Raw genomic sequence first — 56,003 nt, 5'->3', positions numbered from 1 at the left:
GGTGCGCATGCAGGACCGCGACACGGTGTTCGCCGTGCTGCGCGAAGCCGGCCTGTCGGCCTGCAGCCATGTGGTGGGCAAGCCCAACACGACCGACCAGATCGAGATCTATCGCGATGCCAAGAAGGTGTTCGGCGCGTCGCGTACCGACCTGCAGCGCAACTGGAGCGAGGTGAGCTGGCGTATTGCGCGCCTGCGCGACAACCCGGCGTGCGCGGACAGCGAATACGATCGTCTGCTCGACGCTGCCGATCCCGGCATAAGCCCTGTGTTGACGTTCGACGTGGCCGAGGACATCGCCGCTCCGTTCATCGCAACTGGTGCCCGTCCGCGCGTGGCGATCCTGCGCGAGCAGGGCGTCAACTCGCAGATCGAGATGGCATACAGCATGGACCGTGCTGGCTTTGACACGCACGATGTCCATATGAGCGACCTGATCGCGGGCCGCGCCAATCTGGCTGACTTCACCGGCTTCGTAGCCTGCGGCGGCTTCAGCTACGGCGACGTGCTGGGTGCGGGTGAAGGCTGGGCCAAGACCATCCTGTTCAATGCGCAGATGGCAGAGCAGTTCGCGGCCTTCTTCAACCGCCAGGACACCTTCGCGCTGGGCGTGTGCAATGGTTGCCAGATGATGAGCAACCTCGCGCCGATCATCCCGGGTGCCGGTGCATGGCCGAAGTTCACGCGCAACCAGTCGGAGCAGTACGAGGCGCGTTACGTCACGGTGGAAGTGCAGCAGTCGCCGTCGATTTTCTTTGCCGGCATGGAAGGCAGCCGCATTCCTATCGTCGTTGCGCATGGGGAAGGGTTTGCTGATTTCTCGCAGCAGGGGGATATCGGGCAGGCGAATGTGGCATTGCGGTTCGTGGACAACCACGGTGTGGTTACGCAGACTTATCCTTTGAACCCGAACGGTTCGCCGGATGGTATTACCTCGGTGACGACGACCGATGGCCGCTTTACCGTGCTGATGCCGCATCCGGAACGCGTGTTCCGGTCTGCGACCATGAGCTGGGCGCCGGATGCCTGGAAGCAGGTCGCTGACGGGGCTAGCCCGTGGATGCGGATGTTCCGGAATGCTCGGAAGTGGGTGGGGTGATGATGGGTTGGGGGCGGGTTTGTCGGTGATGGCCTGCTCTTTGTTCTTGGCAGGCGCCGCGGTTTCGCCGGCGTAGCCGGCGGGCTCTGGTTGAGACCGGGTTATCGTTCTTGGCAGGCGGCGCTGTTTCGCCGGCTACGCCGGCGAGTCACTTTTTGTCCGAGCGACAAAAAGTAACCAAAAAGCGCGTCGTTGCCGCTGGCCATCAATTCCACGGCGGCAGTCATTCGAACGGCTTTGGACGCCTGCTACGGTGGTCAGTGGTTCGACCCTGCTACGCCATGTGAGTCAGAACCTGTGCCTGGCGCGGCACGGCGTTTGGACGATCCCCAAGACGGACTCGGGTACAGCGTTTCAATAGCCTCAGCGGTGGGACGCCTTCGGCTGCGCTGCGCGCACGTCGTCGTCTGGATGCAAGCTCATCAGCGTCGCCGGCGCACGAGTCCCAATTTCCTATCTCCGCGCGCATGCAAGCGCGGCATCTTCACCCGGGCCTGGTTTGCCCTGGGCCTGCGCGCTCAGACTAGGGCTCTGCGCGTAGCGCAGCCGAAGGCGATTGTGCGATGCCGTTGGTAGCAGGGGCCACGAACGCTTGCAGGGCTCGTTCAATCAGCGCTGTATTCCCACTCACGGTGGTGCCCCACGCGGCAGGCAGCGTAAATCACTCTGAAGCCCATACCCGTACAACACCCTTGGCACACTACGATAAAAATTCGCCCCTTTGGGGCAACCAAAACGCGTTTTTGGTTACTTTTGTCGCTCGGACAAAAGTGACTCGCCGGCTACGCCGGCGAAACCGCGGCGCCCGCCAAGCACGACATAAAATCAATAAACAAAGACCCTATTCCCCCTCAATAGGCGCCATCAATCGCGAACTCCAGGACGCATAAGCAAACCGCAACAACCGATGCGGATCACAATCCTGAAGGGGAATAATCTCCCCGCGCGATTCCTTGTAAGCCACCACCGCCCGAAGAATCTTCTCAGGCGCATAGCGGTCACGGAGGGGGAGGTAGTGGTGGAGCGTGCGCCACCCGGGGGCGGCGCCGTCAAGCGATGCCGAGGCAAGCGCGCAATAGCACATGCCCCGGGAATAGAGATACCAGAGTTGCCAGTAGCCGGTCTGTGGCTCCACGCTGCTGCTTCCTTCTAGTCTGCAGCCCGGCGGGGGTACCGGCCTGCAACGTTACTGGATCTTGGCCTTGTCCTTGAGCGACTTCATCATGGCCTGGAACTGTTCGCGCTGCCAGTTCTGGTCGCCCATCATCATCTGCATGAGCTGCGGCTTCACTTCTTCGAAGCTAGGGATCTTCGCGTCGCGGGTGTCGACGAGCTCGATGATGTGCCAGCCGAACTGGGTCTTGACCGGCGTATCGGTCATCTGCCCCTTCTTCAGAGTAGTCATGGCCGCGGAAAATTCCGGCACATAGCTACCGCTGTTGGCCCAGTCGAGGTCACCGCCATTGGCAGCCGAACCCGGGTCCTTGGACGAGGCCTTGGCCATGTCCTCGAACTTGGCGCCGCCCTTGATCTTGGCAATGATGGCCTTGGCGTCGGCTTCCTTTTCGACCAGGATGTGGCGGACGTGGTATTCCTTGCCGTTGCCGAACTGCGACTTGATCTTGTCGTACTGCTTGCGCAGTTCGGCGTCGCTGGCGCCGTGGGTCTTGACGTAGTCTTCGAACACCGCGCCGGCGAGCACGTTCAGGCGGGCCTGTTCCAGTTGCTCCTGAATGTCGTCGCGCTGGGTCAGGCCGCGCTTGTTGGCTTCCTGCACCAGCAGTTCGCGGTCGATCAGCATGCTGCGCGCACGGTCCCGCAGTTCCGGGTTGGCGGGCTGGCCGGTGCCGGCGATCAGCTTGTCCAGCTTGGCCGAGGGAATGGCCTTGCCATTCACGACAGCGGCATTCTGGGCGGCTGCGGGCAGGCTGCCGGCAGCGAGCACAGCCGCCAGGCTGAACGAGAGGACGGTGGTCTTCATGGAATCAGGTCTGAGAGTTGCTGGAAGAACCGCGTGAAGTTTCGCGGGATTGAAATTCTTGATCGGTGAACGCGGTCACGGCCAAAGCGTGGATCTGCGTGGGGAACAGACCGCGCAGCGCATCATACACCATGCGGTGCCGCGCAACGCGGGTGTGACCCGTAAAGCGCTCGCTGACGATGGTCACATCATAGTGGCCACCGCCGGATGCCGCGCCGGCGTGGCCCGCGTGCAAGGCGCTGTCGTCGCGCACGACGAGATGGCTGGGGGCGAGCGCTTCGCGCAGCATCGCCTCGATAGTGGCGGGATCAGCTGCCATTTGGATTCCTCGGGGATTTTTGAGGCGTAGCCGGACACCCGGCCACGCCAAGGGAACGCATCAATCCTGCGCGTTTTCCTGCATGTGGCGCGACAGCCAGACGCTTTGCGCGATGATGAAGACGAGCATCAGCCCCATACTGCCGAACAGCTTGAAGTTCACCCAGGCGTCGGTGGAGAACTGGTACGCCACATAGAGGTTCAGCACCCCCATGGCGGCAAAGAAGCCGGCCCAGGCAAGATTGAGGCGCGCCCAGACAGCGTCAGGCAACGTGACCTGCTTTTCCATCATGGCGCGGATCAGGTTCTTGCGCCAGCCGATCACCGAGCCCATCAGCGCTGCCGTGAACATCCAGTACAGGACGGTCGGCTTCCACTTGATGAAGGTCTCGTTGTGCAGCACCAGCGTGGCACCACCGAACACGCCGATGATCAGCAGGCTGATCCACTGCATCGGCTCGATCTTGCGATGGCGCAGCCATACCCAGCCGATCTGGACCAGCGTGGCGCCGATGGCCACTGCGGTGGCGGTATAGATGCCGGCCAGCTTGAAGGCGGCAAAGAAAAGGATGACCGGGAACAGGTCGAACAGGAATTTCATGCAGGAATGACTCTGGTTGGCGGACCTGGCTGTGCGCCCGGCCCGCGGGCCGGCTGCACGGGCCAGGCGCGTGTGCGTCAGCCGTCGCGCTCAGCCGGGGCGCGATCGTCGAATTTTAGCGCAGCCGAGTTGATGCAATAGCGTAGTCCGGTCGGAGCCGGGCCATCTTCGAATACATGGCCCAGATGGCTGCCGCATTCCTTGCAGCGGACCTCGACGCGCACCATGCCGTGCGTGTGGTCGGTGTGCTCGGCAATCACCTCACCGTTGATGGGCCGGAAGTAGCTGGGCCAGCCGCAGCCCGCGTCGAACTTGGTGGCCGACTCGAACAGCGGCGTGCCACAGCCAACGCATTTGTAGATGCCGTTGTCCCAGTGATCCCAGTAGCGGCCCGTGAACGGGCGCTCGGTCGCGGCTTCGCGCGCGACGCGGTATTCGATGTCGGAGAGTTGCTCGCGCCACTCGGCTTCGGTCTTGCTTGTGGTCATGCTCAATCCTTTCGGTAGGGGGCTGGCTTTGTGCCGGCCTCACGCATTGGTCGCGGCCGTGGCCCGAACCTTACACCAGCGCCGGCAAGTGTGCCGGGGCTGGTATTGCGGCGGTCAGGACGAACAGCTCACTTCCAGGCCGCCCGCCCAGTCAGGCGGCAGCGCGGCGTAGGCTTCGGCCTCCGGCTGTTCGTCAAACGGGCGCGACAGCACGGCCAGCAGGCGGTCCACTTCGCTGAAATCCTTTTCGCGCGCGTGCCGGATGGCGATCTCGGCAAGATGGTTGCGCAGCACATACTTGGGATTCACCGCCAGCATGGCGATGCGCCGGGCTGCATCATCGGACTGTTCCGCGCGCAGGCGGTTCCGGTAGCCTTCCGCCCAGGCGTCCCACGCGGCACGGTCGAGGAACAGGTCGCGCACCGGCGCATCGCCGGAGCCATCTGCCGAAGAGATGCGGGCGAGGTTACGCCAGAACAAGGTGTAATCGACGCGTTGCTCGTGCAAGAGCTGGAACAGGCTCGTCAGCAGCGGCTCGTCTTCCTTGTCGCCGCCGGTGGGCATGCGCAGGCCAAGCTTGGCGCGGTAGTGGCGGAAGAACTCGCTCGCATAGCGGTCACGGAACGGGTCCAGCGCTTCGCGCGCCTGCGTCACAGCGGCTTCGCGTGCGGCCTCGTCGGCGCCCGGCTCCAGCCATAGCGGCAGCAGCGCCTGGGCCAGGCAATGCAGGTTCCAGAACGCGACCTGCGGCTGCTGGCTATAGGCGTAGCGGCCCTGCGTGTCCGAGTGGTTGCAGATGTGGTTGGCGTCGAATGCGTCGAGGAATCCGAACGGGCCATAGTCGACGGTCAGCCCGAGGATCGACATATTGTCGGTATTCATCACGCCATGGCAGAAGCCGATCGCCTGCCAGTGCGCGACCATGTCGGCGGTGCGCAGCGACACCTCGCGCAGCAGCGCCTGGTAGGGTTGCGCGGCTTCGCGGCAGGCCGGCATGAAATTGTCGATGACGAAGTCGGCAAGCTGGCGCAGGGCGGCCACGTCTTCATGCGCGGCGAAGTGCTCGAAGTGCCCGAAACGGATGAATGTAGGGGCCAGACGCGTGACCACGGCGGCAGTCTCGATGGTCTCGCGCCGCACAGGCGCATCCGAGCCGATGATGCTCAATGCGCGCGTGGTCGGCACGCCGAGCGCTGCCATGGCTTCCGAGCACAGGTATTCGCGGATCGACGAGCGCAGCACCGCGCGGCCGTCGGCCATGCGCGAATAGGGCGTCAGCCCGGCGCCCTTGAGCTGGATTTCCCACGGGCCGGTATCGGTCTGCGCCTGCGCCAGCCGGATCGCGCGCCCGTCGCCGAGCTGTCCGGCCCAGACGCCGAACTGGTGCCCCGAATACACGGTGGCCAGCGGGTCGGCCCAGTCAGGGACACTGTTGCCGGCAAAGGCTTCAATGAAGGCCGGCTCCGAAGCTGCCTCCACCGGCATGCCAAGCAGCGCCGCCGCGTCCGGTGCCACGCTGACCAGATAGGCCGACGGTAATGGCGTGGGACGCAATCGCGTGAAGAAGCGCTCGCCCAGTTCGGCGAAGCCGGGCATGGTCGGAAAGGGCGCGCTCAGCGTTGCACCACTATCGGTGGCGTCGCGCGGGGTGGTCTGAGAAGGATGGGTATCGGACATTGTCTGGGGGCGAGCCGCGCGGCGACGGATTCAGGGGTGGCAGGGGATGCCGCGCGTGGCAGTGCAGCGCCGGCATGCCGCAGCGCCCGGAAGTGCGCTTGCGTGCTAGGGAAAACGACATGTTGAGACGCAACATGGCACGCAGTATTGTACTTCCACATCCGGATCTGGCCCGCCAGGCTGCCTTGCCACACGCAATGTTCTTCCCATTGATTGCGTTGATGAATCCGGTGCATGAACTCTCGCAGAATTGCGGCCCCGAATACGGCAGTGCACAACGGAATCTCGTTGACGTGGTTTGAGTGCATGGGAACAATCGCCAAAAAATAGAACGATTGTTCGTTTTCAGACGACAAATATTAAAATTCAGGAGACTGTTTCATGGCATTGATGGGTCAAATGATGAGCGCGCCGCTGCTCATTTCCTCCATCATCCGGCACGCCGCCCGTTACTACGGCAGCACCGAAATCGTCTCGCGACGTACCGAAGGCGACCTTCACCGCTATACCTATCGCGATTGCGAGCTGCGCGCGCGCAAGGTGGCGCAGGCATTGACCGCGCTCGGCGTACAGCAGGGCGAGCGCGTCGGCACGCTGGCCTGGAACGGTTACCGCCATCTGGAGATCTACTACGGCGTGTCCGGCATGGGCGCCGTCTGCCATACGGTCAATCCGCGCCTGTTCCCCGAGCAGATCGCCTATATCGTCAACCACGCCGAAGACGGCTATGTGTTCTTCGACCAGACCTTCCTGCCGCTGGTGGAAGGCGTGGCGCCGCATTGCCCGAACGTGAAGGGCTGGGTGCTGATGAGCGACCGCGCGCATATGCCGGCCGAATCCAAGGTGAAGCTGCTGTGCTATGAGGACCTGATCGACGCGCAGGACGGCAACTACGAGTGGCCTGAGTTCGACGAGAACCTCGCATCGAGCCTTTGCTACACCTCCGGCACGACCGGCAATCCCAAGGGCGCCTTGTACTCGCACCGCTCGACGGTACTGCATTCCTACGCGTCGGCGCTGCCCGATGCGCTGGGCTGCTCGGCGCGCGACGTGATCCTGCCGGTGGTGCCGATGTTCCACGTCAATGCGTGGGGCTTGCCGTATTCGGTGCCGCTGGTCGGCGCCAAGCTGGTGTTCCCGGGCCCGAAGCTGGACGGCGCATCGCTCTACGAACTGTTCGAGCAGGAGAAGGTGACGTTCTCCGCCGGCGTGCCGACCGTGTGGCTGGGGCTGCTGCAGTACGTGCAGGGCAACAACCTGAAGTTCTCTACATTCCGCCGCACGGTGATCGGCGGCTCGGCCGCGCCGCCCGCGATGATCCGCGCGCTCGAGGCGCTGGATGTCGAAGTCATCCACGCCTGGGGCATGACGGAGATGTCGCCGCTGGGCACCTCGTGCAAGCTGCTGGCCAAGCATGAGGAACTGTCCGATGCCGACCGGCACAAGATCCTCGAGAAGCAGGGCCGCGTGATCTATGGCGTCGACATGAAGATCGTCGATGGCGACGGCAACGAAATGCCATGGGACGGCAAGGCCTTCGGCGACCTGATGGTACGCGGGCCCTGGATCATCGATCGCTACTTCCGCAATGACGCGAACCCGCTCGTCGATGGCTGGTTCCCGACCGGCGACGTGGCCACCATCGATGAGGATGGCTACATGCAGATCACGGACCGCAGCAAGGACGTGATCAAGTCCGGCGGCGAATGGATTTCGTCGATCGATATCGAAAACGTGGCCGCGGCCCATCCGGCCGTGCACATGGCCGCCTGCATTTCCGTGTACCACCCCAAGTGGGACGAGCGCCCGCTGCTCGTGGTGGTGAAGAAGCCCAACGCCGAAGTCAGCAAGGAAGAGTTGCTGGCGTTCTTCGAAGGCAAGGTCGCCAAATGGTGGATTCCTGACGACGTTGCGTTCGTCAGCGAAATCCCGCTGACCGCTACCGGCAAGATGCAGAAGCTCAAGCTGCGCGACCAGTTCAAGGACTACCGCCTGCCGGCAGCCTGAGGCGGAACGGGCATCCGCCACGTCGTGCCTGCTTGCGGCACGGCGCTGGCGGGGCAGCCGGGCGAGCAACAACAGGGTCCGCCCGGCAAGCCGCAATCGACGACAAGCCTACGACAAGAGTGAAGGAGACAGGTATGACCAAAATGCGTCCGCTGGTGGCTGGCGTGGCCGTGTTCGCGGCACTGGGTTCTGCGCTGGTTTCAGGCACGGCACTCGCAGATACGGTGAAGGTGGCCTTCATCGATCCGCTTTCGGGGCTGATGGCCCCCGTTGGGCAAAACCAGCTCAAGAGCTGGCAGTATGTGGCCGAAGTGGCCAACCAGAAGGGTTGGGGCGGTGCGCACAAGTTCGAGGTGGTGGGCTTCGACAACAAGCTGTCGCCGCAGGAGAGCCTGACCATCCTGAAGCAAGTAGCCGATCAAGGCATTCGCTACATCGTCCAGGGTAACGGCTCGTCGGTGGGCCTGGCGCTGGAGGATGCCGTTGCCAAGCACAACGAGCGCAATCCGGGCAAGGAAATCGTCTACCTGAACTACGCCGCGGTGGACCCGGACATGACCAACAGCAAGTGCAACTACTGGCATTTCCGGCTCGACGCAAATTCGGACATGAAGATGGAGGCCCTGACCACGTACCTGGCCAAGGACCCCAACGTCAAGAAGGTCTACCTGATCAACCAGAACTACTCGTTCGGCCATCAGGTCGCGCGTGCGGCCAAGGACTACCTGAAGCGCAAGCGCCCGGATATCCAGATCGTCGGTGAAGACCTGCATCCGCTCGCACAGGTGAAGGATTTCGCGCCGTACGCGGCCAAGATCAAGGCGTCGGGCGCCGATACGGTGATCACCGGCAACTGGGGCAGCGACCTGGCGCTGCTGATCAAGGCGGGCAAGGATGCCGGCCTGACCACCAACTACTACACGTACTATGCCGGCACCACCGGCGTGCCGACCGCGATGGGCGCAGCCGGCGCCGACCACGTCAAGTACGTCGGCTACTACAACCCGAACAACGAAGGCTTCAAGGGCGCCGACATCATCGAGGGCTACAAGAAGAAGTACAACGACGACTTCTACGTAATGGCCGCCTACACCGGTGTCGCCATGCTGGCCAAGGCCGTGAAGGATTCCAATTCCACCGATCCGGTCAAGGTCGCCAAGGCCCTGGAAGGCATCAAGGTCGACAGCATGAACGGCCCGGTGGAGATGCGAAAGACCGACCACCAGGCCCAGCAGTCGCTCGTGGTGGCCACCTGGACCAAGGTCAACGGCAAGGACATCAAGTTCGACCAGGAAAACACCGGCTACGGATGGAAGACCAATGCGCTGATGGACCAGTACGTTGCCGCGCAGCCGACTTCCTGCCAGATGAAGCGGCCGGGCTGATCCTGCCCACGGCGGGCCGGCCGGCAGCATAAAGCCGGCCGCCCGATCCTGCATACTTTCGGTAGAAACCGGGGAGCGTCCGGGCATGCATGCCATGCCCGGCAGGACGGCGCTCACCCTTGTTCAAACCGGATGGCCGCGCTGTGGCGCAGTCAGATTGAAGGATAAGTTGTGGAATTCTTCGTCATCTCTTTGCTGAACGGCATCAGCTACGGGCTGCTGCTGTTCATGCTCTCCTCTGGCCTCACGCTGATCTTCAGCATGATGGGCGTGCTCAATTTCGCGCACGCGAGCTTCTACATGCTCGGTGCGTACTTTGCCTATACCGTTGCCAGCAAGATCGGATTCTGGCCGGCGCTGATCCTGGCGCCGCTGCTGGTCGCATGTTGCGGTGCGCTCGTGGAGCGCTTCGGCCTGCGCACCGTGCACAAGTACGGCCATGTGGCCGAACTGCTGTTCACGTTCGGCCTGGCCTACCTGATCGAAGAGGGCGTCAAGCTCGTATGGGGCCTGGCCGCCGTGCCATATCGCATCCCGGCCGAACTCGACGGCCCGCTGTTCACGGTATTCACCTCGTCGTTCCCGAAATACCGCGCGTTCATGATGCTGGTGTCGCTGGGCATGCTGGTCGCGATCTATCTCGTGCTCACGCGCACGCGCATCGGCCTCGTGATCCAGGCCGCGCTGACGCACCCGGAGATGGTCGAAGCGCTCGGTCACAACGTGCCGCGCGTGTTCATGATGGTGTTCGGCGGCGGCGCGGCACTGGCGGGGCTGGCCGGCGTGATCGGCGGCAATGCCTTTGTCACCGAGCCATCGATGGCGGCGGCGGTCGGGTCGATCGTCTTCGTTGTCGCGGTGGTGGGCGGCATGGGGTCGCTAGTGGGCGCGTTCATTGCCTCCATCCTGATCGGCGTGCTGCAGACCTTTGCGGTGACGATCGACGCCTCGCTCGCAGGCCTGTTCAGCAGCATCGGCCTTGCCGTCAGCGACGCCACGCCGTTCTACTCGCTGTGGAAGCTGACCGTAGCCCAGGTGGCACCGGTGCTGCCTTACCTGCTGCTGGTGCTGATGCTGATCTTCCGGCCGCGTGGCCTGATGGGAACCCGGGAGAGCTAAGCCATGGGAATCGAATCGACAATGGAACAACGCCGCGGGCCGGTCGTGACCGGCCGTACCCTGCGCTACAAGCCGCTCAATCTCGCGCGCTGGCTGATCTGGAGCCTGACGGTGCTGGTCATGCTGGTGCTGCCGCTGATCTTCACCGGCGGGTTTGCGATCACGCTGATGTCCCAGATGGGCATCATGATCATCTTCGCGCTGTCGTACAACATGCTGCTCGGCCAGACCGGCATGCTGTCGTTCGGGCACGCGGTGTACTCGGGCCTCGGCGCCTTCATTGCCGTGCACGTGCTCAATATGCTGGGCGCGGGCAAGGTGTGGTTGCCGGTGTCGATGCTGCCGCTCGTGGGCGGCGTGGCCGGCGCGTTCTTCGGCGTGCTGTTCGGCTACGTGACCACCAAGAAGTCGGGTACGACGTTCGCCATGATTACGATGGGTATCGGCGAGATGGTGTTTGCCAGCTCGCTGATGTTCCCGGAGTTCTTCGGCGGCGAGGGCGGTATCTCGACCAATCGCGTGGTGGGCGACCCGTTCCTCGGCATCACGTTTGGCCCTGGCCGCCAGGTGTACTACCTGATCGCGGCGTGGTGCCTGGTGTCGATGGTGGCGATGTATGCGTGGACCCAGACGCCGCTTGGTCGCATCGCCAATGCGGTGCGTGACAACCCTGAACGTGTCGAGTTCATCGGCTACAACACGCAGCGCGTGCGCTATCTCGTGCTGATCCTGTCGGCATTCTTCGCCGGCATCTCGGGCGCGCTGTCGGCGATCAACTTCGAAATCGTCTCGGCCGAGAACGTCAGCGCGGTACGCTCGGGCGGCGTGCTGCTCGCGGCGTTCATCGGCGGTGCGGGCGTGTTCTTCGGGCCGATCATCGGTGCAGTGGTGTTCATGCTGTTCGCGGTCGCGCTGTCGGACCTGACCAAGGCGTGGCTGCTGTACCTGGGCCTGTTCTTCGTGCTGATGGTGATGTTCGTGCCGGGCGGCATCGCGAGCCTGCTGCTGATGCAGATGCCGCTTGTGGCCAAAGGCAAGTTCAAACAGATGCTGCCGTCCTACGCGCGTGCCGGGGTGGCAGGCGTGGTGCTGCTCGCAGCCATGATCCTGACCGTGGAACTGGTCTACAAGGTCCAGGTCGACAGCGCCAACGGCACCGACATGTCGCTGTTCGGTATCGCCTTCGATGCCGGCAAGCCTGTGGCCTGGGCGGTTGCGGCCGCACTGTGGGTGGCCGGGCTGCTGGCATGGCGCATGGCGGCGGCGCGCGTGCGTGCGGCATGGGACAAGGTGCAGGGCGAAATCGCAGGAGGCAGGGCATGACAGCGGCACTGGAACTGACCGATGTGCGCAAGAAGTTCGGCCAGACGGAAATCATCCGCGGCGTGAACCTGTCGATCGGCAAGGGCGAGCGCCACGCGCTGATCGGCCCCAACGGCGCCGGCAAGTCGACCACGTTCAACCTGATCTCGGGACGCTTTGCGCCGACCAGCGGCTCGGTGCGATTGAACGGGCAGGAGATCGGCGGCCTGCAGCCGTTCGCGATCAATCGCATGGGGCTGTCGCGGAGCTTCCAGATCACCAACATTTTCCACCGCCTGTCGGTGTTCGAGAACCTGCGCTGCGCGGTGCTCTGGTCGCTCGGCTACAAGTATTCGTTCTGGCACCGCCTGTCGGCGCTGCGAGATGCGCGCGAGCGTGGCGAGGAAGTGCTCGAGCTGATCGGCATGCAGCATCGTCGCGACTCGCAGGCCGGCTTGCTGACCTATGCGGAGCAGCGCGCGCTGGAGATCGGCATCACGATCGCGGGCGGCGCCGATGTGATCCTGCTCGACGAGCCCACGGCCGGCATGAGCCGCTCGGAATCGGACCATGCGGTCGAGCTGATCCGCAAGGTCACCGCAGGCAAGACGCTGGTGATGGTGGAGCACGACATGAGCGTGGTGTTCGGGCTGGCTGACCGCATCTCGGTACTGGTCTACGGCGAAGTGATCGCCACCGACACCCCGCAAGCCATCCGCAACAACCGCAAGGTCAAGGAGGCGTATCTGGGTACCACGCTGGACGAAGCCGAGACCGAAGGAGCGCACTGATGGCAAAACGCATGCTGGAAGTCCAGGGGCTGCATGCCTATTACGGCAAGAGCCATATCCTGCACGGCGTGGATGCGCACATCGATGAGGGCGAGATCGTTGCGCTGCTCGGGCGCAACGGCGTGGGGCGGTCGACCATGGCCAAGGCGATCCTCGGCATGGTCAAGGCGGAAGGATCGGTGCGCTTCCGCGACGAGGAAATCCTCGGACGCCGTACCTTCGAGATTGCGCATCTCGGCATCGGCTATGTGCCCGAGAATCGCGACATCTTCCCGACGCTGACCGTGCGCCAGAACCTGCTGCTCGGTGAAAAGCGCAACCCGCGTCAGTCGAAGCCGCGCTGGTCCATCAACGACATGTTCCAGATGTTCCCGCGCCTGAAGGAACGCGAGAACACCGCGGCAGGCGTGCTGTCAGGCGGCGAGCAGCAGATGCTGACGCTGTGCCGCACGCTGATGGGCGATCCCGACCTGATCCTGATCGACGAGCCCACCGAGGGCCTGGCGCCGATGATCGTGACGCTGGTCGGCGACTACCTCAAGACGCTGAAGGAGCGTGGCGTGTCGGTGCTGCTGATCGAGCAGAAGCTGGCGATCGCGCTCGATATCTCGCAGCGCGTGTATGTGATGGGCCATGGCCATATCGTGTTCGAGGGCACGCCGACCGAGCTGAAGGCCAATGCGCAGGTGCGCAAGGAGTGGCTGGAGGTGTAGTGCCGCAGGTTGCGTCCGGTGCGGGCCGGACGCGCCTGACATCACACTTGTGCTGCTTGCCGGGCAACGACTTTTGCCGTCTTCGGCAACTCGAACGGCATGTCCTCATAGTCGATCAGCCGCGTCTTCCTGACGATGCGGTAGCCAAGCCACAGCGCCAAAAACACCGGTACGCCGATATACGTCGCGATGATCTCAGGCCAGCGGTTCGGGATATCCGCGAACGCCTGGTAGTTCTGTCCCGCCACGATCACCAGGCACAGCACGCCGGCGAAGATCGGGCCGAATGGATAGAGCGGCGAGCGGTAGGCCAGCGCGCTGACGTCATAGCCTTGATAGACCAGTCCGCGGCGGAAGCGGTAGTGGCTCAGGGCAATGCCGAACCACGCGAAGAAGCCCGTCATCGCCGATGTGTTCAGCAGCCACAGGTACACGGCCTTGTCACCGAACAGGGAGCTGAAGAAGCACAGCGCACCAATGGCGGTGGTGATCAGCAGCGCATTGAACGGTACGCCGTTCGCGGTCAGCTTGCCGAGCCAGCGCGGGGCGCGCCCGCTGACGGCCAGGCCGTAGAGAATGCGCGTGGACACGTACATGCTCGACGTGCCCGCCGACAGCAGCGCGGTCAGCACCACGGCATTCATCAGGCCGGCGGCAAAGGCCAGTCCCGCCTGGCGGAACACCAGCGCGAACGGGCTCACGCCGACGTCGGTCACGTCATTGCGCAGCAGGTTCGGATCGGTATAGGGAATCAGCACGCCGATGACCAGAATGGCGATCACATAGAACAGCAGGATGCGCCAGAAGGTCTGGCGGATCGCGCGCGGGATCGTCCTGGCCGGGTCTTGTGCCTCGCCTGCGGCCACGCCAACCGTTTCGGTGCCCTGGAAGGAGAACCCGGCAATCATTGCCACGCCGATCATGGCGGGAATGCCGCCCACGAACGGCGCATCGCCGATGGTGAAGTTGTGCCAGCCGGATTGCGGGCCGCCCTTCATGATGCCGAAGATCATCAGCAGGCCCACGCCCAGGAACACGATGACCGTGATCACCTTGATCAGCGCGAACCAGTACTCGGCTTCGCCGAAGCCGCGCACCGAGAACGCGTTGAGCGCGAACATCAGCAGCAGGAAGCCCGCGCTCCAGACCATGCCGGGCATGCCGGGGAACCAGAACTGCATCACCAGTTGCGCGGCGGTGAGTTCCACTGCGATGGTCACGGCCAGGCTGAACCAGTAATTCCAGCCGAGCGCAAAGCCGAAGCCTTCCTCGACATAGAGCGCGCTGTAGGTGACGAACGAGCCGGCCACGGGCATATGGACGGCCAGTTCGCCAAGGCTGGTCATCAGGCAGTACACCATGAAGCCGAGCAGGGCGTACATCAGCAGCGCGCCGCCGGGACCAGCCTGTGCGATGGAGGCGCCGGATGCGACGAACAGTCCGGTGCCAACCGCGCCGCCGATCGCGATCATGGTCAGATGGCGCGCCTTGAGCTTGCGCTGGAGGTCGTCGTGCTCGACGACCGGATGCTGGTGAGGATGAGGGTGGGAGTGGGAAGACATCAGGGTCGCTGGAACTTCGCCTGCCTGGACAACTTGTGGATGTCCGGGGCCGAAAAATGAAAAGCCGCGAGTCTAACGTGTCTTTTTTAGCGGATCGCGCGTCCGCGTCAAATAAAGTCGCATACTGGCCCTGATTCCCTGCCTCGATATTGGGAAAGTGCTGTAAGCGGCATGAGGCGTTTCCGCGATTTATTGCCTTGCCAAGCGTTTAGGCAAGGTTGGCAGCCCTGGGCCTATGCACGCGGCGAAGGGGCGAAATAAAGCGTGCGCATGGTGGTCAAATTCCGCAAAAATTAAAATTGAACGACCGTGCTATTTTGTGTATGCTGTGTTTCGCCCGTCGGCTGAAACGCTTGTCGGGCGTGGGAATGCGGAGGGTTTACCCTTCCATCGCGGCTTCGGCTGCTAGTGGTGAAGCGGCCGAGACAGGCCGGCAATGCAGCAAACAACCATATTCGAGAATTCGAATCCCGAGACAACCCAAGACACCAAAGGAACCAGCATGACAGCGCAGTATCAGGTTCAGGACGGCGTAGCCGTCATCACGCTCGACAATCCTCCTGTCAACGGACTGGGTCACAGCACCCGGCTTGGCATCGTCGATGGCATGACCCGTGCGCTGGACGATGCGGCCGTCAAGGCCATCGTCATCACCGGCGCCGGCAAGGCATTCTCGGGCGGCGCCGATATCCGCGAATTCAACACGCCCAAGGCCACGCAGGAGCCGACGCTGCATTCGGTGATCCGCGTGATCGAGGGTTCGTCCAAGCCGGTGGTGGCCGCAGTCCACTCGGTGGCAATGGGCGGTGGCCTGGAACTGGCCCTGGGCTGTAACTATCGCGTGGCTTCGAAGGGCGCGCAGATCGCGCTGCCGGAAGTGAAGCTGGGCCTGCTGCCCGGCGCCGGCGGCACGCAGCGCCTGCCGCGCGTGATCGGCCTGGAAGCCGCCGCCAACATGATCGTGTCGGGCACCGCCGTGCCGTCCGAGAAGTTCGCCGGCACCAAGCTGTTCGATGAAATCGTCGATGGCGATGTGCTGCCCGCCGCCGTCAAATTTGCCCAGAGCGTCGCGGCTGCGCCCGGCCCGTACCCGAAGGTGCGCGACCTGAAGGTTCGCCACGAGAACGCGGAAGGTTTCCTCGGCTTTGCCAAGACCACTGTGGGCGCCATGGCCAAGAACTTCCCGGCGCCGCTGAAGTGCCTGGAAGCCGTGGCCGGCTCGCTCAAGCCGTTCGAGCAAGGCCTGAAGGAAGAGCGCGATGGCTTCCTGTACCTCGTGACCACGCCGGAATCGCGCGCACTGCGCCATGCGTTCTTCGGCGAGCGTGCCGCGAGCAAGATCCCGGACGTGCCGTCGGACACGCCGGTCCGCAAGATCGAGAAGATCGCCGTGATCGGCGCCGGCACGATGGGCGGCGGCATCAGCATGAACTTCCTGAACGCGGGCATTCCGGTGACCATCCTGGAAACCAAGCAGGAAGCGCTGGACCGCGGCATTGGCATCATCCGCAAGAACTACGAGAACAGCGCCAAGAAGGGCAAGCTCACGCAGGAAAAGGTCGAGCAGCGCATGGGCCTGCTGTCGACCACGCTGTCCTATGACGACATCAAGGACGCCGACATGGTCATCGAGGCCGTGTTCGAAGAAATGGGCGTCAAGGAAATCGTCTTCAAGAAGCTGGACGAGGTGATGAAGGAAGGCGCGATCCTGGCTTCGAACACCTCGACGCTCGATGTGGACAAGATCGCCTCGTTCACCAAGCGTCCGCAGGACGTGGTCGGCATGCACTTCTTCAGCCCGGCCAACGTGATGAAGCTGCTGGAAGTGGTGCGCGGCGCGAAGACCGGCAAGGACGTGCTGGCCACCGTGATGGCGATCGGCAAGAAGATCAAGAAGACCGCCGTGGTGTCGGGCGTGTGCGACGGCTTTATCGGCAACCGCATGATCGAGCAGTACAGCCGCCAGGCCGGCTACCTGCTGGACGAAGGCGCGCTGCCGGAGCAGGTCGACCGTGCCATCGAAAAGTTCGGTTTCGCCATGGGCCCGTTCCGCATGGGCGACCTGGCTGGCAACGACATCGGCTGGGCGATCCGCAAGCGCCGCGCGGTGGACAAGCCGGACATCCAGTACAGCAAGACCGCTGACCTGCTGTGCGAAATGGGCCGCTATGGCCAGAAGACCGGCGCGGGCTGGTACGACTACAAGGCGGGCGACCGCAAGCCGTACCCGAACCAGCAGGTCAACGACATGATCGTTCAGCACTCCAAGGACCTTGGCATTACGCGCCGCAAGATTTCCGACGAGGAGATCGTCGAGCGCCTGGTGTTCGCGCTGGTCAACGAAGGCGCGAAGATCCTGGAAGAAGGCATTGCTTCGAAGGCCTCGGATATCGACATGGTGTACCTGACCGGCTACGGCTTCCCGCTGTTCCGCGGCGGCCCGATGCTGTACGCCGACCAGGTCGGCCTGTACAACGTCGCGCTGTCCATGAAGAAGTACGCCAAGGGCTACCACGGCGAAGCCTGGCAAGTCGCTCCGCTGCTGCAGAAGCTGGCGGACGAGGGCAAGGGCTTCAACGACTGAAGCCAAGGCAGCAGCAAGGCTGACGGAGGCGAACATGAGACCCGGTCCGGATGACTGCCTGCTGGTGGTCGACGTGCAGAACGACTTCATGCCAGGCGGCGCGCTTGCCGTGCCGCGTGGCGATGAGATCGTGCCTGTCGTCAACCAGCTCGCGCATGCATTCCCGCACGTGGTGCTGACGCAGGACTGGCACCCGGCGGACCATGTCTCATTTGCCGCCAACCATGCCGGCACCGAGCCGTTCCAGATGCTCGCGTTGCCGTATGGCCAGCAGGTGCTGTGGCCGGTCCATTGCGTGCAGGACACACCAGGTGCGGCATTTCACGCCGCTCTGGATGTGCCCCACGCCCGCATGGTGATCCGCAAGGGCCACCACACGCGCGTGGACAGCTACTCCGCCTTCCTGGAAGCGGACCGCAGCACGCGTACCGGACTGGCCGGCTACCTGCGCGAACACGGCGTGAAGCGCGTGTTCCTGGCCGGACTGGCGACGGACTACTGCGTGGCGTGGAGCGCGCTCGATGCGCGCGCCGCGGGCTTCGACGCCGTGGTGATCGAGGACGCGTGCCGTGCCATCGACCTGAACGGGTCGCTGGCTCAGGCATGGCAGGACCTCGCCGCCGCAGGCGTCACGCGCATCCGCTCGGCCGAACTGCTGCAAGCCCAGGGCTGAACCGAATCAACCGAACTGAAAGACACCAAGATTCCGAGGAGCAAGACATGAACGAGGCAGTCATCGTATCCACCGCCCGCACCGGGCTGGCCAAGAGCTGGAAGGGCGCGTTCAACATGACCCACGGCGCGACGCTCGGCGGCCACGCTGTGGAACACGCCATTGCGCGCGCAAAGATCGAAGCCGGCGAAGTCGAAGACGTGCTGATGGGCTGTGCCAACCCCGAAGGCGCCACCGGCTCCAACATCGCTCGCCAGATCGCATTGCGCGCTGGTTGCCCGGTTACCGTGCCGGGTGCGACCGTGAACCGCTTCTGCTCGTCCGGCCTGCAGACCATTGCCATGGCCGCGCAGCGCGTGATCGCCGACGAAGGCGACATCTTCGTGGCCGGCGGCGTGGAGAGCATCTCCTGCGTGCAGTCGGAAATGAACCGCCACATGCTCGCTGATCCGTGGCTGGTCAAGAACAAGCCGGAAATCTACTGGAACATGCTCCAGACCGCCGAGAACGTGGCCAAGCGCTACAACGTCTCGAAGGATCGCCAGGACGAGTACGGTGTGCGCAGCCAGCAGCGCGCCGCCGCCGCCCAGGAAGCCGGCAAGTTCAAGGACGAGATCGTGCCGATCACGGTGCTCGCAGGCGTGGCTGACAAGTCCACGGGCCAGCTGATCACCAAGGAAGTCACGCTCGACCGCGACGAAGGCATCCGCGGCGACACCACGCTGGAAGCCGTGTCGAAGATCCGTACTGCCATGCCCGGTGGCGTAGTCACCGCCGGCAATGCGTCGCAGTTTTCGGACGGCGCTTCGGCTGCCGTGGTGATGAACGCGCGCGTCGCCGCCGCCAAGGGCCTGCAGCCGCTGGGCGTGTTCCGTGGCTTCGCCGTGGCTGGTTGCGAGCCCGATGAAATGGGTATCGGCCCGGTGTTCGCGGTGCCCAAGCTGCTGAAGAAGGCCGGCCTGAAGGTCGACGACATCGGCCTGTGGGAGCTCAACGAAGCCTTCGCCGTGCAGGTGCTGTATTGCGCCGACAAGCTGGGCATCCCGATGGATCGCCTGAACGTCAATGGCGGCGCCATCGCCGTGGGCCACCCGTATGGCGTGTCGGGCGCGCGCCTGGTCGGCCATGCGCTGATCGAGGGCAAGCGCCGCGGCGTGAAGTACGTGGTGGTGACCATGTGCATCGGCGGCGGGCAGGGCGCGGCTGGGCTGTTTGAAGTGCTGTAAGGGCTGACCCTTGTTTGCGCCCCTCTCCCGCTTGCGGGAGAGGGGCCGGGGGAGAGGGCAGGCATCGGCAGTACTGAACGCGCCGTATTTCATGGAGACGCGGGCCCTCTCCCCAACCCTCTCCCGCAAGCGGGAGAGGGGGCACGCACGTCGTCATCCAAGGGCAGGCGCTCCTGCAAACGCAACAAACTCAGTACCGCTCCAGGGTCATTCCCATTCCATAGGGATTTCTCGCACCCTCGGACGCGCCAGCAAGACAAGAAGAACCGCGGTGCGCCACGCAGCGCCCCGCATGGAGACACCATGTCGCTGATCCTTTCCCGCCGTGACCTGAACTTCGTCCTGTACGAATGGCTCAAGGCGGACGAGCTGACCCGCATCCCACGCTATAACGACCACTCGCGCGAGACCTTCGACGCGGCGCTCGATACGTGCGAGAAGATCGCCACCGACCTGTTCGCGCCGCACAACAAGAAGAACGACCAGCACGAACCCGAATTCGACGGCGAGACTGTCACCATCATTCCGGAAGTCGGCACGGCGCTGAAGGCCTTCTGCGAGGCCGGGTTGATGGCCGCCGGACAGGACTACGAGATTGGCGGCATGCAGTTGCCGGTGCTGGTCGAGAAAGCAGGCTTTGCGTACTTCAAGGGCGCCAATGTCGGCACGAGCTCCTACCCGTTCCTGACCATCGGCAACGCGAACCTGCTGCTCACGCACGGCACGCCCGCGCAGATCGATACCTTCGTCAAGCCGGAGATGGATGGCCGCTTCTTCGGCACCATGTGCCTGTCGGAGCCGCAGGCTGGTTCGTCGCTGTCTGACGTCACCACGCGGGCCGAGTACGAAGGCGAATCGCCGCTTGGCGCGCAATACCGGCTGCGCGGCAACAAGATGTGGATCTCGGCCGGCGAGCATGAGTTGTCGGACAACATTGTCCACCTGGTGCTGGCCAAGATTCCGGGGCCGGATGGCAAGCTGGTGCCGGGCGTGAAGGGCATCTCGCTGTTCATCGTGCCGAAGTACCTCGTCAATGCGGACGGCTCGCTCGGCGAGCACAACGACGTGGTGCTGGCGGGCCTGAACCACAAGATGGGCTATCGCGGCACCACGAACTGCCTGCTGAACTTCGGCGAAGGCATGAAGTACAAGCCGGGCGGCAAGGCTGGCGCCATTGGCTACCTCGTCGGCGAGCCCGGCAAGGGCCTGGCCTGCATGTTCCACATGATGAACGAAGCGCGCATCGGCGTGGGCCTTGGCGCGGTGATGCTGGGCTACACCGGCTACCTGCACGCGGTCGACTATGCGCGCAACCGTCCGCAGGGCCGCCCGGTCGGCCCCGGCGGCAAGGATCCCGCGAGCGCACAGGTGAAGCTCGTCGAGCATGCCGATATCCGCCGCATGCTGCTCGCGCAGAAGAGCTACGTGGAAGGCGGCCTCGCGCTGAACCTGTATTGCGCGAAGCTGGTCGACGAGGAGCGCGCCGCAACCGGCGACGCCGCCGCGCACGAACGGCTTTCGCTGCTGCTGGACATCCTGACCCCGATCGCGAAGAGCTGGCCGTCGCAGTGGTGCCTGGAGGCGAACAACCTGGCCATCCAGGTCCATGGCGGCTATGGCTATACCCGTGAATACAACGTCGAGCAGTTCTACCGCGACAACCGCCTGAACCCGATCCACGAAGGCACGCACGGCATCCAGGGCCTGGACCTGCTGGGCCGCAAGGTGGTGATGAAGGACGGCGCCGCATTCCGCCTGCTGGGCGAGCGTGTGCGCGAAACCTGCGAACGCGCACTGTCGAGCGGTGACAAGGAGTTGGGCAGCCAGGCGCGCGCGCTCGGTGCCGCGGCGACACGCCTGGCGGAAGTCACCAAGGTGCTGTGGAGCGCCGGCGATGCCAACGTGACGCTCGCCAATGCAAGCATCTACCTGGAAGCCTTCGGCCACGTGGTGGTCGCATGGATCTGGCTGGAGCAGGCACTGGTCGCACAGGCTGCGCTGGCAGGCGGCGCGAGCGGTGAAGACGAAACCTTCTATCGCGGCAAGCTCGCCGCGGCCACGTACTTCTCGCGCTGGGAACTGCCCAAGGTCGGCCCGCAGCTCGATCTGCTGGCCACGCTGGACCGCACCACGCTGGATATGCAGGACGCCTGGTTCTGACCGGCGCCGCTATCCGTGCCCCCGACATAGAGAGACATCAAGGAACCGAATCATGCGTACTATCCAGCAACTGTTTGACCTGAAGGGCCGTACCGCACTGGTGACCGGCGGATCGCGCGGGCTTGGCCTGCAGATTGCCGAAGCGCTGGGCGAGCAGGGCGCACGCGTGGTGCTGTCCGCGCGCAAGGCAGACGAACTGCAGGCCGCGCAGGCACACCTGAAAGCGCGCGGCATCGAGGCCGACTGGATCGCCGCCGACGGCGCACAGGAAGCCGATATCGCGCGCCTGGCCGACGAAGCTCTGGCGAAGCTCGGCCACATCGACATCCTCGTCAACAACGCCGGCGCCACCTGGGGCGCTCCCGCCGAAGACCACCCGGTCGAGGCCTGGGACAAGGTCATGAACCTGAACATCCGCGGCCTGTTCCTGCTGACGCAGCGCATCGGCAAGCTGTCGATGATCCCGCGCCGCCATGGCCGCATCATCAACGTCGCCTCGATTGCCGGGCTCGCCGGCAACCCGCCGGGGTCGATGGAAACCATTGCCTACAACACCTCCAAGGGGGCCGTGGTCAACTTCACGCGCACGCTGGCCGGCGAGTGGGGCGAGCACAACATCACCGTCAATGCGCTGGCCCCGGGCTTCTTCCCGTCGAAGATGACCAAGGGCTCGCTCGATCGCCTGGGCGTGGACGCCATGTGCGAAGGCGTGCCGCTGCATCGCCTCGGCGACGACGAAGACCTGAAGGGTGCCGCGCTGCTGTTCGCCAGCGACGCGGGCAAGCACATCACCGGCCAGATCCTGGCCGTGGACGGTGGCGTCAGCGCAGTCTGATCGCATGGTCTAATGGCGGGTGGCCGCGCCTGGCGCGGCGCCCGTCTCATTGAACCTGACTAGACCATGACGCAACACAACGGATTCCCGAACCACATCCCCTTCCTGTCCGAGCTTGGCGTGACCTGCAAGCACAGCGAAGGCGGACGCAGCGAGATCGAACTGGCGCTTGAAAAGCGCCACGAGAACAGCTGGGACATGGCCCACGGCGGCGTGCTGATGACGCTGCTCGACGTAGCTATGGCCATTGCCGGCCGTTCGGCCGACACGCAGGGTCGCGGTCTGGTCACGATCGAGATGAAGACCAGTTTCATGGCGCCCGGACGCGGCACGCTCAGCGCGCGTGGCCAGTGCGTCCATCGGACCACGACGATGGCGTTCTGCGAGGCCGAGATCGTCGATGTGGACGGCAAGACCGTGGCGCGCGCCTCGGGCACGTTCAAGTACGTGAAGCGGATCCCTCCGCAGCGTACTGCCGCGGAGGGCGCGGACACCGGCGCCGACGGCTGATCTCCAACGGATCGCAACAAGCGGGGCAGGAGCCGGCGAGAGACCGGCAGGCAGTGCAGCAGTCGAAGTCAACATAACAAGATTGATCGGAGACACGATGCAGAAGACAGCTGGCGCCGCGCGGCGCCTGATTGCCACCCTCAGGCTGCGTGCCCTTGGCGCGCTTGGTGCGGGCGTACTGGCGGCGAACTCGCCGGTGCATGCCCAGGCCAATCCGGCCGTACCGCCTTCTTTCCCGGACGCCGCCGCTACCGACCCCATCACGCTCGGGTGGATGCAGGGTTTCCCGCCGCCGGCCGACAAGCAGATCGGCTTCAATATCTCGAGCAGCCGCTTTCCGCGCCAGCGCTGGAGCTTCTCGCATATGCGCGAGCTGGTGCCGACTGCGGCCGTCTGGCATGGCCGCGCCGGTGTGAGCGCGTTGCCACGCGCGGAGCGCGATATCAGCGCCGTGCCGTTCATGGACGCCGACGGCAGCCGCCGCACGTTTTCCGACATGCTGGCACTGACCTATACCGACGGCATCCTCGTGGTGCACAAGGGCAGGGTGGTCTACGAGCGCTATTTCGGCGCGCTGGACGACCACACGCCGCACCTGGCCATGTCGGTGACCAAGTCTTTCGTCGGCACGCTGGCGGCGGTGCTGGCTGCCGACGGCAAGCTCGACCCGGCCGCTCCGGTCACGCGCTATCTCCCCGAAATGGCTGGCACTGCCTACGGCGATGCCACGGTCCGCCAGGTCATGGACATGACCGTGGGCGTCAAGTATTCGGAAAACTATGCGGACCCGAAGGCGGAAGTCTTCGACTACGCGCGTGCCGGCGGCATGCTGCCGCGCGATGCCGCTTATACCGGGCCGCAGAATTTCTATGACTTCCTGAGGACGCTGCAAAAGGAAGGCGAACACGATCAGGCCTTCGCCTACAAGACCGTGAACGCCGAGGTGCTCGCGTGGATCGTGAAACGCGCATCGGGGCAGTCGCTGGCGAAGCTGCTGTCCGATCGCGTCTGGCAGAAGATGGGCGCCGAGAGCGATGCTTACTTCACCGTCGACAGCATCGGCACCGAATCGGGCGGCGGCGGCCTCAACACCACACTGCGCGACCTCGCGCGCTTCGGCGAAACCATGCGCAACCAGGGCCGCTTCAATGGCCAGCAGGTGATTCCCGCATCGGTCGTCAAGGAAATCAGCGGTGGCGGTGATCGTGCCAAGTTCGCCAAGGCTGGCTATGCCACGCTGCCGGGCTGGAGCTACCGCGACATGTGGTGGGTATCCCACGACGACCACGGCGTCTATGAAGCACGCGGCATTCATGGCCAGCGCATCTATATCGATCCCAAGGCGCAGATGACCATCGTGCGCTACGCCTCGCACCCGATTGCGGCCAACGCCGCCAATGACCCCGTGACCCATCGCGCTTACCGCGCGCTGGCGATGGAGCTGATGAAGCAGTAATCGCGGCACACCCCTCGCCGCGTTTCCCTTTACAAGGATCTGACATGTCCACCAATACGTTCAAGCGCATCGTTCTGGCATCGCGCCCTGAAGGCGCCGTGACGCCGGCCAACTTCCGCCTCGAGGAAGTGCCCGTGCCGGAGCTTGCCGACGGCCAGGTGCTGGTGCGCAACCATTACCTGTCGCTGGACCCGTATATGCGCGGCCGCATGAACGACAGCAAGTCGTACGCCGCGCCGCAGCCGCTCAACGAGGTGATGATCGGCGGCACCGTCGGTGAAGTTGTCGCGAGCAAGAACGGCAAGTACAAGGCCGGCGACAAGGTGGTCGGCATGTTCGGCTGGCAGGAAATGGGCGTGAGCGATGGCACCGGCCTGCAACCGGTCGATACCACGCATATCCCGCTGTCGGCGTATCTTGGCTCGGTCGGCATGCCGGGCGTGACGGCATGGTACGGCCTGAACAAGATCATCCAGCCGAAGGCGGGCCAGACGGTGGTAGTCAGCGCCGCATCGGGCGCGGTCGGCAGCGTGGTCGGGCAACTGGCCAAGCTGGCCGGCTGCCGCGCCGTGGGTTTTGCCGGCGGCAAGGACAAGTGCGACTACGTGGTCAATGAGCTTGGCTTTGACGCGTGTATCGACTACAAGGCCGCCAAGGATTCCAAGGAGCTCTACACGATGCTCAAGGAAGCCACGCCCAATGGCATCGACGGCTACTTCGAGAACGTCGGCGGCGATATCCTCGACGCCGTGCTGACGCGCATGAACGCGTTCGGCCGCATCGCCATGTGCGGCATGATCGCGGGCTATGACGGCCAGCCGCTGCCGCTGAAGAATCCGCAGCTGATCCTCGTGTCACGCCTGACCATCGAAGGCTTCATCGTGTCGGAGCACATGGAGGTATGGCCGCAGGCGCTCAAGGAACTGGGCACGGTCGTCGCGCAGGGCAAGCTCAAGTTCCGCGAATCCGTCGCGCAGGGGCTGGAAAGCGCGCCGGAGGCCTTCATGGGCCTGCTCAAGGGCAAGAACTTCGGCAAGCAGCTGGTGAAACTGGTGTAAGCGCCAGGGCGTAGCCGGCCGGGCCTGGCGCCCGGTTGGCGGACCTGCGCATAACGACTACCACAGGAGACACGCATGAACGCCCCGCAAGCCCATCCCGCAGCCGCCGACGAAATCGGCGCCGGCCTGTCCGAAGAGGTCAAGGCCCGCTACCGCAACCTGCCGCGGCCGCCGCAGTTCGACACGCCCGCGCAGGAACGCCTGCATCGAAAGCAACGCCTTGCCGCGGCATTCCGGCTGTTTTCCAAATTCGGTTTCGACGAAGGCGTCGCCGGCCACATCACCGCGCGCGATCCCGAGCATACCGACACGTTCTGGGTTAATCCGTTCGGTGTGCATTTCAGCCAGGTGAACGTGTCGAACCTGATCCGCTGCGACCATCACGGCAATGTGGTCGAAGGTGACTACCCGGTCAACGCGGCTGCCTTTGCGATCCATTCGCGCGTGCACCAGACCCGTCCGGACGCGGTCGCCGCCGCGCATTCACATAGCACGTACGGCCGTGCGTGGTCCACGCTGGGGCGTCCGCTTGATCCGCTCACGCAGGACGTCTGTGCGTTCTACAACGACCATGCCGTCTACGACGACTTCGGCGGCGTGGTGGTGGAGCTGGACGAGGGCCAGCGCATCGCCAATGCGCTGGGATCGAACAAGGCCGCCATTTTGCAGAACCATGGCCTCCTGACGGTTGGTAATACCGTCGACGAAGCTGCGTGGTGGTTCATCACGATGGAGCGCTCATGCCAGGTGCAATTGCTGGCGGAAGCCGCTGCCGCGCGCACCAGTGCGCCGCTCAAGGTCATCTCCGAGGCGGCCGCGAGCCAGGCTTATTCGATCGTCGGTACCGCGCAGGCAGGCTGGTTCCAGTTCCAGCCGCTGTACGCCCGCATCGTCAAAGAACAGCCCGACCTGCTGGACTGAAGCCATGGCCCCGTTCACCGGCAAGGTGGTACTGATCACGGGCGCGTCGGATGGCATCGGCGCGGAACTCGCCCTGCTGCTGGCGCAGCAGGGCGCCCGACTGGCACTGGCCGCACGCCGGCTGGACATGCTGCACGCGCTGGCCAGCCGCATCCAGTCCATGCGCCCGCATGCCGAGGTCGCGGTTTGGCGCACCGATGTGTCCAACGAAGCGGCCTGCACACGGCTCGTGGCGGACGTTGTTGCGTACTACGGCGGTCTTGACGCGCTGGTCAACAACGCTGGCGTATCCGCGCACGGCTACTTCGAACAGGTGTCCGACTACGGCTACTACGAGACCGTCATGCGCGTGAACTACTTTGGCGCGATGTGGTGCACGCGCGCTGCCTTGCCGCACTTGCGCGCGCGCCGTGGCCTGATGGTGGCGGTATCGAGCCTGGCCGGCAAAGTAGGGGTGCCGGGGCGAACCGCGTACTCGGCCAGCAAGTTCGCACTGGCGGGCTTCTGCGAAGCGCTGCGCTGCGAGCTGCTTGGCAGTGGCGTGGATATCTGCGTGGTGTTTCCGGGCGTGGTCGCGACGGATACGCGCGTCAACGGTTTCGGTCCCAATGGCCGCGCGCTGGGCGAAAGCCGGCTGCGCGAAGACGATGCCATGACTGCGCAGGAATGCGCGCGCCAGATGCTGGCCGCGATGACCGCGCGCAAGCGCGAACTGGTCATGACGGCCAAGGGACGCCTGGGGCAGTGGCTCAAGCTGCTGGCGCCGGCGATGGTGGATCGCATGGCGCTGAAGGCGCTGAAACACGCCGGCCGCTGAGCCGGCCCACGGAAGGTCCAATACGGACCTGCACATGACATGACGAGAGAGGGGACAAAGACATGAAGCAATTCGAAGGCCGAGTGGCCGTCATCACGGGCGGCGCGTCCGGTTTCGGCAAGGAATTCGCACGCATCGGCGCAGGGCTGGGCATGAAGCTGGTGCTCGCCGATGTCCAGCAGGATGCGCTGGATGCAACCGTGGCCGAACTGGAGGGACAAGGCGCGGATGTCATCGGCTTGCGCACCGATGTCTCGCGCGGCGAGCAGGTGCAGGCGCTGGCCGATGCGGCCATGGAGCGCTTCGGACAGGTCAACCTGCTGTTCAACAACGCCGGGGTCGGCGCCGGCGGCTTGTTGTGGGAGAACTCGCTGAAGGACTGGGAGTGGGTCCTTGGCGTGAATCTGTACGGCGTGGTCCATGGCGTACGCATCTTCACGCCGCTGATGCTGGCCGCGGCCGCCAAGGACCCGACGTATCAGGCGCACATCATCAACACGGCGTCGATGGCCGGCATGTTGAGTCCGCCGGCCATGGGCGTGTACAACGTATCGAAGCACGCCGTGGTGACGCTGACCGAAACGCTCTACCAGGACCTGAGCCTGGTCACGGAACAGGTGCGTTGCTCGGTGCTGTGCCCGTACTTCGTGCCGACCGGCATCAACCAGTCGCAGCGCAACCGTCCAGCGGACCTGACCAACGATGCGCCGCCCACGCGCTCGCAGATGGTGTCGCAGGCGCTGACGGACAAGGCAGTCACTTCAGGCAAGGTCACGGCCGAAGACGTGGCGCAGAAGACTTTCGATGCCATCCGCGCGGAAAGCTTCTATATTTATTCGCACCCGCAGGCCCTCGCGCCCGTGCAGCAGCGATTCGAGGACATCATCGGCCAGCGCAATCCCGGCGATCCGTTCGCGGACAAGCCCGAGGTACGCGCAGGACTGGTTGCCGCGCTGCGCGGCTGATCGACGAACCAACCACACGAGGCCCGCGCATGGAGACCGCCATGACCGCCCCCGCCGTCATCCGTCATCTGCAGTTCGCCAACCTGCCCAATGGCACGCGCCTGCACTACGCCAGCGCCGGAGAGCGCGGCAAGCCGCTGATGCTGTTTGTGCATGGATTCCCGGAATTCTGGTTCGAATGGGAAGCCCAGCTCGCCGAATTCGGCCGCACGCATTTCGCGGTCGCCCCGGACTTGCGCGGCTTCAATCTGTCGAGCAAGCCCGAAGCGGTAGAGGCCTACCGCCCGCGCCATATCGTCGAGGATTTGGTTCAGTTCGTCGGCGCGTTGGGTTACGAGCGCTGCATCGTCGTCGCGCATGACTGGGGCGGAGCTGTCTGCTGGAACCTGGCCATTCAGTTTCCGCAACTGGTCGAACAACTGGTCATCATCAATTCACCGCATCCGTACCTGTTCGCGAAGGCGCTGGCCACCGATCCGCAGCAGCAGGCGGCGTCGGCCTATATGAACTGGCTGCGCCGGCCGGGCTCTGAAGCGGTGCTTGCGGCGAACAACTTCGCCATGCTGGAAAGCATGCTTACGGCTGGCGGCGAACAGCCCGCGCCGTGGTTTAGTGGCGAGACGCGCGAGAAGTATCTGGCGGCCTGGGCGCAGCCGGGCGAAGGTAGCGCGCATTCGTTGTCGGGTGGGGTCAACTATTACCGTGCGTCGCCGATGCATCCACCGGGGCCGGGAGAGCCGCCGCCGGATATTTCACGGCTCGACCCCGCTGCGTTTGTTGTGCGCGTGCCGACGTTTGTGATCTGGGGGGAGCGGGATCGGGCGCTGCCCAAGTCGTTGCTGGACGGGCTGGATCAGTTCGTGCCGGATATGAGGTTGGAACGCATTCCGGATGGGACCCATTGGGTGGTGCATGAGGAGCCGGAACTGGTGAATCGGTTGATTCGTAGTGCTTTGAAGTAGGCTGGTGGTTGGAGGGCGCTGCAGATTCGGCGGCGTAGCCGGCGGGGCTTTACGTTCGCGATAGGTCGTCGCTTTTGGCGGGCGCCGCTGTTTCGCCGGCGTAGCCGGCGACCTCCTTTTGTCCGAGCGACAAAAGGAGGCAAAAGCGCGTTTACGTGGTCAACCAAGAGCTCAATGCGATTGAGGCATCAGAGGACCGCCGGACTGCCTGCCGCGTAGATGATTAGGATGGGACAGCGCGTACGAGCGAACCCGGATTACGGAGTGGTCCCTTCTAACAAGGCCTTCACGGGGACGCCTACGGCTGCGCTACGCGCGGCTTAGAGTAAGACCGCGAAGGTCTGACCCGAACCTCGCCTCGGTGACGATGCCTTGGGCGCATTGCATGCGCGTAGAGATAGGAAATCGGGAACTGGAACTCCGGCGCAGGCGACGCTGATGAGCTTGCCCCCAGACGACGACGCGCGCGCAGCGCAGCCGAAGGCGTCCCACCACTGACTTTGTTGAAAGGCTGTACCCGAGTCCGTCTTGGGGATCGTACAAAAGTCGTGCCGCGCCAGGCACAGGTTCTGACTCACATGGCGTAGCAGGGTCGAACGGCCGACCACCATCGCAGGCGTCCAAAGCCGTTTGAACCCCTGCCGCCGTGGAATTGATGGCCAGCGGCAACGACGCGCTTTTCTGCCTACTCTTTTGTCGCTCGGACAAAAGAGTAGGTCGCCGGCTACGCCGGCGAAACAGCAGCGCTAGTGAAGAACGACACCCCATTCCCGACCATAAAACCCCCGCCGGCTACGCCGGCGAAACAGCGGCGCCAGCCAAGAGCGATAACCTCACCCCAACCAGAACCCGCCACCCCCCGTCATGCAAGCCTCTCCCGATACAACCGATAATTCTCATCATCAAAACAAACAAACGTCACCTGCTCAATCCCAGGCGCCGCCGGCAGCGCCTCACGCACCGCCCGAATGGCAATTTCCGCCGCGCGCTCGCGCGGAAAGCCATAGATGCCTGTGCTGATATTCGGAAAGGCCACCGTACGCAGACGATGCTCGGCTGCAAGCCGGATACTGTTGCGGTAAGCGTTTGCCAGTTGCTGATCTTCGTCCCGCGTGCCGCCATGCCACACCGGCCCGACCGCATGGATCACATAAGGCGCCGGCAGCAGCCCGCCGGTGGTGATCACCGCTTCGCCGGTCGGGCAGCCGCCCTGTGCGTCGCGGATGGCCTTGCACGCCGCCATGATCGCGGGGCCGCCCGCACCGTGGATCGCGCCATCCACGCCGCCCCCACCTAGCAGCCCGCTGTTGGCCGCATTGACGACGGCATCGACTTCCATCCGGGTGATGTCTCCATGCACAACCTGCAAGTGTTCACCTGTCATTCGTTGTCTCCCGCAGTGGATGAGTGTCCCGGGCCGGCCAGGGCCAGGCAGGCCTACATGGACGCGTCAAGCATACGCCGATAATCCTCCGCGCTGGCCTCTTTTGGATTGGTCTTGTGGCAGTGGTCGAGCAGGGCGCCCGCGATCACCTTGTCGAACATGTCTTCGGTGACCCCCATCTGGCGCAGGCCGGTCGGCAGCCCCAACCGGGCCGTCATGTCGTGCACGGCCTGTGCGACGTCGGCGCCTTCGGGCAGGTGCATGGCGCGGCGCAGGCGCGCGTAGCGGTCGTCGCGCACCACGGTCGGCGCGTCGGCATTGAAGCGCAGCACGGCCGGCATGACCACGGCGTTGAGCGTGCCGTGGTGCAGGCCGGTCTTGCCATCGATCTTCAGTCCGCCGAGCGGGTGCGACAGCGAATGCACGCAGCCCAGGCCCTTCTGGAACGCCATGGCGCCCTGCATCGACGCGCTCATCATGTTGAGCCTCGCGTCGCGGTCCTTGCCGTCGCGCGTGGCGCGCTCGATGTGGGCCCAGCCCCGCTCCAGGCCATCCAGCGCAATGCCGTCGGCGGGTGGGTTGAAAGCGGGCGCCAGGAAGGTCTCGACGCAATGGGCAATGGCGTCCATGCCGGTCGCGGCGGTCAGGCCCGCGGGCAGTCCGAGCGTGAGTTCCGGGTCGCAGATGGCCGATTTTGGCAACAGGTGCCACGAGTGGAAGCCAAGCTTGCGCCCGTCGTCGAGGATGATGATCGCGCCGCGCGCCACCTCGCTGCCCGTGCCCGATGTGGTCGGTACGGCAATCAGCGGCGCGGCGCGTTCGGTGATCTTCGTGCTGCCGCCTTCGATGGTGGCGTAGGTCGTCAGTTCGCCCGGGTGCGTGGCCAGGATGGCGATGCCCTTGGCGAGGTCGATCGACGAACCGCCGCCCACCGCCACCAGCCCGTCGCAGCCCGCGTCACGGTACTGCTCGGCAGCCTTGCGCACCATGGCCTCGGTCGGGTTCGACGGGGTCTCGTCGAACACCGCCACCGGCAGACCCTGCATCGCATCGATCGCGCGCTGTGCCACGCCAGCCGCGACCACGCCCTTGTCCGTCACCAGCAGCGGGCGGCGGATGCCGATGCGCTCACATTCGGCCTTGAGCAGGCTCACGGCGCCAAAATCGAGATGGATGTGGGTCAGGTAGTAGATAAAGGCCATGGTTCGCTGTCTCCTGCGGCGATCTGCCGCGAATTTTTGCTTTTTGAGAAAAACTGGCCAAGCGGGTGGGATAGGGCGATCATCGCCCAGAAACACCCACTCGCGTGCAGGCATGGGGGTTATTTCGTAATGTCCGCTTCCTGAAACACTGGCATGATACTGAAAACGAACGATCGTTCACAATTCGAACTTCCCCCGACTCACGGGGAAGCCCCGAGTCATCGTGCGGATGCCGGACAGGCGGCCGCCAATGCCGTATCGACACCAGTATCTGCCATGTCTGCCGTAACCTCCGCCTCGTCCGCCGCGCCGGCCAGCCAGTCTGTTGCTGGCATGCCATCCGTGCCGCTCGACCCGCAGGTGGCGGCGCTGCTTGACCTGATCGCACGCGCCAAGCGGCCGCCTATCCATGTGATGGACGTGGAGGACGCCAAGATCGCCTACGAGAAGAGCGCACCCATCCTTGATATCTCGCCGCTGCCCGTGCATGCGGTCGAAGATCTCCACGTCTGCGCGCGCGACGGCCATGGAATTCCGGTGCGCCTGTATGCGCCGCGCGAGGCCAGCTGGGCCGATCCGCTGCCGCTGCTCGTGTACTTTCACGGCGGCGGATTCACGGTCGGGAGCGTCAATTCCCACGACGCGCTGTGCCGCATGCAGGCTACGCATGCCGATTGCATGGTGCTGTCGGTCGACTACCGCCTCGGACCGCAGTGGCGCTTCCCGACGGCGGCCCACGACGCCTTCGACGTACTGCACTGGGTCTTCGAAGAGGCCGCCCGGCTCGGCGCGGATCCGGCGCGTATTGCGCTGGGCGGCGACAGCGCCGGCGGCACGCTTGCCACGGCATGCGCAGTGCACGCGCGCGACAGCGGGTTGGCGCCGGTGCTGCAGTTGCTGATCTATCCCGGCACCTGCGCGCGGCAGGACACGCCGTCGCACCGGGCGTTGGCTGAGGGCTACCTGCTCACGGCAGACATGATCCAGTGGTTCTTCTCGCATTACCTCGATCAGGAATCGAGCCGCGACGACTGGCGCTTTGCCCCGCTCGACGGCGGCGGCACCGGTGCCGATGTGCGCGGCTGCTGTCCGGCATGGATTGCCGTGGCCGGCTACGACCCGCTGCATGACGAAGGCGTGGCCTACGCCGACAAATTGCGCGCGGCGGGAGTGACCGTCGCGCTGGCCGACTATGCTGGCATGATCCACGACTTTTTCAAGATGGGCCGCTTCGTGCCTGCCGTGGCGCAGGCGCATGCCGATGCCGTGGCGGCGCTCCGGACCGCTTTCGGCACCGCGCAGTAGCGCAGGGCGGCGGTACGAACCGCGCCCGAAATCAGATAACTTTCAGCAGTGACTTGCAGCACAAGGAGACATCGTCAAATGCAACGCCGCCAATTCATCGCCCGTGCGGGCCTCGCCGCAGCCACCGCCGCACTGGGTCTTGCCGCCGTGCCCGCGCACGCGCAGGCCGAGAAGTTCCCGCAACGTCCGATCCGCCTTGTCATCGGCTATACGGCAGGCGGCTCCACGGATATCCCGTTCCGCGTGCTGGCCGATAACGCCTCGAAGATCCTCGGCCAGCCCGTCATCGTCGAGAACAAGCCCGGTGCCGGCGGCGTGCTGCCGGCCCAGATGATGCAGACCACGGCGCCCGACGGCTACACGCTGGCGCAGGTGGCCATGCCGGTCTATCGCCTGCCGTACACCACGAAGATCAACTGGGACCCGGTCAAGGACCTGAACTACATCATCAACCTGGCCGGCTACTCGTTCGGCCTGGTGGTGCCGGCGGATTCGCCGATCAAGACCATGCAGGAGTACATCGCCTACGCCAAGGCCAACCCGGGCAAGCTGACCTACGGCTCGCCGGGCAGCATGACCACGCTGCACCTGACCATGGAAGAGCTGGCGATGAAGCAGGGCGTGCAGTTCTCGCACATCCCGTACAAGGGCAATTCGGAATCGATGCAGGCACTGCTCGGCGGCCACGTGATGTCGGTGGCCGACACGCCGGCCTGGGCGCCGTACGTGGAACAGGGCAAGCTGCGCCTGCTGTCCACCTGGGGCGAGAAGCGCTCGGCCCGCTTCCCCAATGTGCCGACGCTGAAGGAGCTCGGCATGGGTATCGTGCAGACCTCGCCGTTCGGCCTGGTCGCGCCGAAGGGCACCGATCCGAAGATCGTGCAGAAGCTGCATGACGCGTTCAAGAAGGCCATGGAAATGCCGAACTACCGCGAATCGCTGGCCAAGTTCGACATGGAGCCGTACTACATGAACAGCGCCCAGTACGCGCAGTTTGCCGCGGACACGGTGAAGAAGGAAAAGGCCATTATCGAGAAGCTGGGCCTGGCCAAGCCGCAATAAGTTCGCAGAGTTTTCCTGCGCCACAGGTCAGGCCGCCACGCTGCCGTCAACAGACGGGGTGGCGGCCTGAATGCCATGTGGAATCCCATTCAACGGAGACAAGCCAGATGGCAAAAGAGGATTTCCGCCACAGCATGCCGCTGCGCGTGCGCTGGGCCGAAGTCGATCCGCAGTCGATCGTTTTCAACGCGCACTATCTGACCTATTGCGATATCTGCGTGACCGAGTACTGGCGCGATGCCGGCATCCGCTATCCGGAGGACGTGCTGCACGCCCATGGCGTCGACATCTTCGTAGTCAAGTCGACCCTGGAATACCATGCGTCGGCGCGCTTTGACGATGTGCTCGATATCCGCGGCCGCATGGCGCGGATGGGGCGCTCCAGCATGCTGTTCCGCGTGGAGATGTACCGCGGCGACGAACACCTGATCACGGGCGAGATCGTCTATGTGTGCGCGAATCCGGAGTCGAAGACGTCGGCGCCGATTCCGGGGCCGGTGCGGGAGACTATCGAGGCGTATGAGGTGGTGAAGCCGGCGGGGTGATATCGACCGCCGGCCGATCTATCCCGCTGGTTTGCTCCCCTCTCCCGCTTGCGGGAGAGGGGCTGGGGGTGAGGGCAGGCGTGTGCCTCGCGACAAATGGTGCAAGGCGGCGACGCACTGGCCCTCTCCCTAACCCTCTCCCGCAAGCGGGAGAGGGGACTGTCGTCGGAAGATGCGAAGGCGCTGGCAGTAGCAAAGCTTCACAGCTTACTTCGCCAACCCCGCATCTTCCATATACGCCCGAATCACCTCATCAAAGCTCGCATCGCTCTGGAAGCCGAGCGACACCGCACGCTCCGCATTCCACGCCGCCGGCCACGTGCCGACGATCTTCTCGATGCGTTCTTCGCGTTGCCACGTGACACGGTCCGCCACGGCATCGCCCGCGACACGGCGCAGTGCCTCCACCATGCCTGCCGCCGTCACGGACAGTCCCGGCAGATTCACCACGCGGCGATTGCCGAGCCTCTCTCCGTCGAGCTCGATGCCATTGACCAGCGCTGCGATTGCCGCGCGCGGCGACAGCAGCCACAACGGCGTATCCGCTGCCACCGGGCAATTGGCTTCCACGCCCGACAGCGGTTCACGAATGATGCCGCTCGCGAACGACGAGGCCGCCGCATTGGGCTTGCCGGGCCGCACGCTGATGGTCGGCAGGCGCAGCACTCGGCCATCGACAAAGCCGCGCCGGCTGTAGTCGGACAGCAGCAATTCGCCGATGGCCTTCTGCACGCCGTACGACGATTGCGGGTTCAGCGCGGTATCGTCCTGCACCACGGGCGGCAGTTCGCCGCCATAGACCGCGACCGAACTCGTGAACAGCACGCGTGGCTTGTGGCCGAGCTGGCGGCACGTTTCGAGCAGCGCGCGCGAAGCGTCGAGGTTCACGCGCATGCCGAGCTCGAAGTCGGCTTCGGCCTGGCCCGACACCACGGCGGCAAGATGGAAGATGGCGCCGGTATCGGCGTCGATGGCCTGCGCAAGCACGGCAGGGTCCGACAGGTCGCCGGTCACCACGCGAACACGCGCGTCATCGAGGCCTTGCGGCGCCACGACGTCGAGCAGCGTCAGGCGATCGAAGCCGACTGCCTTGCCGTCAAGGTTAAGGGTGCCGCGCTGCAAGAGCAGGCGCGCCAGTTGCAGGCCGAGGAAGCCGGCGCCGCCGGTAATCAGTACATTCATGGCAATGCTTCTCAGAAGGTTCAGCGCTTCAGGTAAGGCTTGATCCAGCCCAGGCCGGCCGAGGTGCCGGCACGCGGCCGGTATTCGCAGCCGATCCAGCCCTGGTAGCCGAGGGCGTCGATCGCATCGAACAGGTAGGGGTAGTTCAGTTCGCCGATATCCGGCTCATGCCGTTCCGGCACGCCGGCGATCTGGATATGGCCGACGCCGGCGAAGTCGCGCTGCAGCTTCTTCGTGACATCGCCCTCGACGATCTGGCAGTGGTAGCAGTCGAACTGCACCTTCAGGTTAGCGGCGCCCACTTCCTTGCAGATGGCTTGGCCGTCGTCCTGTCGGTTCAGGAAATAGCCGGGCATGTCGCGCGTGTTGATCGGCTCGATCAGCACCGTGATGCCTTGCGCGGCAGCGGCCTTGGCCGCGTGGGCCAGATTTTCCAGATAGGTGGCACGGCAGCGCGCGCGGTCGACATCGGCAGGGAGCAGGCCGGCCATCACGTGGACGCGGTCGTTGCCGATCACGCCGGCGTATTCGAGTGCACGGCCGAAGGCCTCGCCGAACTCGGCTTCGCGGCCGGGCAGGGCGGCGATGCCGCGCTCGCCTGCGGCCCAGTCACCCGGCGGCGCATTGAACAGCGCCTGCACGAGGCCATTGGCGTCGAGACGCGCGCGCAGTTCGGCGGCCGGGTGTTCGTACGGGAACAGGTACTCGACGGCCTGGAAGCCGTCCGCCGCGGCGGCGGCAAAGCGGTCCAGGAAGTCGTGTTCCGTGTACATCATTGAAAGGTTGGCGGCAAAACGCGGCATGGTTGGATTCCGGTTGTAAGTCTTGAATGCGGGCCGGTTAGCGGTTGACCAGCTTGGCAGGCGTGAGCCACACAAGCGCCGCGCCGACGACCAGGATCGCCGACAGCACATACATGGGCAGCTGCGTGCTGTGGGTCATGTCCTTCAGCGCACCGATCATGTACGGCGATACGAAGCCGGCCAGGTTGCCCACCGAGTTGACCACTGCAATGCCCGAGGCCGCAGCGATGCCTGACAGGAACGAAGTCGGCAGCGACCAGAACAGCGGCGCGCAGGTCAGTACGCCGGCGGCAGCCACGGACAGCGCGGCGATGGCCACGGTCGTATTGTCGGTAAACGAAGCCGCAATCGCAAAGCCCACGGCACCCATCAGCGCGGGCACGATCAGGTGCCAGCGGCGCTCGCGGCGGGCGTCGGCGCTGTGGCCGAGGATGTTCATCACCACGATCGCGCACAGGAACGGGATTGCCGACAGCAGGCCGATGTTGAAGTTGCCCGTCACGCCGCTCGCCTTGACCAGCGTGGGCATCCAGAACGTCAGCGCGTACTGGCCGGTGACGAAGCAGAAGTAGATCAGGCACATCCACCAGACGCGGCTGTCGCTGAATACGGCGCCCAGCGAATGGCCATGCGCCGCGCCGGAGGCGGCGCCCGCGTTCTTCTGGTCTTCGTCGATATTTCGCTTGAGCACGCGTTTCTCGTCGGCGTCGAGCCACGGCGCCTTGTCGATGCCATCGCGCAGCACGAAGACCGTTACCACGCCGATCACGAATGCGGGCAGTGCTTCGATCACGAACATCCATTGCCAGCCGCGCAGGCCATGGGTGTCGTTGAACGCGTCCATGATCCAGCCCGACAGGGGGTTACCGAACATGCCGGCCACGGGAATGCCCGACATGAACAGCGCGATCATCTTCGCGCGGCGGTTGGCCGGGTACCAGTAGGTCAGGTACAGGATCACGCCGGGGTAGAAGCCCGCTTCGGCCAGGCCGAGCAGGAAGCGCATCACGTAGAACTGCGTCGGCGTCTGCACGAACATGAACAGCGCCGAGATGATGCCCCACGTGATCATGATGCGCGCAATCCAGATGCGCGCGCCGAGCTTGTGCATCAGCAGGTTGCTGGGCACCTCGAACAGGAAGTAGCCGATGAAGAAGAGACCGGCGCCAAGGCCGAACACGGTCTCGGAGAAGGCCAGGTCCTGGCCCATCTGCAGCTTGGCGAAGCCGACGTTGACGCGATCGAGATATGCAACCACGTAGCACAGCATCAGGAACGGCATGATGCGCCAGAACACCTTGTTGTAGGCGCGCTTTTCGACCTGGGCGTCGGCGTCGAGCCGGGCATTGGCGCCCAGGCCGTCGTAGGCGGGCACACTGGCCGCGGGTTGGTTGGGATTCACTGTGGTCTCCGGTTCGGGTTTCGAGGGCGCGAGTGTTCTCCGCGCGGCAGCCGGGTGGCTGCTGCGCACGGGTCGCGTCTGTATCAGTGGGGTACTACTGCGATGGTCTACCAGCGGGCCTGGAAGGTCTCCCGTAGTTCAGCCAGTGCGCTCTCGCCGAGCGCGGCGCGGGCCGCAAAGCCCGGCACGTCCTTCATCATCATCCAGAGCTTCGCGGTCTCTTCCAGCTCTTCGAGCGCGAATGCCGCGCGCGAGACGCTGGATTCCCACACCACTGGGCCCAGCCGCTCCAGCATCACGCCGCGCACCTTCGCGGCAAGCGTGGCGACACGCGCCGCCACGGCCGGATCGCCGGGTCGGTGGTACGGAATCATCGGGATATGGCCGACCTTCATCACGTAGTAAGGCGTGAGCGGGGGCACGATATCGTCGGGCTGCCATACGCCGGCCAGCGTCAGGGCGACCAGGTGCGTCGAGTGCGTGTGGACGACCGCCTTCGCTTCGGCGTTGTTGTCGTAGATGGCACGGTGCAGCGTCAGCGTCTTCGATGGCTTGTCGCCAGACACCCAGCTACCGTCGCTGGACACCTTCGACACGGCAGCCGGATCCATCATGCCGAGGCAGGCATCGGTCGGCGTGATCAGCCAGCCGTCATCGAGACGAGCACTGATATTGCCGGCCGAGCCGACCGTATAGCCACGCTGGTAGAGGCTCGCCCCGATGCGGCAGATCTCTTCGCGCAGCTTGCTTTCCGTGCTCATCACTGGCCTCCGAGTTGCGCGAGCGCTTCGGCGAAGAAGTCCTCGCCGCCGAAATTGCCCGATTTCAACGCGAGCGCGAGCGGCTGCGCATCGAGCGTGACAGTGGCGGGGACGCCAGGTGCGATCTGTTCGCCGATACGCAATGCGCGTACGCCAAGCGCCTGAACAACGGCGCCGGAGGTCTCGCCACCGGCAACGACAAAGCGGCGCGTGCTGCGTGCGAGCAGGCCTGCTGCGATGCCAGCCAGCGCTTGTTCGACCAGATGGCCGGCGCGTTCCACACCGAGCTCGGCCTGCACGGACTTGACCTCGTCCGGGCTGCTGGTCGCGTAGATCAGCACTGCCTCATCGTGGTTCGCGGCAAAAGCCAGCGCGGCTTCCACAACGGCTTCGCCGCGTGCGAGCGCGAGCGGATCAATGCGCAGGGCAGGTCGGCCCTGTTCGAGCCAGCGTGCCACCTGTCCGTTCGTCGCGCGCGAGGCGCTGCCGGCCAATACCACGCCGTGGCCGTCGACATGCGGTACGGACGCGGCATCGCCGCGCTGTGGCAGCAGTCCCGCGCGGCGGAAGTTTTCGGGCAGGCCGAGTGCGATGCCCGACCCGCCAGTGATCAGCGGCAGGTTCGCGCAGGCTTCGCCAAGCGTGAACAGGTCGGCGTCGGATACGGCGTCGGCAATTGCAAGGCGAATGCCATCGGTGCGCAGCGCTTCGATGCGCTCTGTTGTGGCAGCGGGACCCCGCGCAACAGCGTCATAGCGCAGCAGACCGACCTTCGCTTTGCTTTGCCGTTGCAGCACGCGCACAAGGTTGGCGTCGCGCATCGGCGTGAGCGGATGGTTCTCCATGCCCGATTCGTTCAGCAACCCATCGCCGACGAACAGATGGCCGCGGAAGATCGTGCGACCGTTCTCGGGGAAGGCCGGGCAGGCGATCGTGAAGTCGCTGTCGAGTGCCGCGAGCAGGGCTTCGGCGACGGGGCCGATATTGCCGGCGTCGGTCGAATCGAAGGTCGAGCAGTACTTGAAAACGAATTGCCGGCAGCCCTGTGCGCGCAGCCATTCGAGTGCGGCCAGCGATTGCGACACGGCGTCGGCGGCGGGAATGGTGCGCGACTTCAGTGCGACCACGATTGCGTCGGCCTCGCCGACGTCCCCCACGGCATTGATGTCCGGCACACCGATGGTTTGCACGGTGCGCATGCCGTTGCGCACGAGCGTGTTGGCCAGGTCGGTGGCGCCGGTGAAGTCGTCAGCGATGCAGCCCAGCAGCGGGCGGTTCTGTTCCTGGATGGCGGTCATGATGCGCTGCGCCTCACTCTGCCTTGGCCGGCAGTTCGATGCCGGGGAAGATCTTGATCACGGCGGAATCGTCTTCGCCGCCGTGGCCGGCGGTGGAGGCCATCATGAACATCTGGTGCGCGGCAGCGGACAGCGGCAGCGGGAACTTGCTGGTGCGCGCAGTGTCGAGCACCATGCCGAGGTCCTTGACGAAGATATCGACGGCGGACAGCGGCGTGTAGTCACCCGACAGGATATGCGGCACGCGGTTCTCGAACATCCACGAATTGCCGGCGCTGTGCGTGATGACGTCGTACAGCGCATCGGGGTCCACGCCTTCGCGCAGGCCCAGCGCCATCGCCTCGGCCGCGGCGGCGATATGCACGCCTGCCAGAAGCTGGTTGATGATCTTGACCTTGGAGCCGGCACCATGCGCGTTGCCCAGGCGGTAGACCTTGCCGGAGATCGCGGCCAGCACGTCTTCGGCCAGCGAATACGCTTCGGCGGGGCCCGATGTCATCATGGTCATCTCGCCGCTGGCCGCGCGTGCGGCGCCCCCGGACACCGGGGCATCGAGCAGCAGGATGCCTTGCTCGCCCAGGCGTCGGCCAAGCGCTTCGGCAAACGAAGGCGGCACGGTCGCGCTCGCGATCACCAGCGTGCCGGGGCGCATCGTCGTGGCGGCTCCCTCGGCGCCGAACAGCACGGCCTCGGTCTGCTGGGCGTTGACCACGAGCGTGACCACGACATCGCAGCGGCTGCCCAGTTCGGCAGGGCTTGCGCACGGCACGCCGCCGGCGTCGGCAAAGCGCTGCAGCACGTCGGGCCGCAGGTCGCAGGCGTGCACGGTAAAGCCGGCACGCAGCAGCGACTGCGCAACACCGTTGCCCATGGCGCCAAGGCCGATTACGCCGATATTCCGGGACATAGAAAACTCCTGATGCAGGTAAGGCAGGTCAATCGATAGGGTGGTGTCGGCTTAGCTGGCCGCGCCGGGACGCTCGTCGTCCGCTTCATCCTGGCCGAGCTGGGACAGGCGGCGGGCGGCGTTGTACATGTGGTTCTGCGCGGCATTGCGCGCGGCCAGCGCGTCGCCGGCGCGGATCGCGGCGACGATGGCCTGGTGTTCCTCGCGCACCTGGCGCGTGAAGTCGGCGCGGCGCGCTTCGTTGGTCCGCGTCACGCGCGTGGCGGCTTCCAGGTACTGGCTCAGAAACTCCAGCGTTTTCAGGAAATACGGGTTGCCCGTGGCTGCCGCAATCGCGCGGTGGAACGCCACGTCGGCCGCGACACCGTCGCCGCCTTCGGCCACTTCCGCGTCAAGGCGGGCCAGCGCGGTGTCGATCGCCGTCATGGTCGCATCGGTACGGCGACGTGCCGCCTGCGCGGCCACTTCGGCTTCGATAGCGCGGCGCAGTTCGACGATCTGCAGCACCGAATCGAGCGTGCCGGTGTCGGTGTAGTCGATACGCAGCGGGCGGATGCCGGCCTGTTCGGTCACGAACACGCCGCTGCCCTGGCGCGACTCGACCACGCCTTCGTACTTGAGCCGCGAGATGGCTTCACGGATCACGGTGCGGCTGACGCCGAATTCTTCGGACAGTACGGCTTCGGTCGGCAGCTTGTCGCCCCGTGCGAAAGCGCCGTTCTGGATCTTGTCGAGCAGTTGCTCGGCGACGTTGTCGGTCAAGGCGCGGGCAGGTACTTTCTGGAACACGGCGTCATCGGGTTATCAGGTGGTAAGGTCATCATACAAATTTAACCGCGATATGTTACCGAGCGTAAACCCTGATCTGGTGCTTCCTGCACTGGTCAGGTGCAGCCAACAGCGATTGGATTGTGGCGTATCATGGCGGCCGCTGGGCTGCCATATCCGTGGTCCGGCTTGCCTTTACGTCATTTCCCACGCATCGCCATGTCTGTCTCCATCCTGATCTGCCCCTGGTCCGAAGCCCGTGAACGCGCCCGCGCCATCCGCTACACCGTGTTCGTCGAAGAGCAGGGCGTCCCGGTCGAGCTCGAGTGGGACGAATGGGATGAGCCGAGCTGGCATGCACTGGCGCTTGCCGAAGACGGCACGCCGGTCGCCACCGGCCGCTTGCTGCCGGACGGGCATATCGGCCGCATGGCGGTGCTCGGCTCGGTGCGCGGCACCGGGGTCGGCGCGCTGGTGCTCGAAGCGCTGATGCAGAAAGCCGCCGAACTGGGTTACCCCGAACTCGTGCTCAACGCGCAGACGCATGCCGCGCCGTTCTACGCGCGCGTCGGCTTTGCGCAGGTCGGGGATAAGTTCGAGGAAGCTGGCATCCCCCATGTGGAGATGCGCAAACGGCTGGGCGCCTGATCAGCGCGGCGCCGGTACGGTGCCTGTGTCGCGCGCCAGGTTCAGCTTGCCACGGTAGGAGACCTCTCCGGTCTGGCCGCTCGCGTCGAAGCTGCGCTCGCTGAGGTCGAAGCGGCCGTCATGGCGTACGCGCAGCACGGTGCTCGCGCGCGTGCCGTAGTTGCCCGAGCGGATAAACGCGGACGACAGCAACTTTTCCCACTCCGGCGCGACGCCGGTCGACGGCAGCTCGAAATCGGCGGCCTGCCGGTTATCGGCGAGCAGTTTCAGATACGGTTCCGCGCTGGCATTGGCATGGCCGGTATCGGCCGCCAGCACTTCCGCAAGCGCGCCCACGCGGCTACGTACCTTTGGCCACGGTGTGTCGAGTAGCGCGTTGGACAGCCCGTACAGCCCCGGGCGCAGCCGCTGTGGCTGGCGCGAGGCGGAGCGGTTGCTGTACCACCAGAGTTCATTCAGGTCGCTGGCCAGCAGGTTGAAGCCGTTGTAGCAGCCGTCGGCGCCCGCGAGCGCGCCGAGGTAATCGGCGGGCGCGTCATGCCCACGCAGGAAGCCGGACACGAGTTCTCCGCGCGAACGCGCATCGGTGCGTTTTTCCGATGGGGCGCGATAATTGGTCAGCGCGGCAAAGCGGCCGTCTCCGGCGACGCCCATCCAGGTCCCGGGCTCGCCGATCACGTCGGCCAGGTCACGGCCGGCGAGCACGTGGGAGGCATCCTGCCACCAGTGCGCCGGCGCGGCCGGCCGGACATAGAATTCGTCGCGATTGCCGGCCACCACCAGGGCATAGTCCGGGTGTGATTGCCAGGCAACCAGGATCAGGCACATTGCTTTGCTTCCTTTACTGCGTTAACTGAGTACGGCCTAGAGGATGTCCAGGTCGATGAAGTGCTCGACCTGGCGCTCGCCATCTATCCATTGCTCCAGCCCGCTCTGGCGCCACAATCCGGCAAGCGTGGCGTCGAAGGCGGGCGGGACATCGGCATAGCATTCCATCCAGGTCTGCACGCCGGCACGGGTTTCCGGCCTGCGCATCAGCGTACCACCAATTCCGGTCGCTTCGGCAACCGTCTCCATCCAGCGGTGCCAGTGCGGCAGCGCCTCGGCCGCGAGCGCCTCGGGGACGCGGAAATAGACGAAGACGTGATCGCTCATGGCAGCGTCCTGCGGGTCAGCCGGCAGCCTGGGTGGCTTCCGGCAGTGGTACTTCGTAGGGGAGTTCACCCACCGTCAGCGCGGCGCCTTCGGCGCTGCCCAGATGCAGGGCCGCCGCGGCCGCATCGATCTTCAGTTCGGCAAGGCCTGCCCAGCCGCCTTGCGGCGCCGGGGCGGCATTGACGACCATGCCGCACGGCTGCTGCGGATCTTCCGGTCGGAAGATCTCCGTAGCCGGCGCCGGTACGGCTCCCTCTCCCTTTACCAGCCACATGCGGCGCTTGAGCGTGCCGCGGTACTGGCTGCGTGCCACGATTTCCTGGCCCGGGTAGCAGCCCTTGCGGAAATTGACGCCGCCGACCAGTTCGAAATTGATCATCTGCGGCACGAACTGCTCCTGTGTCGCCGTGACGATGCGCGGGATGCCGGACTGGACATCGAGCCAGTCCCAGAATGCCGCATCGGCTTCGGCCAATTGCCCGCTCAGTGCAGCACGGATTTCGCCGGCGCGTTCGGCCTGCAACACGACTTGCCAGCGCGGTTGACCGGCGGCGTCCGGCAGGCGGATGACGGTTGCGCCTTCAACGCTGGCCGAGGCGAACACTGCATCGGGCGCGGGCAGTCCGGCCTGCGCCAGCGCTTGTGCGGCTTGCGGTCCGGCCGCAGCCAGCACGGCCACATTGGGGGTCATGTCGCTCAGCTTCGCCTTGGCGCGCAGCACGAACATGCTCAGGCGCTTCTGCAGCGCGGGTTGGATGTCGGCCGACAGTTGCAGCACGATGCCGTCGGCATCGCGCCACATCAGGAAGCTGGCCTGCAGGCGGCCCTTGGGCGAGCAGTAGCCCGCCAGGCGTGCGACGCCCGGCTCGAGGTCTTCGACCGCGTTGGTCAGCTGCGTGTGCAGGAAGGGGGCGGCATCATCGCCCGCCACGCGGATCCATCCGAGCCCGGCCGGTGCGCAGACAACGCCACTATTCTGCAAGGCGTCAAAGCTGGCGGCGAGGTTCTTGGCTGGAGCATTCATTTCAGGCATTCCGATCAGGCAATTGGGTGCATTGGACTCGTGCGCGCCGCGGTTCACCGACCGGCAAAGTCGTGGCGGCGCAAGGCTCCCGGTATTATATGAGGCTGCCGGCATTTCAGCCGGCGCCGGCAGCGCGCGGCGGGGGCATCACCCGCGGTCCGGACGCTGCCGTGACCGAACGGATTTCATGACACGTCTTTTTCTACGCCTGGGACTGCTTGTCCTGGTTCTTGCTGCGGCTGCCGCCGGCGCTTTCGCGTGGTGGGCCAACCAGCCCCTGGGCCTGTCCGCATCGCCCGTCGAGGTCGTCATCAAGCCGAATTCCGGCGTCGCCAGTGTCGGCCGCCAGCTGCAGCGCGGCGGCGTCAGTATGGATCCGCGCCTGTTCCAGGTGCTCGTGCGGCTTACCGGCCACGGTCCCGACCTGAAAGCTGGCGGCTACACATTCGAGAGGGGCATCACGCCGCTGGGCGTGGTTGGCAAGCTGGCGCGCGGCGAAGTCACCCACTATGTCGTCACCGTGATCGAGGGCTGGGAATTCCGCAAGATGCGCGCCGCCGTGGATGCCAGCCCGGCCCTGCGCCATGACACGAAGGACATGTCCGACGCCGATCTGATGAAGGCGATCGGCGCCACGGAAGCCGCCCCGGAAGGGCTGTTCTTCCCGGACACCTACCTGTTCTCGCGCGACAGCAGCGATATCGAGCTGTACCGCCATGCCTACAAGGCGATGCAGCGGCGGCTGAACGAGGCCTGGAACGCACGCGCCGCGGACCTGCCCTACAAGACGCCTTATGAGGCGTTGGTGATGGCGTCGATCGTCGAGAAGGAAACGGGCCAGGCCACCGAGCGGCCGATGATCGCTGCGGTCTTCGTCAACCGCCTGCGCAAGAGCATGATGCTGCAGACCGACCCGACCGTGATCTACGGCATTGGCGAGCGCTTCGACGGCAACCTGCGCAAGCGCGACCTGCAGACCGACACGCCGTACAATACGTACACGCGTACCGGCCTGCCGCCCACGCCGATCGCGCTGCCGGGCCTCGCCTCGCTGGCCGCGGCCACCGCGCCGGCCCCATCCGACGCGCTGTATTTCGTGGCGCGCGGCGACGGTACCAGCCATTTCTCCAATACGCTTCCCGAACACAACCGCGCGGTCGATCAGTACCAGCGTGGCAAATAGACATTCATGCGCGGAAAATTCATTACCTTCGAAGGCATCGACGGCGCCGGCAAGAGCACCCATATCGACGGGGTGGCCGCGCGGCTGCGCGAGCGCAAGGATATCCCGGCCGTCGTCACCACGCGCGAGCCGGGCGGCACGCCGCTTGGCGAGGACCTGCGGCAAATCCTGCTGCATCGGAAGATGCACCTGGAGACCGAGGCGCTGCTGATGTTCGCGGCCCGGCGCGAACACATCGCGGAGGTCATCGAGCCGGCGCTGGCGCGCGGCGAGTGGGTGATCTCGGACCGTTTTACCGATGCCACCTTTGCTTATCAGGGCGGCGGCAGGGGACTGGCCACGTCCCGGCTCGAAACGCTGGAAGCCTGGGTGCAAGACGGCCTGCAGCCGGACCTGACGCTGCTGTTCGACGTGCCGCTGGAAACCGCGAGCGAGCGCCTGGCCGGTGCGCGCGAGCCGGACAAGTTCGAGGCGGAATCGCGCGCTTTTTTCGAGCGTACCCGCGCCGAATACCTGCGCCGCGCCGCGCAGGCGCCCGAGCGTTTCCGCGTGATCGACGCCACGCAAAGCATCGAAGCCATTCGCGTCGAGCTTGAGCAGATCCTCTCAATGCTTTGATTTTCAAGCGTTATATTGATCGATAATAATGCACCGACTCCGTGCCGTTGCGCTATCCGCAGCGGCATGGTTGTAAAGGTAATTCTTCAGCTTTCGCGGCTAACTGACTGATTCGCATGCTCTATCCCTGGCAAACGGAAGACTGGCAACGGCTTGGCGCGCTGCGCGAGCGGCTCCCCCATGCATTGCTGATCCATGGCCAGCAGGGCACCGGCAAGCGTGACCTGGCGCTGCACTTCGCGCAGGGCCTGCTGTGCGAATCGCCCCGGCCTGACGGCCAGCCCTGCGGCCAGTGCGCCGCCTGCCACTGGTTCAGCCAGGGCAACCATCCCGACTTCACGGTGGTGCGTCCCGAAGCGCTGGAAGCCGGCGGCGAAGGCGAGGCCGATGACAGCGGCAAGAAGAAGGCGCCCAGCAAGATCATCCGCATGGAGCAAGTGCGTGCGCTGATTGATGCGGTGGGCGTAGGCACGCACCGGGCGGGCCTGCGCGTTGTGGTGATCTACCCGCTGGACGCGCTGCAGGTCGAAGGCGCCAACGCGCTGCTGAAGACGCTCGAGGAGCCGCCGTCGTCGACGGTCTTCCTGCTTGTCACGGATCGTCTTGACCGCATCCTGCCGACCATCCTGTCGCGCTGCCGCCAGTTCTCGACCCAGCGACCGACGCCGGAAGCGGCGCTGGCCTGGCTCAAGGGCCAGGGCGTGGCCGACGCCGAGGCGCAGCTTGCGCTGGCCGGCGGCTCGCCGTTGACGGCGCTGCATGCCGCCGAGGCCGAGGAACAGCCGCTGCAGCGCTGGCTGGTCGGCCAGCTTGGCGCTGGCGCCGAATTCGATGCGACTGGTGCGGCGGAACAACTACAAAAGCTGCCGGTGCCCGCCGTGCTTGGCATCCTCCAGCGCTGGACGTACGATCTGCTGAAGTGCCGGCTCGACGCCTCGGGCAGTGCGGTGCCTCGTTACTTCCCGAAGGAGCGCACCGTGCTGACCCGCTGCGCGGGCGCCTCCAGCGCGCGCCGGCTGCAAGCGTTTGCCACGCGCCTCAACGCGCACCGGCGCAGCGAGAACCATCCGCTCGCCGCCCGGCTCGTGATGGAATCCGTGTTTCTCGAATACCGGCAGTTGTTTCACTGACAGCGCCAAGGCAGCACGCGGGACCCGGCGAGAGCCGGGTTGCAGTACCAAAACACCTATAAAACAAAGCTGTAGCAGGTCAGAAAGGGGTCAGTCATGAGTACAGATGTCGCAACCGTGCCTCCACGTGTGGCAGGAACCGCGGCCACAGCGCCGTCGCGGCCCAACGTGTTGTCCTTGTCGATCAAGGATCAGGCGGGACTCTACGCCGCCTACATGCCGTTCCTGGCGCGCGGCGGGATCTTCGTGCCGTCGAACCGGCCGTTCCGGCTCGGCGAACAGGTGTTCCTGGTCCTGTCGCTGCTGGACCGGCCCCAGAAGTACCAGGTGGCTGGCCACGTGGCCTGGATCACGCCGCCGGGCACGCCGATGAAGACGCCGGGTGTTGGGGTGCATTTCCCCGATGACGACAATGGCCGCAACCTGCGCCGCGCCGTCGAGGAAATCCTTGGCAAGCAACTGGAATCCGGCCGGCCCACGCAAACCTTGTGAGGGTCGAGAGGTTTGCCTCGTAACTGATTGTTAATAATGAATTTTGTAGATTCGCATTGCCATATCGATTTCCCCGACCTGGCCGCCCGACTGCCTGAACTGCTGGACAATATGCGCGCCAACCAGGTGTCGCATGCGCTTTGCATCTCGGTGACGCTCGAAGATTTCCCGCGCGTGCTCGCGCTGGCCGAGCAGCATCCGAACCTGTATGCGTCGGTAGGCGTCCACCCGGACTATGAGGAGGGGGAAGAGCCCTCGCTGGAACGCCTGCTGGAGCTTTCCGCACACCCGCGCGTGGTTGGCACTGGCGAGACCGGCCTGGACTACTACCGCCTGAACGGCCGCAGCATCGCCGACATGGAGTGGCAGCGCGAGCGTTTCCGCACGCATATCCGCGCCGCGCGCCAGACCGGCAAACCGCTGATCATCCATACCCGTTCGTCGGCCGACGACACGCTGCGCGTGATGCGCGAGGAAAACGCGCGGGAGGCCGGCGGCGTGATGCACTGCTTTACGGAAACCTGGGACGTCGCGAAACAGGCGCTGGACGAGGGATTCCATATCTCGTTCTCCGGCATCGTCACCTTCAAGAGCGCGGCGGACCTGCAGGAAACCGCGCGCAAGGTGCCGCTCGACCGCATGCTGATCGAGACCGACTCGCCATACCTTGCCCCCGTGCCGTACCGCGGCAAGACCAACGAACCGGCCTGGGTCCGCCACGTGGGCGAGTTCATCGCCAAGCTGCGTGACTTGCCAGTGGAACAGATCGCCGAACAGACGACCGACAATTTCTTCAAGCTTTTCAAGCATATCGACAGGGAAGCTCATGTTTGACCTGAAATCCATCCGCAGCCTGACGGGCGCCGTACTGCTCGGCTGCGCGGCGCTGGTCTGGGCCGCGCCGGTCGACGATATGCGCAAGGCCGTGGAATTCGACGACGCGCGCACCGTGCAGAAGCTGCTGGGCCGCGGCGTGGATCCGAACCTCGCGGATAGCCGGGGCGACCCGATGCTGGTCATCGCGCTGCGCGAGAAATCGCTGAAAGCGGCCGCGGCACTGATCAAGGCCAAGGACATCGACTTCGACAAGGCCAACCCGGCGGGCGAGACGCCGCTGATGATGGCTTCGCTTCAGGGCGAGCTGGATATGGTCAAGCTGATGGTCGACGACATGGAGGCCGAGGTGAACAAGACGGGCTGGACGCCGCTGCATTACGCGTGCACGACCGGCCACAACGATGTCGTCAAATACCTGATCGACCACGCCGCCTATATCGACGCCGAAAGCCCGAACGGCACCACGCCGCTGATGATGGCCGCGCGTAGTGGCCACATCGATACCGTGAAGCTGCTGCTCGACGAAGGCGCCGACATGCGCCTGAAGAACCAGCAGGGCATGACGGTGATCGACTTTGCCGAGCGCTACAGCCAGGCGGAAATCGCCAATGGCCTGAAATCGCGCTGGCAGAAGCTGTACCCGCAGGTGCCCATCGTTGCCGCGCCGCCGCTGAAGGCACCCGTCGCGCAGCCGGGCGGCCAGCCGATCAAGGCCGCGCCCGCCAGCGGCAAGTAAGCCGCGCCCCACGGCACGCCGCCAATGGGCGTGACCCCGACCCTAAACCAGCGCCTGCGGCAATGGGCACGCCAGCTGAAGTCGAGCCTGGTGATGCTGTGGTTCTGCAGCCGCCATCCGGACACGCCGCTAGCGGCGCGGATGCTGGCGGTGCTGGTGGTGGCCTACGCGTTTAGCCCGATCGACCTGGTGCCGGATTTCATCCCGGTACTCGGCTATGTCGATGACGTCCTGCTGGTACCGTTGGGTATCTGGCTCGCGTTGCGGCTTGTGCCGGCGACCGTGAAAGCCGACTGCCGCGTACGCGCGGACGCCTGGCAGGCGATGCAGGCCGAGCGCCCGCGCAACCTGTGGGCGGCCGCGATCATCGTACTGGTCTGGGCGCTGCTGGCGTGGCTGGGCTGGCGCTGGTGGTCAGCCCACTGACGCCGTTGCGCGCTCAGGCATCGTCCGCGAGCCGTACGCCGGTGAACTGCCAGCGCTGGTGCGGGTAGAAGAAATTGCGGTAGCTCGCCCGGATGTGCGATTCGGGCGTGACGCAGGACCCGCCGCGCAGCACCATCTGGCTGCTCATGAACTTGCCGTTGTATTCGCCGACCGCGCCGGCACTCGGCCGGAAGCCCGGATAGGGCTGGAACGCGCTGCCGGTCCATTCCCACACATCGCCGAACATCTGGCGCAGCACGCCTGAGGTGTTCTGCCTGTCGGGCAGTGGCCGCAGTGCGCGGCCTTCGATGAAATTCCCCGTGGCCGGCAGGTTGCGTGCGGCGTATTCCCACTCGGCCTCGGTCGGCAGCCGGCGCTCGGCCCATCGCGCGAAGGCGTCGGCCTCATAGAAGCTGATATGCGTGACGGGGCTTTCCGGGTCGACCGGAAGCATGCCGCGCAGTGTCATCTGCCACCAGGTGCCTTCGCGTTCCTCCCAGTACAGCGGCGCCTGGATGCCTTGCTCGCACACCCAGCGCCAGCCATCCGAGAGCCACAAGCCGGCGGTCTGGTAGCCGCCGTCGTCGATGAATTCGAACCACTGGCGGTTGTTGACCGGGTGCGAGCACAGCGTATAGGGCTGCAGGTACACCCTGTGGCGCGGTCCCTCGCAGTCAAAGGCGAAGTCGTCGCCGCCATGGCCGATCTCGACCACGCCGCCGTCAAAGCTGATCCAGTCCGGCGCCGGGCGGGGGTCGGTGATCACAGGCTCCAGCAGTTCTGGCGCGAACGCAGGCCGCAACGGATTCTGCGCGAACAGATGCAGGATGTCGGTCAGCAGCAGTTCCTGGTGCTGCTGTTCATGGTGCAGACCGAGCGTGATGAGGGCTGCTTCGGCGTCCGTCTGGGCCGTGCCGAGCAAGGCCAGCATCGATTCGTCGACGGCCTCGCGATAGGCCAGGATCTCGTCCAGCGACGGGCGGCTCAGTAGCCCGCGGCGGGGGCGCGGATGGCGCGGTCCGACTGACTCGTAATACGAATTGAACAGGAAACGGTAGGCCGGATCGACCGGCTCGTAGCCGGGCAGGCGCGCGGCCAGCACGAATTCCTCAAAGAACCACGTCGTGTGGGCGAGGTGCCATTTCGCCGGGCTGGCGTCTTCCATCGACTGCACTGTCGCGTCGGCGTCCGACAGGTCCGCCACCATGGCCTCGGTGGCGGACCGGATGTGCCGGTACTGCGACAGCAAGGCGGGTTCATGCGGCGGGTGGATGGCGGCGGCTGGCAGCAGGGCTGAAGTCATGCAGGCTCCCGGGATCGGTCGATGACTGGGCGAAGGACGCAACCGGCCGGCGCAGCAGGCTGGCCAGTGACGTCGCCAATGGCACGCGGGGCGCCGTAGCGCCCCGCATTCATCATAGACCCGTTCCGCCCGAGGGGCGAGCCGGTCAGGCAGCCAGACGGGCGCCGTCGTTCAGTGCCGCGATTTCGGTGCGGGCGCTGCTCAGGCCGGCTTCGCGAGCGTCCGGACCCATGGCCAGGCCGTGGGCACGCACGTAGGTGATGTCGGTAATGCCCAGGAAACGGAACACTACGTCCACGGTCTTTTCGTGCAGATCCAGTTCATTGGCATCCTGGCGCACGCCGCCGCGCGACGACACCACGATCACGCGCTTGCCGCCGGCCAGGCCGACCGGGCCGGTCTCGGTGTACTTGAACGTGCGGCCAGCCTGCGCGATGCGGTCGATCCAGGACTTGAGCTGGCTCGGGATGCTGAAGTTGTATTGCGGCACGCCCACCACCAGCACGTCGGCAGCCAGGAACTCCGCCAGCCATGTTTCGGTGCGCTGCAGTTCGGCTTCCTGCACGGCGTTCAGGCCGTCCTTCGGGCCGCCCAGCACGGGCAGCAGATGGCCGGACAGGTGGGCCGGGGCATCCTGGTCCAGATCGCGCACGGTGACCTTGGCGCCGGGGGTGGCGGCGACGAGGTCGGCCACCACGCTGGCGGTCAGGTTACGCGAAACGGAATGGCCACCAAGAACGCTCGAATCGATCTGCAGGATGTTCATGTCTTTCTCCACAAGGTGCGGTTGCGATGGAAGAAAGATAGCGTCTGGCCATTGGTGTCGGTAGTGAGGCAAAATGCAAATAATTGTTCTATTCGTGCAACGAACGCTCCGGCCGCGGCCCATGCCCTCGTTGCGCTGGCGGAGGCCCACATGCAGGATTTGAACGACCTGTCGCTGTTTGCCCAGGTGGTCGAACACGGCAGCTTTTCCGCGGCCAGCCGCGCCACCGGAATTCCCAAGTCCCGCCTGAGCCGGCGTATTGCACAACTCGAACGTGACCTGGGCGTGCAGCTGTTACGCCGTACGACGCGTCAGGTGCGCGTCACGCCGCTCGGCGAGTCCTACTACGAACGTTGCCGGGCCATGCTGAAGGAGGCCGAGGCCGCGCACGAAGTGATCGAACAGGCGCGCGACCAGCCCGGCGGCACGCTGCGCGTGAGTTGCCCGGTGGCCATCGCGCAGATTCTGCTGGCGCCGGCCATCGGCCATTTCATGCGGGCGAACCCGGCCGTACGCATCGAGCTGGAGGCCACGAACCGACGCGTCGACGTGATCGGCGAGGGCTATGACCTGGCCTTGCGGGTGCGTGAGGTCATGGAAGACTCCAGCCTGGCCGTGCGCACGTTTGGCGAGAGCCAGCTCATGCTCGTGGCCAGTCCCGGCTTGCTCGACAGCATCGGCCGCCCGCGTACGCCGCAGGCGCTGGACGGTATGCCGGGCGTGGGACAGAAGCCGCACGACGGCAAGCATGTCTGGATCCTCGGCTGCAAGAGCGGCGAGACAATCCAGATCGCCTACGACCCGCGCCTGGTCACGGACGAGTTCGCGCTGCTGCGCGAGGCGGCGATTGCCGGCATCGGCGTGGCCATGCTGCCGCGCATGTACTGCCGCGACGCGATCGACGCCGGCGAGCTGGAACTGCTGCTGCCGCAGTGGGAAATGCCAGTGGGCACACTGCACGCCGTATTCCCGTCGCGCAAGGGCGTGACGCCGGCCGTCCGGCGTTTCCTCGATTTCCTCAGCGAGATCCTGCCCGAGAACGCGCGCAAGGTCGGCATGCACGAGCCGCGGCAACCGGCCATGCACCGCGCCGTCTGACGGCGCCGCCATGGAGCGCATGCGCCACGCTTGCGCCTTTACCTTCACGCCGCGGGGCACTAAGGTACAGGGGCGAGCCCCGTTGCGTGCGGGCGAAGTCGCTTGGCTCTACCGATGGCCAGCGCTTCCCGGGTGCTCCGACTGTTCTCAACCGGCAAGGAGGATGGCCATGAGCGGCTCTCAGGGTTCGCAGGACTTGGGCAAGGCAGTGTTGCGCATCGTGCTTGGGGTATTGATCCTGATGCATGGCATCGCCAAGCTGAAGGGGGGCGTGGGTTTCGTTGCGCAGACCGCGACGCAGGCCGGGCTGCCCGCGTGGTTTGCTTATGGCGTGTATATCGGTGAAGTCGTCGCCCCCGTGCTGCTGATCATCGGCTTGTGGACGCGTCTGGCGGCGCTGATCGTGGTGGTCAACATGCTGTTTGCGATTGCCCTTGTGCATACGAAGCAGATCGCCATGCTCAACGATACCGGCGGCTGGCAGCTCGAACTGCAAGGCATGTACCTGGCCGCGGCGCTGACGCTGGTGCTTATCGGCGGCGGGCGCCTGGGCCTGGGTGGTGCAGGCGGGAAGTGGAACTAGCCACCGCCGCCAGTTCCTGGAGACGAATCGTGGAACTTCCGAGAAGCAGGACGGCGACGGCTGTCGCCGTGGCATCGGCGTTGCTGGCCGCGTGTGCGAGCGCACCGGATATCAAGACCGATTACAACCACAACACGGACTTCAGCGTGTACCGCAGCTTCGGTTTCGTGCAGAACCCGGGCACGGACCGGCAGGGTTACGAGAGCCTGACCACGCAGTACCTGAAGACCGCCGTGCAGCGGGAGATGACATCGCGCGGCTACCAGTACAACGCCCAGGCGCCCGACCTGCTGGTCAATTTCAATGCGCGCACGCAGGAAAAGGTGCAGGTCACGCCGGCACCGCCGCCGATGATGGGTTATTACGGCTACCGCGGCGGGCTCTACGCGCCGTGGCCGGGCTACGGCTTCTATAACGACGTGTACACGTATACCGAAGGCACCCTGAACATCGACGTCGTCGACCGCAAGGCGATGAAGCTGGTCTGGGAAGGCGTTGCCGTGGGCAGCGTGGATACGCGCGACCAGTCCAATATCCAGCAGCGCATCGACAAGGTCGTGGGACAAATCTTCGCCAAGTACCCGTTCCGCGCTGGTGGCCAGTAGCGATCGTTAGCGACCGGTAGCGAGCGGCAGGGCAGGGGAGTGTTGCCGGCACGCCGCGCTTACGAATACTTGCGCTTTATTGCGCTGCCCGGGGCGATGGCCGGCCGCCTTAACCGCTACAATCGCTGCCCGTAGTTTTGAACGTGGCGTGGCGATCATGGGTTTTGGCTGGTTCGGATTTTCGACTCTGTGGCTGGTGCCGCTGGTGTGGCGGTTCTTCGGCGGCCTGCTGGCGCGCGAACGGCGCTTGTCCGGCCCGGGCTCGCTGCGCATCTGGCTCGGCACGCTGATCGTGCTCTGCGCGAGCGCATCGCTGGAAGCGCTGACCGGCGGCGAAGGCGGGACGGCGGGCGGTTCGGCCGGCCGCGCGCTCGGCGGCATGGTTGGTAACCTGTTCGGCTGGACCGGCGCCTTGTTCGTGATGCTGGGCGTGCTCGCGCTGGCTGCACCGATGGTGTTCGGCGAGACATGGCGCAGCCTGTTCCTGCTGCGCAAGCCGCGCAGCGCGCCGCGCGCCGAAGACGAGCCCGCCGAAGTCGTGCCGACCCAGCCGATGCGTGAACCCGAACGCTGGGAATCGACCGCGGCCAACGGTGCCGCATCCGGCGGCTGGAACGCACCATCGCCTCGCCACCGCAGTTTCGACGCCGTTTCGGCGCGCCGCCAGCCGGCCTGGCAGCCGCCGCCCCGCACGCGCGAGTCGCCGCCCCAGCCCGGCGAGATCTGGCTGCATCATGCCGATTCGCCCGGCGCGGTGAAGCCGCCCGTGCGACCTGCCGCGCAGTCCGCGCCAGAAGCCACGGCACCACGCGCCCAGCAGAATCCGCCGCCGCGCCGTCCGGTGAGCTTGCAAGCTGCCGCCGCGGCCGCTGCAACGTCGACCCCGACCCCGGCCGCTGCATCCCGTCCGTCCACGCCAGCACCCGCTCGCGCCACGGTGGTCAGCACGCCGTTCCGCCAGCCGCAACCGATCGTCCGCTCGACCATCACGACCTTGCCGGAAGCAGCGGCGGCCGCCGCGCCTGCGAAGGCAGCGGCAACGGTCGCGGCTGCCACTGCGGCGGTTGCCCCGGCTGTCGAAGCGGCAGTGGCCAATGTGCCCGCCACGCCGACAACTGAGGTGCTCGCCGAAACGACGACTGATGACGCCGTCGCCGTGGTTGAGCCCATCGTTGTCGAGGCGGATCCGTCCATCGAGATGACCGACAGCCACGCCACCGAAGTGACTGCGCAGACCGCTGAAGTGGACGGGTTTGAGGCGGACGAAGCTACGGTCGAAGCTATCCGCCAGGAGGCGCTGCAACTGCTGGCCGAACTGCAGATGCTGTCGCGCAAGGCAGTGCATGTTCAGCCGGCCGCCGAAGCGCAGGCTCCGATGGCTCCTGCGGTTGAGGAAGCCGCGCCGGCGTCGACGGAATCCGAGGAACCTTCGTCCTTCACCGAACTCACCGTTGAAGCCGAAGCCGAAGCCGAAGCCGAAGCCGAAGCCGAAGCCGAAGCCGAAGCCGAAGCCGAAGCCGAAGCCGAAGCCGAAGCCGAAGCCGAAGCCGAAGCCGAAGCCGAAGCCGAA

The 56,003-nt window shown here is 65.1% G+C and carries 54 protein-coding genes and 1 pseudogene (1 of these 55 running past the window's edge); 35 read left to right on the top strand and 20 right to left on the bottom strand.

Annotated features, from left to right (window positions below):
• Positions 1-1,099, top strand: partial view of a phosphoribosylformylglycinamidine synthase gene (purL, locus tag KHO41_RS09240; protein WP_211952991.1) — the 3' end only. 2,948 nt of this gene lie to the left of the window's left edge; the window shows 1,099 of its 4,047 coding nt (coding positions 2,949-4,047); its start codon lies off the left edge, out of view; it ends in the stop codon at positions 1,097-1,099.
• 1,186 nt (positions 1,100-2,285) lie between these two features.
• On the opposite strand, the gene KHO41_RS09235 is transcribed toward purL, so the two are convergent.
• The 5 genes from KHO41_RS09235 to KHO41_RS09215 form a co-directional block, all read right to left on the bottom strand.
• Complete coding sequence (locus KHO41_RS09235) at positions 2,286-3,080, bottom strand: peptidylprolyl isomerase (protein WP_211952990.1); 795 nt, start codon at positions 3,078-3,080, stop codon at positions 2,286-2,288.
• Between the two features lie 4 nt (positions 3,081-3,084).
• Positions 3,085-3,399, bottom strand: a complete 315-nt coding sequence (locus tag KHO41_RS09230) for a BolA family protein (protein ID WP_211952989.1) — start codon at positions 3,397-3,399, stop codon at positions 3,085-3,087.
• A 60-nt stretch (positions 3,400-3,459) separates the two neighbouring features.
• Positions 3,460-3,999 (bottom strand): septation protein A, encoded by a 540-nt coding sequence (locus KHO41_RS09225; RefSeq protein ID WP_211952988.1) that lies wholly within the window; start codon positions 3,997-3,999, stop codon positions 3,460-3,462.
• Between the two features lie 77 nt (positions 4,000-4,076).
• A complete protein-coding gene (gene msrB, locus KHO41_RS09220) occupies positions 4,077-4,487 on the bottom strand; it encodes a peptide-methionine (R)-S-oxide reductase MsrB (protein ID WP_211952987.1) in 411 nt (136 codons plus the stop codon).
• A gap of 114 nt (positions 4,488-4,601) precedes the next feature.
• Positions 4,602-6,164: a protein adenylyltransferase SelO gene (locus tag KHO41_RS09215; protein ID WP_211952986.1), complete on the bottom strand. Its 1,563-nt coding sequence runs from the start codon at positions 6,162-6,164 to the stop codon at positions 4,602-4,604.
• Between the two features lie 74 nt (positions 6,165-6,238).
• On the opposite strand from KHO41_RS09215, the gene KHO41_RS09210 reads away from it, so the two are divergent.
• The 7 genes from KHO41_RS09210 to KHO41_RS09180 all read left to right on the top strand — a co-directional run bounded on the left by KHO41_RS09210 (position 6,239) and on the right by KHO41_RS09180 (position 13,481).
• Positions 6,239-6,466 carry a hypothetical protein gene (locus KHO41_RS09210; protein WP_211952985.1) on the top strand — a complete coding sequence of 76 codons (228 nt, stop codon included), beginning with the start codon at positions 6,239-6,241 and terminating at the stop codon, positions 6,464-6,466.
• 79 nt (positions 6,467-6,545) lie between these two features.
• Positions 6,546-8,171, top strand: coding sequence for a 3-(methylthio)propionyl-CoA ligase (locus KHO41_RS09205; protein ID WP_211952984.1), 1,626 nt, complete (start codon positions 6,546-6,548; stop codon positions 8,169-8,171).
• 134 nt (positions 8,172-8,305) lie between these two features.
• Complete coding sequence (locus tag KHO41_RS09200; protein WP_211952983.1) at positions 8,306-9,556, top strand: branched-chain amino acid ABC transporter substrate-binding protein; 1,251 nt, start codon at positions 8,306-8,308, stop codon at positions 9,554-9,556.
• A gap of 171 nt (positions 9,557-9,727) precedes the next feature.
• Entirely contained in the window at positions 9,728-10,675 is a 948-nt protein-coding gene (locus KHO41_RS09195; protein WP_211952982.1) for a branched-chain amino acid ABC transporter permease, read from the top strand.
• 21 nt (positions 10,676-10,696) lie between these two features.
• Positions 10,697-11,998, top strand: coding sequence for a branched-chain amino acid ABC transporter permease (locus KHO41_RS09190; RefSeq protein ID WP_244873761.1), 1,302 nt, complete (start codon positions 10,697-10,699; stop codon positions 11,996-11,998).
• Positions 11,995-12,768: an ABC transporter ATP-binding protein gene (locus KHO41_RS09185; RefSeq protein WP_211952980.1), complete on the top strand. Its 774-nt coding sequence runs from the start codon at positions 11,995-11,997 to the stop codon at positions 12,766-12,768. Before KHO41_RS09190 ends, KHO41_RS09185 begins: the two co-directional genes overlap by 4 nt.
• The gene (locus tag KHO41_RS09180; protein ID WP_211952979.1) at positions 12,768-13,481 is read left to right on the top strand and encodes an ABC transporter ATP-binding protein; all 714 of its coding nucleotides are present in this window, start codon (positions 12,768-12,770) and stop codon (positions 13,479-13,481) included. The genes KHO41_RS09185 and KHO41_RS09180 overlap by 1 nt, the downstream gene beginning before the upstream one ends.
• 41 nt (positions 13,482-13,522) lie before the next feature.
• Here KHO41_RS09180 and KHO41_RS09175 read toward each other — a convergent pair whose 3' ends face one another.
• On the bottom strand, positions 13,523-15,043 hold the full coding sequence (locus KHO41_RS09175; protein WP_211952978.1) for an amino acid permease: 1,521 nt from the start codon (positions 15,041-15,043) through the stop codon (positions 13,523-13,525).
• A gap of 502 nt (positions 15,044-15,545) precedes the next feature.
• Here KHO41_RS09175 and KHO41_RS09170 point away from each other — a divergent pair.
• The 12 genes from KHO41_RS09170 to KHO41_RS09115 all read left to right on the top strand — a co-directional run bounded on the left by KHO41_RS09170 (position 15,546) and on the right by KHO41_RS09115 (position 29,210).
• Positions 15,546-17,627, top strand: a complete 2,082-nt coding sequence (locus KHO41_RS09170; protein WP_211952977.1) for a 3-hydroxyacyl-CoA dehydrogenase NAD-binding domain-containing protein — start codon at positions 15,546-15,548, stop codon at positions 17,625-17,627.
• 34 nt (positions 17,628-17,661) lie between these two features.
• Positions 17,662-18,300: a bifunctional nicotinamidase/pyrazinamidase gene (gene pncA / locus KHO41_RS09165; protein ID WP_211952976.1), complete on the top strand. Its 639-nt coding sequence runs from the start codon at positions 17,662-17,664 to the stop codon at positions 18,298-18,300.
• A gap of 47 nt (positions 18,301-18,347) precedes the next feature.
• Positions 18,348-19,526: an acetyl-CoA C-acyltransferase gene (locus KHO41_RS09160; protein ID WP_211952975.1), complete on the top strand. Its 1,179-nt coding sequence runs from the start codon at positions 18,348-18,350 to the stop codon at positions 19,524-19,526.
• Positions 19,527-19,829: 303 nt separating this feature from the next.
• The gene (locus KHO41_RS09155; RefSeq protein WP_211952974.1) at positions 19,830-21,686 is read left to right on the top strand and encodes an acyl-CoA dehydrogenase; all 1,857 of its coding nucleotides are present in this window, start codon (positions 19,830-19,832) and stop codon (positions 21,684-21,686) included.
• Positions 21,687-21,738: 52 nt separating this feature from the next.
• Complete coding sequence (locus KHO41_RS09150; protein ID WP_211952973.1) at positions 21,739-22,521, top strand: SDR family oxidoreductase; 783 nt, start codon at positions 21,739-21,741, stop codon at positions 22,519-22,521.
• A 66-nt stretch (positions 22,522-22,587) separates the two neighbouring features.
• Complete coding sequence (locus tag KHO41_RS09145; protein ID WP_211952972.1) at positions 22,588-23,031, top strand: PaaI family thioesterase; 444 nt, start codon at positions 22,588-22,590, stop codon at positions 23,029-23,031.
• Positions 23,032-23,128: 97 nt separating this feature from the next.
• Positions 23,129-24,487, top strand: coding sequence for a serine hydrolase domain-containing protein (locus KHO41_RS09140; RefSeq protein WP_211952971.1), 1,359 nt, complete (start codon positions 23,129-23,131; stop codon positions 24,485-24,487).
• 44 nt (positions 24,488-24,531) lie between these two features.
• On the top strand, positions 24,532-25,545 hold the full coding sequence (locus KHO41_RS09135) for an NADP-dependent oxidoreductase (protein ID WP_211952970.1): 1,014 nt from the start codon (positions 24,532-24,534) through the stop codon (positions 25,543-25,545).
• Positions 25,546-25,620: 75 nt separating this feature from the next.
• Positions 25,621-26,466 (top strand): class II aldolase/adducin family protein, encoded by an 846-nt coding sequence (locus tag KHO41_RS09130; protein ID WP_211952969.1) that lies wholly within the window; start codon positions 25,621-25,623, stop codon positions 26,464-26,466.
• Positions 26,467-26,470: 4 nt separating this feature from the next.
• Positions 26,471-27,283 (top strand): SDR family oxidoreductase, encoded by an 813-nt coding sequence (locus KHO41_RS09125; RefSeq protein ID WP_211952968.1) that lies wholly within the window; start codon positions 26,471-26,473, stop codon positions 27,281-27,283.
• Positions 27,284-27,345: 62 nt separating this feature from the next.
• Complete coding sequence (locus tag KHO41_RS09120) at positions 27,346-28,248, top strand: SDR family oxidoreductase (protein WP_211952967.1); 903 nt, start codon at positions 27,346-27,348, stop codon at positions 28,246-28,248.
• Positions 28,249-28,277: 29 nt separating this feature from the next.
• Positions 28,278-29,210 carry an alpha/beta fold hydrolase gene (locus tag KHO41_RS09115; RefSeq protein WP_211952966.1) on the top strand — a complete coding sequence of 311 codons (933 nt, stop codon included), beginning with the start codon at positions 28,278-28,280 and terminating at the stop codon, positions 29,208-29,210.
• 862 nt (positions 29,211-30,072) lie between these two features.
• On the opposite strand, the gene KHO41_RS09110 is transcribed toward KHO41_RS09115, so the two are convergent.
• Positions 30,073-30,594, bottom strand: a complete 522-nt coding sequence (locus tag KHO41_RS09110) for an O-acetyl-ADP-ribose deacetylase (protein ID WP_211952965.1) — start codon at positions 30,592-30,594, stop codon at positions 30,073-30,075.
• A gap of 53 nt (positions 30,595-30,647) precedes the next feature.
• Positions 30,648-31,796, bottom strand: coding sequence for an iron-containing alcohol dehydrogenase (locus tag KHO41_RS09105; protein WP_211952964.1), 1,149 nt, complete (start codon positions 31,794-31,796; stop codon positions 30,648-30,650).
• Positions 31,797-32,072: 276 nt separating this feature from the next.
• On the opposite strand from KHO41_RS09105, the gene KHO41_RS09100 reads away from it, so the two are divergent.
• From KHO41_RS09100 to KHO41_RS09090, 3 genes are all read left to right on the top strand, one after another.
• On the top strand, positions 32,073-33,101 hold the full coding sequence (locus KHO41_RS09100; protein WP_211952963.1) for an alpha/beta hydrolase: 1,029 nt from the start codon (positions 32,073-32,075) through the stop codon (positions 33,099-33,101).
• A gap of 78 nt (positions 33,102-33,179) precedes the next feature.
• Positions 33,180-34,163, top strand: a complete 984-nt coding sequence (locus tag KHO41_RS09095; RefSeq protein WP_211952962.1) for a tripartite tricarboxylate transporter substrate binding protein — start codon at positions 33,180-33,182, stop codon at positions 34,161-34,163.
• A 107-nt stretch (positions 34,164-34,270) separates the two neighbouring features.
• Positions 34,271-34,708, top strand: coding sequence for a YbgC/FadM family acyl-CoA thioesterase (locus KHO41_RS09090; RefSeq protein ID WP_211952961.1), 438 nt, complete (start codon positions 34,271-34,273; stop codon positions 34,706-34,708).
• Positions 34,709-34,915: 207 nt separating this feature from the next.
• Here KHO41_RS09090 and denD read toward each other — a convergent pair whose 3' ends face one another.
• From denD to KHO41_RS09055, 7 genes are all read right to left on the bottom strand, one after another.
• Positions 34,916-35,890, bottom strand: coding sequence for a D-erythronate dehydrogenase (denD, locus tag KHO41_RS09085; RefSeq protein WP_211952960.1), 975 nt, complete (start codon positions 35,888-35,890; stop codon positions 34,916-34,918).
• Positions 35,891-35,910: 20 nt separating this feature from the next.
• Complete coding sequence (otnI, locus tag KHO41_RS09080) at positions 35,911-36,693, bottom strand: 2-oxo-tetronate isomerase (protein WP_211952959.1); 783 nt, start codon at positions 36,691-36,693, stop codon at positions 35,911-35,913.
• A 37-nt stretch (positions 36,694-36,730) separates the two neighbouring features.
• Positions 36,731-38,095 carry an MFS transporter gene (locus KHO41_RS09075; RefSeq protein WP_211952958.1) on the bottom strand — a complete coding sequence of 455 codons (1,365 nt, stop codon included), beginning with the start codon at positions 38,093-38,095 and terminating at the stop codon, positions 36,731-36,733.
• A 107-nt stretch (positions 38,096-38,202) separates the two neighbouring features.
• A complete protein-coding gene (gene otnC / locus KHO41_RS09070) occupies positions 38,203-38,856 on the bottom strand; it encodes a 3-oxo-tetronate 4-phosphate decarboxylase (protein ID WP_211952957.1) in 654 nt (217 codons plus the stop codon).
• The gene (gene otnK / locus KHO41_RS09065) at positions 38,856-40,154 is read right to left on the bottom strand and encodes a 3-oxo-tetronate kinase (protein ID WP_211952956.1); all 1,299 of its coding nucleotides are present in this window, start codon (positions 40,152-40,154) and stop codon (positions 38,856-38,858) included. Before otnK ends, otnC begins: the two co-directional genes overlap by 1 nt.
• 13 nt (positions 40,155-40,167) lie before the next feature.
• Entirely contained in the window at positions 40,168-41,061 is an 894-nt protein-coding gene (ltnD, locus tag KHO41_RS09060; RefSeq protein WP_211952955.1) for an L-threonate dehydrogenase, read from the bottom strand.
• Between the two features lie 51 nt (positions 41,062-41,112).
• Positions 41,113-41,850: a FadR/GntR family transcriptional regulator gene (locus KHO41_RS09055; RefSeq protein ID WP_211952954.1), complete on the bottom strand. Its 738-nt coding sequence runs from the start codon at positions 41,848-41,850 to the stop codon at positions 41,113-41,115.
• A gap of 198 nt (positions 41,851-42,048) precedes the next feature.
• Here KHO41_RS09055 and KHO41_RS09050 point away from each other — a divergent pair, with 198 nt between their 5' ends.
• Complete coding sequence (locus KHO41_RS09050) at positions 42,049-42,477, top strand: GNAT family N-acetyltransferase (protein ID WP_211952953.1); 429 nt, start codon at positions 42,049-42,051, stop codon at positions 42,475-42,477.
• Here KHO41_RS09050 and KHO41_RS09045 read toward each other — a convergent pair whose 3' ends face one another.
• The 3 genes from KHO41_RS09045 to ygfZ are packed head-to-tail and all read right to left on the bottom strand — an operon-like array spanning position 42,478 to position 44,656.
• The gene (locus KHO41_RS09045) at positions 42,478-43,305 is read right to left on the bottom strand and encodes an NRDE family protein (protein ID WP_211952952.1); all 828 of its coding nucleotides are present in this window, start codon (positions 43,303-43,305) and stop codon (positions 42,478-42,480) included. It abuts the gene before it with no gap.
• Between the two features lie 36 nt (positions 43,306-43,341).
• Entirely contained in the window at positions 43,342-43,632 is a 291-nt protein-coding gene (locus tag KHO41_RS09040; RefSeq protein WP_211952951.1) for a DUF4936 family protein, read from the bottom strand.
• Between the two features lie 16 nt (positions 43,633-43,648).
• Positions 43,649-44,656 (bottom strand): CAF17-like 4Fe-4S cluster assembly/insertion protein YgfZ, encoded by a 1,008-nt coding sequence (gene ygfZ, locus KHO41_RS09035; protein ID WP_376989536.1) that lies wholly within the window; start codon positions 44,654-44,656, stop codon positions 43,649-43,651.
• A 187-nt stretch (positions 44,657-44,843) separates the two neighbouring features.
• Between ygfZ and mltG the strand changes: the two genes are divergently transcribed.
• From mltG to KHO41_RS09000, 7 genes are all read left to right on the top strand, one after another.
• Positions 44,844-45,839, top strand: coding sequence for an endolytic transglycosylase MltG (gene mltG, locus KHO41_RS09030; RefSeq protein ID WP_211952949.1), 996 nt, complete (start codon positions 44,844-44,846; stop codon positions 45,837-45,839).
• Positions 45,840-45,845: 6 nt separating this feature from the next.
• Positions 45,846-46,457, top strand: a complete 612-nt coding sequence (gene tmk / locus KHO41_RS09025; protein WP_211952948.1) for a dTMP kinase — start codon at positions 45,846-45,848, stop codon at positions 46,455-46,457.
• A gap of 116 nt (positions 46,458-46,573) precedes the next feature.
• Positions 46,574-47,587 carry a DNA polymerase III subunit delta' gene (locus KHO41_RS09020; protein WP_211952947.1) on the top strand — a complete coding sequence of 338 codons (1,014 nt, stop codon included), beginning with the start codon at positions 46,574-46,576 and terminating at the stop codon, positions 47,585-47,587.
• Positions 47,588-47,683: 96 nt separating this feature from the next.
• Positions 47,684-48,079, top strand: a complete 396-nt coding sequence (locus KHO41_RS09015) for a PilZ domain-containing protein (RefSeq protein ID WP_211952946.1) — start codon at positions 47,684-47,686, stop codon at positions 48,077-48,079.
• A gap of 36 nt (positions 48,080-48,115) precedes the next feature.
• The gene (locus KHO41_RS09010; protein ID WP_211952945.1) at positions 48,116-48,913 is read left to right on the top strand and encodes a TatD family hydrolase; all 798 of its coding nucleotides are present in this window, start codon (positions 48,116-48,118) and stop codon (positions 48,911-48,913) included.
• Positions 48,906-49,652, top strand: a complete 747-nt coding sequence (locus tag KHO41_RS09005) for an ankyrin repeat domain-containing protein (protein WP_211952944.1) — start codon at positions 48,906-48,908, stop codon at positions 49,650-49,652. The genes KHO41_RS09010 and KHO41_RS09005 overlap by 8 nt, the downstream gene beginning before the upstream one ends.
• A gap of 24 nt (positions 49,653-49,676) precedes the next feature.
• Positions 49,677-50,078, top strand: a complete 402-nt coding sequence (locus tag KHO41_RS09000; protein ID WP_211952943.1) for a YkvA family protein — start codon at positions 49,677-49,679, stop codon at positions 50,076-50,078.
• Positions 50,079-50,091: 13 nt separating this feature from the next.
• Here the strand turns inward: KHO41_RS09000 and egtB are convergent, their stop codons facing one another.
• Both egtB and KHO41_RS08990 read right to left on the bottom strand, forming a co-directional pair.
• On the bottom strand, positions 50,092-51,381 hold the full coding sequence (gene egtB / locus KHO41_RS08995; RefSeq protein WP_211952942.1) for an ergothioneine biosynthesis protein EgtB: 1,290 nt from the start codon (positions 51,379-51,381) through the stop codon (positions 50,092-50,094).
• 145 nt (positions 51,382-51,526) lie between these two features.
• Positions 51,527-52,147, bottom strand: coding sequence for an FMN-dependent NADH-azoreductase (locus KHO41_RS08990; protein WP_211952941.1), 621 nt, complete (start codon positions 52,145-52,147; stop codon positions 51,527-51,529).
• 150 nt (positions 52,148-52,297) lie between these two features.
• Here KHO41_RS08990 and KHO41_RS08985 point away from each other — a divergent pair, with 150 nt between their 5' ends.
• From KHO41_RS08985 to KHO41_RS08970, 4 genes and pseudogenes are all read left to right on the top strand, one after another.
• Positions 52,298-53,245 carry a LysR substrate-binding domain-containing protein gene (locus KHO41_RS08985; RefSeq protein WP_211952940.1) on the top strand — a complete coding sequence of 316 codons (948 nt, stop codon included), beginning with the start codon at positions 52,298-52,300 and terminating at the stop codon, positions 53,243-53,245.
• 169 nt (positions 53,246-53,414) lie between these two features.
• Positions 53,415-53,828: a DoxX family protein gene (locus tag KHO41_RS08980; protein ID WP_211952939.1), complete on the top strand. Its 414-nt coding sequence runs from the start codon at positions 53,415-53,417 to the stop codon at positions 53,826-53,828.
• Between the two features lie 26 nt (positions 53,829-53,854).
• Entirely contained in the window at positions 53,855-54,433 is a 579-nt protein-coding gene (locus KHO41_RS08975; protein ID WP_376989537.1) for a DUF4136 domain-containing protein, read from the top strand.
• 157 nt (positions 54,434-54,590) lie between these two features.
• Positions 54,591-56,003 (top strand): annotated as a pseudogene (locus KHO41_RS08970) (DNA translocase FtsK 4TM domain-containing protein); the annotation flags it as partial.

It is taken from the genome of Cupriavidus numazuensis (assembly GCF_905397435.1).
Classification (GTDB): Bacteria; Pseudomonadota; Gammaproteobacteria; order Burkholderiales; family Burkholderiaceae; genus Cupriavidus; species Cupriavidus numazuensis.
The sequence above is the reverse complement of the archived record's forward strand: the minus strand, read 5'-3'. Positions and strand labels throughout refer to the sequence as shown.

What these genes read in the sequence shown, in the direction of transcription:
- KHO41_RS09235 (WP_211952990.1), bottom strand. Translation starts at nt 3,080, where the DNA reads ATGAAGACCACCGTCCTCTCGTTCAGCCTGGCGGCTGTGCTCGCTGCC.
- KHO41_RS09230 (WP_211952989.1), bottom strand. Translation starts at nt 3,399, where the DNA reads ATGGCAGCTGATCCCGCCACTATCGAGGCGATGCTGCGCGAAGCGCTC.
- KHO41_RS09225 (WP_211952988.1), bottom strand. Translation starts at nt 3,999, where the DNA reads ATGAAATTCCTGTTCGACCTGTTCCCGGTCATCCTTTTCTTTGCCGCC.
- msrB (WP_211952987.1), bottom strand. Translation starts at nt 4,487, where the DNA reads ATGACCACAAGCAAGACCGAAGCCGAGTGGCGCGAGCAACTCTCCGAC.
- KHO41_RS09215 (WP_211952986.1), bottom strand. Translation starts at nt 6,164, where the DNA reads ATGTCCGATACCCATCCTTCTCAGACCACCCCGCGCGACGCCACCGAT.
- KHO41_RS09210 (WP_211952985.1), top strand. Translation starts at nt 6,239, where the DNA reads ATGCCGCAGCGCCCGGAAGTGCGCTTGCGTGCTAGGGAAAACGACATG.
- KHO41_RS09205 (WP_211952984.1), top strand. Translation starts at nt 6,546, where the DNA reads ATGGCATTGATGGGTCAAATGATGAGCGCGCCGCTGCTCATTTCCTCC.
- KHO41_RS09200 (WP_211952983.1), top strand. Translation starts at nt 8,306, where the DNA reads ATGACCAAAATGCGTCCGCTGGTGGCTGGCGTGGCCGTGTTCGCGGCA.
- KHO41_RS09190 (WP_244873761.1), top strand. Translation starts at nt 10,697, where the DNA reads ATGGAACAACGCCGCGGGCCGGTCGTGACCGGCCGTACCCTGCGCTAC.
- KHO41_RS09185 (WP_211952980.1), top strand. Translation starts at nt 11,995, where the DNA reads ATGACAGCGGCACTGGAACTGACCGATGTGCGCAAGAAGTTCGGCCAG.
- KHO41_RS09180 (WP_211952979.1), top strand. Translation starts at nt 12,768, where the DNA reads ATGGCAAAACGCATGCTGGAAGTCCAGGGGCTGCATGCCTATTACGGC.
- KHO41_RS09175 (WP_211952978.1), bottom strand. Translation starts at nt 15,043, where the DNA reads ATGTCTTCCCACTCCCACCCTCATCCTCACCAGCATCCGGTCGTCGAG.
- KHO41_RS09170 (WP_211952977.1), top strand. Translation starts at nt 15,546, where the DNA reads ATGACAGCGCAGTATCAGGTTCAGGACGGCGTAGCCGTCATCACGCTC.
- pncA (WP_211952976.1), top strand. Translation starts at nt 17,662, where the DNA reads ATGAGACCCGGTCCGGATGACTGCCTGCTGGTGGTCGACGTGCAGAAC.
- KHO41_RS09160 (WP_211952975.1), top strand. Translation starts at nt 18,348, where the DNA reads ATGAACGAGGCAGTCATCGTATCCACCGCCCGCACCGGGCTGGCCAAG.
- KHO41_RS09155 (WP_211952974.1), top strand. Translation starts at nt 19,830, where the DNA reads ATGTCGCTGATCCTTTCCCGCCGTGACCTGAACTTCGTCCTGTACGAA.
- KHO41_RS09150 (WP_211952973.1), top strand. Translation starts at nt 21,739, where the DNA reads ATGCGTACTATCCAGCAACTGTTTGACCTGAAGGGCCGTACCGCACTG.
- KHO41_RS09145 (WP_211952972.1), top strand. Translation starts at nt 22,588, where the DNA reads ATGACGCAACACAACGGATTCCCGAACCACATCCCCTTCCTGTCCGAG.
- KHO41_RS09140 (WP_211952971.1), top strand. Translation starts at nt 23,129, where the DNA reads ATGCAGAAGACAGCTGGCGCCGCGCGGCGCCTGATTGCCACCCTCAGG.
- KHO41_RS09135 (WP_211952970.1), top strand. Translation starts at nt 24,532, where the DNA reads ATGTCCACCAATACGTTCAAGCGCATCGTTCTGGCATCGCGCCCTGAA.
- KHO41_RS09130 (WP_211952969.1), top strand. Translation starts at nt 25,621, where the DNA reads ATGAACGCCCCGCAAGCCCATCCCGCAGCCGCCGACGAAATCGGCGCC.
- KHO41_RS09125 (WP_211952968.1), top strand. Translation starts at nt 26,471, where the DNA reads ATGGCCCCGTTCACCGGCAAGGTGGTACTGATCACGGGCGCGTCGGAT.
- KHO41_RS09120 (WP_211952967.1), top strand. Translation starts at nt 27,346, where the DNA reads ATGAAGCAATTCGAAGGCCGAGTGGCCGTCATCACGGGCGGCGCGTCC.
- KHO41_RS09115 (WP_211952966.1), top strand. Translation starts at nt 28,278, where the DNA reads ATGGAGACCGCCATGACCGCCCCCGCCGTCATCCGTCATCTGCAGTTC.
- KHO41_RS09110 (WP_211952965.1), bottom strand. Translation starts at nt 30,594, where the DNA reads ATGACAGGTGAACACTTGCAGGTTGTGCATGGAGACATCACCCGGATG.
- KHO41_RS09105 (WP_211952964.1), bottom strand. Translation starts at nt 31,796, where the DNA reads ATGGCCTTTATCTACTACCTGACCCACATCCATCTCGATTTTGGCGCC.
- KHO41_RS09100 (WP_211952963.1), top strand. Translation starts at nt 32,073, where the DNA reads ATGTCTGCCGTAACCTCCGCCTCGTCCGCCGCGCCGGCCAGCCAGTCT.
- KHO41_RS09095 (WP_211952962.1), top strand. Translation starts at nt 33,180, where the DNA reads ATGCAACGCCGCCAATTCATCGCCCGTGCGGGCCTCGCCGCAGCCACC.
- KHO41_RS09090 (WP_211952961.1), top strand. Translation starts at nt 34,271, where the DNA reads ATGGCAAAAGAGGATTTCCGCCACAGCATGCCGCTGCGCGTGCGCTGG.
- denD (WP_211952960.1), bottom strand. Translation starts at nt 35,890, where the DNA reads ATGAATGTACTGATTACCGGCGGCGCCGGCTTCCTCGGCCTGCAACTG.
- otnI (WP_211952959.1), bottom strand. Translation starts at nt 36,693, where the DNA reads ATGCCGCGTTTTGCCGCCAACCTTTCAATGATGTACACGGAACACGAC.
- otnC (WP_211952957.1), bottom strand. Translation starts at nt 38,856, where the DNA reads ATGAGCACGGAAAGCAAGCTGCGCGAAGAGATCTGCCGCATCGGGGCG.
- otnK (WP_211952956.1), bottom strand. Translation starts at nt 40,154, where the DNA reads ATGACCGCCATCCAGGAACAGAACCGCCCGCTGCTGGGCTGCATCGCT.
- ltnD (WP_211952955.1), bottom strand. Translation starts at nt 41,061, where the DNA reads ATGTCCCGGAATATCGGCGTAATCGGCCTTGGCGCCATGGGCAACGGT.
- KHO41_RS09050 (WP_211952953.1), top strand. Translation starts at nt 42,049, where the DNA reads ATGTCTGTCTCCATCCTGATCTGCCCCTGGTCCGAAGCCCGTGAACGC.
- KHO41_RS09045 (WP_211952952.1), bottom strand. Translation starts at nt 43,305, where the DNA reads ATGTGCCTGATCCTGGTTGCCTGGCAATCACACCCGGACTATGCCCTG.
- KHO41_RS09040 (WP_211952951.1), bottom strand. Translation starts at nt 43,632, where the DNA reads ATGAGCGATCACGTCTTCGTCTATTTCCGCGTCCCCGAGGCGCTCGCG.
- ygfZ (WP_376989536.1), bottom strand. Translation starts at nt 44,656, where the DNA reads ATGAATGCTCCAGCCAAGAACCTCGCCGCCAGCTTTGACGCCTTGCAG.
- mltG (WP_211952949.1), top strand. Translation starts at nt 44,844, where the DNA reads ATGACACGTCTTTTTCTACGCCTGGGACTGCTTGTCCTGGTTCTTGCT.
- tmk (WP_211952948.1), top strand. Translation starts at nt 45,846, where the DNA reads ATGCGCGGAAAATTCATTACCTTCGAAGGCATCGACGGCGCCGGCAAG.
- KHO41_RS09020 (WP_211952947.1), top strand. Translation starts at nt 46,574, where the DNA reads ATGCTCTATCCCTGGCAAACGGAAGACTGGCAACGGCTTGGCGCGCTG.
- KHO41_RS09015 (WP_211952946.1), top strand. Translation starts at nt 47,684, where the DNA reads ATGAGTACAGATGTCGCAACCGTGCCTCCACGTGTGGCAGGAACCGCG.
- KHO41_RS09010 (WP_211952945.1), top strand. Translation starts at nt 48,116, where the DNA reads ATGAATTTTGTAGATTCGCATTGCCATATCGATTTCCCCGACCTGGCC.
- KHO41_RS09005 (WP_211952944.1), top strand. Translation starts at nt 48,906, where the DNA reads ATGTTTGACCTGAAATCCATCCGCAGCCTGACGGGCGCCGTACTGCTC.
- KHO41_RS09000 (WP_211952943.1), top strand. Translation starts at nt 49,677, where the DNA reads ATGGGCGTGACCCCGACCCTAAACCAGCGCCTGCGGCAATGGGCACGC.
- egtB (WP_211952942.1), bottom strand. Translation starts at nt 51,381, where the DNA reads ATGACTTCAGCCCTGCTGCCAGCCGCCGCCATCCACCCGCCGCATGAA.
- KHO41_RS08990 (WP_211952941.1), bottom strand. Translation starts at nt 52,147, where the DNA reads ATGAACATCCTGCAGATCGATTCGAGCGTTCTTGGTGGCCATTCCGTT.
- KHO41_RS08985 (WP_211952940.1), top strand. Translation starts at nt 52,298, where the DNA reads ATGCAGGATTTGAACGACCTGTCGCTGTTTGCCCAGGTGGTCGAACAC.
- KHO41_RS08980 (WP_211952939.1), top strand. Translation starts at nt 53,415, where the DNA reads ATGAGCGGCTCTCAGGGTTCGCAGGACTTGGGCAAGGCAGTGTTGCGC.